Annotated in this window: 52 protein-coding genes and 1 pseudogene (2 of these 53 only partly in view); 28 read left to right on the top strand and 25 right to left on the bottom strand. The window is 61.7% G+C overall.

Annotation, left to right across the window (positions count from 1 at the left end; genetic code table 11):
• The 4 genes in view from AAGS40_RS29445 to AAGS40_RS29430 are tightly spaced (at most 53 nt apart) and all read left to right on the top strand, a layout consistent with a single transcriptional unit that may run on beyond the window.
• A protein-coding gene (locus AAGS40_RS29445) for an aldolase/citrate lyase family protein (RefSeq protein ID WP_345817078.1) crosses the window boundary here: on the top strand, positions 1-422 show its 3' portion. 388 nt of this gene lie to the left of the window's left edge; only the last 422 of its 810 coding nucleotides appear in the window; its start codon lies off the left edge, out of view; it ends in the stop codon at positions 420-422.
• A gap of 11 nt (positions 423-433) precedes the next feature.
• On the top strand, positions 434-868 hold the full coding sequence (locus AAGS40_RS29440; protein WP_345817077.1) for a GFA family protein: 435 nt from the start codon (positions 434-436) through the stop codon (positions 866-868).
• A gap of 53 nt (positions 869-921) precedes the next feature.
• Positions 922-2,031, top strand: coding sequence for an alcohol dehydrogenase (locus tag AAGS40_RS29435; RefSeq protein ID WP_345817075.1), 1,110 nt, complete (start codon positions 922-924; stop codon positions 2,029-2,031).
• Positions 2,028-3,050, top strand: a complete 1,023-nt coding sequence (locus tag AAGS40_RS29430; RefSeq protein WP_345817074.1) for a D-glycerate dehydrogenase — start codon at positions 2,028-2,030, stop codon at positions 3,048-3,050. Before AAGS40_RS29435 ends, AAGS40_RS29430 begins: the two co-directional genes overlap by 4 nt.
• Here the strand turns inward: AAGS40_RS29430 and AAGS40_RS29425 are convergent.
• A complete protein-coding gene (locus AAGS40_RS29425; protein WP_345817073.1) occupies positions 3,032-3,877 on the bottom strand; it encodes an IclR family transcriptional regulator in 846 nt (281 codons plus the stop codon). The genes AAGS40_RS29430 and AAGS40_RS29425 overlap by 19 nt on opposite strands.
• Before the next feature lie 119 nt (positions 3,878-3,996).
• Between AAGS40_RS29425 and AAGS40_RS29420 the strand changes: the two genes are divergently transcribed.
• The 6 genes from AAGS40_RS29420 (at position 3,997) to AAGS40_RS29395 (ending at position 10,216) form a co-directional block, all read left to right on the top strand.
• A complete protein-coding gene (locus AAGS40_RS29420) occupies positions 3,997-4,200 on the top strand; it encodes a tautomerase family protein (protein ID WP_345817072.1) in 204 nt (67 codons plus the stop codon).
• Complete coding sequence (locus AAGS40_RS29415; protein ID WP_345817071.1) at positions 4,197-5,726, top strand: FAD-binding oxidoreductase; 1,530 nt, start codon at positions 4,197-4,199, stop codon at positions 5,724-5,726. The genes AAGS40_RS29420 and AAGS40_RS29415 overlap by 4 nt, the downstream gene beginning before the upstream one ends.
• A gap of 25 nt (positions 5,727-5,751) precedes the next feature.
• Complete coding sequence (locus AAGS40_RS29410; protein ID WP_345817070.1) at positions 5,752-6,525, top strand: fatty acid hydroxylase family protein; 774 nt, start codon at positions 5,752-5,754, stop codon at positions 6,523-6,525.
• 73 nt (positions 6,526-6,598) lie between these two features.
• Positions 6,599-7,912: an MFS transporter gene (locus AAGS40_RS29405; protein ID WP_345817069.1), complete on the top strand. Its 1,314-nt coding sequence runs from the start codon at positions 6,599-6,601 to the stop codon at positions 7,910-7,912.
• Positions 7,913-8,048: 136 nt separating this feature from the next.
• Positions 8,049-9,314, top strand: coding sequence for an ABC transporter substrate-binding protein (locus AAGS40_RS29400; protein WP_345817068.1), 1,266 nt, complete (start codon positions 8,049-8,051; stop codon positions 9,312-9,314).
• On the top strand, positions 9,311-10,216 hold the full coding sequence (locus AAGS40_RS29395) for a TauD/TfdA family dioxygenase (protein ID WP_345817067.1): 906 nt from the start codon (positions 9,311-9,313) through the stop codon (positions 10,214-10,216). Before AAGS40_RS29400 ends, AAGS40_RS29395 begins: the two co-directional genes overlap by 4 nt.
• A 29-nt stretch (positions 10,217-10,245) precedes the next feature.
• Here the strand turns inward: AAGS40_RS29395 and AAGS40_RS29390 are convergent, their stop codons facing one another.
• Positions 10,246-11,490 carry a DUF1479 domain-containing protein gene (locus AAGS40_RS29390; protein ID WP_345817066.1) on the bottom strand — a complete coding sequence of 415 codons (1,245 nt, stop codon included), beginning with the start codon at positions 11,488-11,490 and terminating at the stop codon, positions 10,246-10,248.
• 95 nt (positions 11,491-11,585) lie between these two features.
• Here AAGS40_RS29390 and AAGS40_RS29385 point away from each other — a divergent pair, with 95 nt between their 5' ends.
• The 5 genes from AAGS40_RS29385 (at position 11,586) to AAGS40_RS29365 (ending at position 17,328) form a co-directional block, all read left to right on the top strand.
• Complete coding sequence (locus AAGS40_RS29385) at positions 11,586-12,542, top strand: AraC family transcriptional regulator (RefSeq protein ID WP_345817065.1); 957 nt, start codon at positions 11,586-11,588, stop codon at positions 12,540-12,542.
• A gap of 311 nt (positions 12,543-12,853) precedes the next feature.
• On the top strand, positions 12,854-15,007 hold the full coding sequence (locus tag AAGS40_RS29380) for a TonB-dependent siderophore receptor (protein ID WP_345817064.1): 2,154 nt from the start codon (positions 12,854-12,856) through the stop codon (positions 15,005-15,007).
• Positions 15,008-15,278: 271 nt separating this feature from the next.
• The gene (locus tag AAGS40_RS29375; protein WP_345817063.1) at positions 15,279-15,890 is read left to right on the top strand and encodes a cytochrome b/b6 domain-containing protein; all 612 of its coding nucleotides are present in this window, start codon (positions 15,279-15,281) and stop codon (positions 15,888-15,890) included.
• Between the two features lie 2 nt (positions 15,891-15,892).
• Positions 15,893-16,666, top strand: a complete 774-nt coding sequence (locus tag AAGS40_RS29370; RefSeq protein WP_345817062.1) for a molybdopterin-dependent oxidoreductase — start codon at positions 15,893-15,895, stop codon at positions 16,664-16,666.
• A gap of 47 nt (positions 16,667-16,713) precedes the next feature.
• Complete coding sequence (locus tag AAGS40_RS29365) at positions 16,714-17,328, top strand: hypothetical protein (protein ID WP_345817061.1); 615 nt, start codon at positions 16,714-16,716, stop codon at positions 17,326-17,328.
• Positions 17,329-17,384: 56 nt separating this feature from the next.
• Here AAGS40_RS29365 and AAGS40_RS29360 read toward each other — a convergent pair whose 3' ends face one another.
• Positions 17,385-18,866: an HD domain-containing phosphohydrolase gene (locus AAGS40_RS29360; RefSeq protein WP_345817060.1), complete on the bottom strand. Its 1,482-nt coding sequence runs from the start codon at positions 18,864-18,866 to the stop codon at positions 17,385-17,387.
• A gap of 231 nt (positions 18,867-19,097) precedes the next feature.
• Here AAGS40_RS29360 and AAGS40_RS29355 point away from each other — a divergent pair, with 231 nt between their 5' ends.
• Positions 19,098-19,679 (top strand): DUF308 domain-containing protein, encoded by a 582-nt coding sequence (locus AAGS40_RS29355; protein WP_345817638.1) that lies wholly within the window; start codon positions 19,098-19,100, stop codon positions 19,677-19,679.
• A gap of 144 nt (positions 19,680-19,823) precedes the next feature.
• On the opposite strand, the gene AAGS40_RS29350 is transcribed toward AAGS40_RS29355, so the two are convergent.
• Positions 19,824-21,023 carry an acyl-CoA dehydrogenase family protein gene (locus tag AAGS40_RS29350; protein WP_345817059.1) on the bottom strand — a complete coding sequence of 400 codons (1,200 nt, stop codon included), beginning with the start codon at positions 21,021-21,023 and terminating at the stop codon, positions 19,824-19,826.
• 398 nt (positions 21,024-21,421) lie between these two features.
• Here AAGS40_RS29350 and AAGS40_RS29345 point away from each other — a divergent pair, with 398 nt between their 5' ends.
• Entirely contained in the window at positions 21,422-21,739 is a 318-nt protein-coding gene (locus tag AAGS40_RS29345) for a hypothetical protein (protein ID WP_345817058.1), read from the top strand.
• A 104-nt stretch (positions 21,740-21,843) separates the two neighbouring features.
• Positions 21,844-22,350 (top strand): hypothetical protein, encoded by a 507-nt coding sequence (locus AAGS40_RS29340; protein WP_345817057.1) that lies wholly within the window; start codon positions 21,844-21,846, stop codon positions 22,348-22,350.
• 167 nt (positions 22,351-22,517) lie between these two features.
• Here AAGS40_RS29340 and AAGS40_RS29335 read toward each other — a convergent pair whose 3' ends face one another.
• Together AAGS40_RS29335 and AAGS40_RS29330 are read right to left on the bottom strand one after the other, a co-directional pair.
• Positions 22,518-23,411, bottom strand: a complete 894-nt coding sequence (locus tag AAGS40_RS29335) for a hypothetical protein (protein WP_345817056.1) — start codon at positions 23,409-23,411, stop codon at positions 22,518-22,520.
• Between the two features lie 240 nt (positions 23,412-23,651).
• Positions 23,652-24,623, bottom strand: coding sequence for a sterol desaturase family protein (locus AAGS40_RS29330; RefSeq protein ID WP_345817055.1), 972 nt, complete (start codon positions 24,621-24,623; stop codon positions 23,652-23,654).
• 301 nt (positions 24,624-24,924) lie between these two features.
• Here AAGS40_RS29330 and AAGS40_RS29325 point away from each other — a divergent pair, with 301 nt between their 5' ends.
• The 5 genes from AAGS40_RS29325 to AAGS40_RS29305 all read left to right on the top strand — a co-directional run bounded on the left by AAGS40_RS29325 (position 24,925) and on the right by AAGS40_RS29305 (position 29,354).
• Positions 24,925-25,902, top strand: coding sequence for a hypothetical protein (locus tag AAGS40_RS29325; RefSeq protein WP_345817054.1), 978 nt, complete (start codon positions 24,925-24,927; stop codon positions 25,900-25,902).
• A gap of 64 nt (positions 25,903-25,966) precedes the next feature.
• Entirely contained in the window at positions 25,967-26,257 is a 291-nt protein-coding gene (locus AAGS40_RS29320) for an EF-hand domain-containing protein (RefSeq protein ID WP_345817637.1), read from the top strand.
• Positions 26,258-26,283: 26 nt separating this feature from the next.
• On the top strand, positions 26,284-26,997 hold the full coding sequence (locus AAGS40_RS29315; RefSeq protein WP_345817053.1) for a response regulator: 714 nt from the start codon (positions 26,284-26,286) through the stop codon (positions 26,995-26,997).
• 17 nt (positions 26,998-27,014) lie between these two features.
• Positions 27,015-28,355 carry an ATP-binding protein gene (locus AAGS40_RS29310; RefSeq protein ID WP_345817636.1) on the top strand — a complete coding sequence of 447 codons (1,341 nt, stop codon included), beginning with the start codon at positions 27,015-27,017 and terminating at the stop codon, positions 28,353-28,355.
• Positions 28,356-28,583: 228 nt separating this feature from the next.
• The gene (locus AAGS40_RS29305; RefSeq protein ID WP_345817052.1) at positions 28,584-29,354 is read left to right on the top strand and encodes a DUF4410 domain-containing protein; all 771 of its coding nucleotides are present in this window, start codon (positions 28,584-28,586) and stop codon (positions 29,352-29,354) included.
• A gap of 179 nt (positions 29,355-29,533) precedes the next feature.
• Here the strand turns inward: AAGS40_RS29305 and AAGS40_RS29300 are convergent, their stop codons facing one another.
• The 5 genes from AAGS40_RS29300 to AAGS40_RS29280 all read right to left on the bottom strand — a co-directional run bounded on the left by AAGS40_RS29300 (position 29,534) and on the right by AAGS40_RS29280 (position 36,469).
• On the bottom strand, positions 29,534-29,767 hold the full coding sequence (locus AAGS40_RS29300) for a hypothetical protein (RefSeq protein ID WP_345817051.1): 234 nt from the start codon (positions 29,765-29,767) through the stop codon (positions 29,534-29,536).
• A 400-nt stretch (positions 29,768-30,167) separates the two neighbouring features.
• Positions 30,168-31,742 carry a tannase/feruloyl esterase family alpha/beta hydrolase gene (locus AAGS40_RS29295; protein ID WP_345817050.1) on the bottom strand — a complete coding sequence of 525 codons (1,575 nt, stop codon included), beginning with the start codon at positions 31,740-31,742 and terminating at the stop codon, positions 30,168-30,170.
• A gap of 757 nt (positions 31,743-32,499) precedes the next feature.
• Positions 32,500-34,554, bottom strand: coding sequence for an ATP-binding protein (locus AAGS40_RS29290; RefSeq protein ID WP_345817049.1), 2,055 nt, complete (start codon positions 34,552-34,554; stop codon positions 32,500-32,502).
• A gap of 351 nt (positions 34,555-34,905) precedes the next feature.
• Positions 34,906-35,874, bottom strand: a complete 969-nt coding sequence (locus AAGS40_RS29285; RefSeq protein WP_345817048.1) for a helix-turn-helix domain-containing protein — start codon at positions 35,872-35,874, stop codon at positions 34,906-34,908.
• Between the two features lie 16 nt (positions 35,875-35,890).
• Positions 35,891-36,469: an isochorismatase family protein gene (locus AAGS40_RS29280; protein ID WP_345817047.1), complete on the bottom strand. Its 579-nt coding sequence runs from the start codon at positions 36,467-36,469 to the stop codon at positions 35,891-35,893.
• Between the two features lie 245 nt (positions 36,470-36,714).
• Here AAGS40_RS29280 and AAGS40_RS29275 point away from each other — a divergent pair, with 245 nt between their 5' ends.
• Complete coding sequence (locus tag AAGS40_RS29275) at positions 36,715-37,656, top strand: oxidoreductase (protein WP_345817046.1); 942 nt, start codon at positions 36,715-36,717, stop codon at positions 37,654-37,656.
• Between the two features lie 59 nt (positions 37,657-37,715).
• Here the strand turns inward: AAGS40_RS29275 and AAGS40_RS29270 are convergent, their stop codons facing one another.
• The 5 genes from AAGS40_RS29270 to AAGS40_RS29250 all read right to left on the bottom strand — a co-directional run bounded on the left by AAGS40_RS29270 (position 37,716) and on the right by AAGS40_RS29250 (position 42,383).
• Positions 37,716-38,540, bottom strand: coding sequence for an isocitrate lyase/phosphoenolpyruvate mutase family protein (locus AAGS40_RS29270; protein ID WP_345817045.1), 825 nt, complete (start codon positions 38,538-38,540; stop codon positions 37,716-37,718).
• Between the two features lie 548 nt (positions 38,541-39,088).
• A complete protein-coding gene (locus tag AAGS40_RS29265; RefSeq protein ID WP_345817044.1) occupies positions 39,089-39,484 on the bottom strand; it encodes a cupin domain-containing protein in 396 nt (131 codons plus the stop codon).
• Complete coding sequence (ampC, locus tag AAGS40_RS29260) at positions 39,481-40,554, bottom strand: class C beta-lactamase (protein WP_345817043.1); 1,074 nt, start codon at positions 40,552-40,554, stop codon at positions 39,481-39,483. The genes AAGS40_RS29265 and ampC overlap by 4 nt, the downstream gene beginning before the upstream one ends.
• 828 nt (positions 40,555-41,382) lie before the next feature.
• The gene (locus tag AAGS40_RS29255) at positions 41,383-41,625 is read right to left on the bottom strand and encodes a 4-oxalocrotonate tautomerase family protein (protein ID WP_345817042.1); all 243 of its coding nucleotides are present in this window, start codon (positions 41,623-41,625) and stop codon (positions 41,383-41,385) included.
• Between the two features lie 47 nt (positions 41,626-41,672).
• Positions 41,673-42,383, bottom strand: a complete 711-nt coding sequence (locus AAGS40_RS29250; protein WP_345817041.1) for an SDR family oxidoreductase — start codon at positions 42,381-42,383, stop codon at positions 41,673-41,675.
• Between the two features lie 78 nt (positions 42,384-42,461).
• Between AAGS40_RS29250 and AAGS40_RS29245 the strand changes: the two genes are divergently transcribed.
• On the top strand, positions 42,462-43,346 hold the full coding sequence (locus AAGS40_RS29245; RefSeq protein ID WP_345817040.1) for a LysR family transcriptional regulator: 885 nt from the start codon (positions 42,462-42,464) through the stop codon (positions 43,344-43,346).
• A gap of 139 nt (positions 43,347-43,485) precedes the next feature.
• On the opposite strand, the gene AAGS40_RS29240 is transcribed toward AAGS40_RS29245, so the two are convergent.
• Positions 43,486-44,382, bottom strand: a complete 897-nt coding sequence (locus tag AAGS40_RS29240) for an oxidoreductase (RefSeq protein WP_345817039.1) — start codon at positions 44,380-44,382, stop codon at positions 43,486-43,488.
• A gap of 452 nt (positions 44,383-44,834) precedes the next feature.
• Positions 44,835-45,011 (bottom strand): annotated as a pseudogene (locus AAGS40_RS29235) (LysR family transcriptional regulator); the annotation flags it as partial.
• Positions 45,012-45,121: 110 nt separating this feature from the next.
• On the opposite strand from AAGS40_RS29235, the gene phnA reads away from it, so the two are divergent.
• Positions 45,122-46,348 carry a phosphonoacetate hydrolase gene (gene phnA, locus AAGS40_RS29230; RefSeq protein WP_345817038.1) on the top strand — a complete coding sequence of 409 codons (1,227 nt, stop codon included), beginning with the start codon at positions 45,122-45,124 and terminating at the stop codon, positions 46,346-46,348.
• A gap of 330 nt (positions 46,349-46,678) precedes the next feature.
• Here phnA and AAGS40_RS29225 read toward each other — a convergent pair whose 3' ends face one another.
• From AAGS40_RS29225 to AAGS40_RS29210, 4 genes are all read right to left on the bottom strand, one after another.
• Positions 46,679-47,986, bottom strand: a complete 1,308-nt coding sequence (locus AAGS40_RS29225; protein WP_345817037.1) for an MFS transporter — start codon at positions 47,984-47,986, stop codon at positions 46,679-46,681.
• 107 nt (positions 47,987-48,093) lie between these two features.
• Entirely contained in the window at positions 48,094-48,939 is an 846-nt protein-coding gene (locus tag AAGS40_RS29220) for an NAD(P)-dependent oxidoreductase (RefSeq protein ID WP_345817036.1), read from the bottom strand.
• A gap of 17 nt (positions 48,940-48,956) precedes the next feature.
• Positions 48,957-49,958 carry a transketolase family protein gene (locus AAGS40_RS29215; RefSeq protein ID WP_345817035.1) on the bottom strand — a complete coding sequence of 334 codons (1,002 nt, stop codon included), beginning with the start codon at positions 49,956-49,958 and terminating at the stop codon, positions 48,957-48,959.
• Positions 49,955-50,746 carry a transketolase gene (locus AAGS40_RS29210; RefSeq protein ID WP_345817635.1) on the bottom strand — a complete coding sequence of 264 codons (792 nt, stop codon included), beginning with the start codon at positions 50,744-50,746 and terminating at the stop codon, positions 49,955-49,957. Before AAGS40_RS29210 ends, AAGS40_RS29215 begins: the two co-directional genes overlap by 4 nt.
• A 279-nt stretch (positions 50,747-51,025) precedes the next feature.
• On the opposite strand from AAGS40_RS29210, the gene AAGS40_RS29205 reads away from it, so the two are divergent.
• Together AAGS40_RS29205 and AAGS40_RS29200 are read left to right on the top strand one after the other, a co-directional pair.
• Complete coding sequence (locus AAGS40_RS29205; RefSeq protein ID WP_345817034.1) at positions 51,026-51,943, top strand: LysR substrate-binding domain-containing protein; 918 nt, start codon at positions 51,026-51,028, stop codon at positions 51,941-51,943.
• A 339-nt stretch (positions 51,944-52,282) separates the two neighbouring features.
• On the top strand, positions 52,283-52,855 hold the full coding sequence (locus AAGS40_RS29200) for a GNAT family N-acetyltransferase (RefSeq protein ID WP_345817033.1): 573 nt from the start codon (positions 52,283-52,285) through the stop codon (positions 52,853-52,855).
• Between the two features lie 121 nt (positions 52,856-52,976).
• Here the strand turns inward: AAGS40_RS29200 and AAGS40_RS29195 are convergent, their stop codons facing one another.
• The 3 genes from AAGS40_RS29195 to AAGS40_RS29185 form a co-directional block, all read right to left on the bottom strand.
• On the bottom strand, positions 52,977-53,987 hold the full coding sequence (locus tag AAGS40_RS29195; RefSeq protein WP_345817032.1) for a zinc-binding alcohol dehydrogenase family protein: 1,011 nt from the start codon (positions 53,985-53,987) through the stop codon (positions 52,977-52,979).
• A gap of 291 nt (positions 53,988-54,278) precedes the next feature.
• Positions 54,279-55,484, bottom strand: a complete 1,206-nt coding sequence (locus AAGS40_RS29190; protein WP_345817031.1) for an alcohol dehydrogenase catalytic domain-containing protein — start codon at positions 55,482-55,484, stop codon at positions 54,279-54,281.
• Positions 55,485-56,536: 1,052 nt separating this feature from the next.
• Positions 56,537-57,334, bottom strand: partial view of a CPBP family glutamic-type intramembrane protease gene (locus AAGS40_RS29185; RefSeq protein WP_345817030.1) — the 3' portion only. It continues 168 nt past the right edge of the window; only the last 798 of its 966 coding nucleotides appear in the window; its start codon lies beyond the right edge, outside the window; its stop codon occupies positions 56,537-56,539.

Genomic DNA, 57,334 nt, shown 5'->3' with positions numbered 1-57,334 from the left:
CCTCGCCGCGCGCGGGCCGATATGGTCTGACTGGAATGGCCGACATGATCGTCGCGGGCGACAGGCAGAGCGTGACTCTCGCGATGATCGAAGACGAAGCCGCGCTGGCATGCATCGACGACATCGTCGCCTCTGACGTGGATGGCCTTTTCATCGGGCGCGCGGATCTGGCGCTGTCATGCGGAATGAACACGCTCGACGATCCACTGCTCGCGCAGCACGTGGAAACAATCTGCGCGGCCGCGACACGCGCGGGCAAGCCGGTCGCCATGTTTGTCGGCGGCGAAAACGAAGTGGCGCGGCATGCCGCATCTGGCGTGACGGCGTTTGTCGTGGGCTCGGATCAGAGCCTGCTGCGAGCGGGCGCGTTCGCCATGCGCGGCGCGGTGCTGGAAGCGGCCGCCCGCCCGGTCAGACAATGAAGGGAGACACCATGATGCTCACCGGACGCTGCTATTGCGGCGCGCTCCGCTACCGTGCGCACAGCGAAATCAAGGCGCGCATTCAATGCTGTTGCCGCGAATGCCAATACATTTCCGGCGGCAATCCGAACCTCATCGTCGTGCTCGATGCGAACGGCTTGCACTACAAAACCGGCACGCCAAAACAGTTTACGCGGCCCGATCTGCCCGCGCCGGTTACCCGTGAATTCTGCCCGGACTGCGGCACGCACCTGCTCACGCGCTCGCCGCGCATGCCAGGGCTGGTGCTCGTGAAAGTCGGCACACTCGACACTCCGTCGCTGTTCGGCAGCCCGGATGTCGTGATCTTCACGTGCGACAGACAGACATTTCACCACGTGCCCGCGGACGTGCCGGCTTATGAGCGCCGTGCGACGCCGTCGGGCGCCGCCGCGCCGCAGCAGTGACAGGAAGACGGCACGCGGTCGATGGCGCGCCCACACATTCTGGGGACATTCGCATGACAAGGGCAGATCGGGCAGGCAACGCAGTGCGCTATCGGATCGTCGAGTGCGGGCGTCCGCTGGAGCGCGATGAGGCGCCAGTCCCTCAGGCAAGCGGTAGCGACGTGATTGTCCGTGTGCTGGCGGCCAGCATCTGCCACACGGACCTGCATCTGCACGACGGCTTTTTCGATCTCGGCCGCGGACGCAAGGTTGCGATGAGCGAGCGCGGCGTCACGCTGCCTCACACACCGGGACATGAAACCGCCGGAGAAGTCGTGGCGCTCGGTCCAGAGGCTACGGGCATGGCAGTCGGTCAGCGCGTGCTGGTTTATCCATGGATCGGCTGTGACCACTGCGCACTGTGCGCCGCGGGGGAAGGCCACCTGTGTGCGTCACCGCGATTTCTCGGCGTGTTCAGGGACGGCGGATTCGCGACCCATTTGCGGGTGCCGCATTCGCGCTATCTGTTCCCACTCGAGCGCGACGTGGACGCAGCACAGGCCGCGCCGCTCGCCTGCTCCGGCGTCACGACCTATAGCGCGTTGACGAAAGCGCGGCGGCATGCGGGCGACGGTCCGGTGGCGATCATCGGCGCGGGCGGTCTTGGCCTGATGTCGCTCGCGCTCGCCGCCATGCTCGGCATGCCGCCGCCGGTCGCGATCGAACCCGACGCCGCGCGTCGTCGAGCCGCCATTGAAGCCGGCGCGGTCAAAGCGTTCAGCAACGACGCGTCCGGCGTCGAAGCGGCGCACGCGGCGTTGCCGGGCGGCGCGGCCGCCGTGATCGATTTCGTCGGCACTCCGGAGACCGTTGCACTCGGCGTCGACCTGCTGCGCAAGGGCGGCAAGCTGATTGTCGTCGGCATGTTCGGTGGCGAACTGGTGCTGCCGGTGCCCACGCTCGTGCTGCGCGCGCTGTCGCTCGAAGGTTCGTATGTCGGCTCGCTCGCTGAAATGCGCGCGTTGATGCAACTGGTCGCCACGAAGGGATTTCCGCCCGTGCCGCTCACACGCGTGGCACTCGGCGATGTGAACGCGGCGCTCGCGGACATGCGGGCCGGACGCGTGATCGGACGGGCCGTTTTGCAGCCCGACAATTCGACTGAACCGGGGATGATCGAGTGAAGCCGAGAATCCTGCTTGCGCGTGCAACGTTTCCCGACATTATCGAGCGGCTCGAAGCGCACTTCGACGTGGAGCGCAATGCCACCGACCAGCCGTTCAGCGCGGACGAATTGCGCCGCCGCATGGCCGACAAGACCGGCGCGATGCTGATGGGCGCGGAGCGGATCGACGCTGCGTTGATCGCGGCATGTCCGCAGCTTCGCGCCGTGGCGAACTGCGCAGCCGGTTATAACAATTTCGATCTGCCGGCGATCACGAAGGCGGGCATTATCGCGACCAACACGCCGGATATTTCAAACGACAGCGTCGCCGATCTCGCGTGGGGGCTGCTGATTGCCGCCTCGCGCCGTATGGTGGAAAGCGACCAGCACGTGCGTTCGGGAAGTTGGCGCGGCTTTGCGTACAACCTGTTCCTGGGCGTCGACCTGCACCATTCCACGCTTGGCATAGTGGGAATGGGGCGCATTGGGCGCGCTGTCGCAAGGCGTGCGGCGGGCTTCGACATGAAGGTGATGTATCACAATCGATCACGGCTCGATCCCGAACTCGAGCGCGCGAGCGGCGCGCGTTACGTGCCGCTCGACGAACTGCTCGCGCAAGCCGACCACGTCATGCTCACTTTGCCGTACAGCGTCGACGCGCATCATCTGATCGGGGCGCCGCAACTCGCGCAAATGAAGCGTACGGCAACGCTCGTGAACATCGCGCGCGGCGGAATCGTGGATGACGCGGCGCTGGCGCAAGCGCTTAAAGACGGGACGATCGCGTCGGCAGGACTGGACGTGTACGAGAACGAACCCGCGCTTCACCCGGAGTTGCTTCACGCTCCGCATCTCGTGATGACGCCGCACACGGGTAGCGCCACCACCGCTGCGCGTCGCGCGCTCGCCAATCTCGCGGTGGACAATCTGCTTGCCGCGCTGGACGTGGGTCCGGCCGCTGGCCGGCCGCCGTGCATTCTTAATCCGGAGGTGTTGACGCAACGTGCGGCGCCGACGCTTCAATCCGGCGTGAGGTAGCCCATCGCGCGCGACAGCGCGCTTGCCGATTCACGCAACAGCGCAATCAACCGCTCGCTTTGCGGGCCGGCGCGCTCGGTGGGCGCGGCCAGCACGAGCGCCGCGATGACGCCACCGCCGCTCGAATAGACCGGCGTGCCATACGCAGACACGCCCACGTGCGTGTCGTCCACCGTGCTCGCAATGCCGGTGCGGCGAATGTCGCGCAGCATTTTGCGAATGCGGTTCTTGTCCGTGACGGTGCGACTCGTGAAGGCAATGGGCTTGAGCGCGCGCAGATAGTTTTCCTGTTCCTCTTCGCTGAAAAAAGCCAGCATGGTGCGGCCGCCCGCCGACGAATACAGCGGCCGCCGTTCGCCGATCGAGGCCATGAAGCGGATGGGATGCGCGCTCTCGGCGCGTGCCACATACACCACGTACTCGTGATCTTCGGAAAGCGTCAGCACGAATACCGTTTCGCCTGAATGCTCAGCGAGTGATTCCAGGAAGGGTTGCGCGATAGCGGGTAACTGACTGACATCGGGCGCGGTTGCGCGCGCGGCGATCAGCGTGCCGAGTTGCAAGGCTTCTGGACCGAGCGCGTAGCGCGCACCGTCCGAGTGGACGTAGCCGGCCTGTGTCAGCGCCTTGAGCAGCGACAGCACGGAAGTCTTCGGAATGTCCAGCGCCGTGGCGAGCTGCGATAGCGTGAGTCCATTCGACGAGCGCACGAGCCGTTGCAGGATATTGAGGCTTCGCACGGGCGCGCGCGGCGGCCCGATGCCTTCGGCCGCTTCGTCGGGCTGGATGTCGCTGGGTTCGATGATCTGGCGGGCGGCGCGTTTCATGTGTTCGGCCTTCGGAATGACGTGCGATGTGTTCTCATATTAGAACAGAATTTATATTGTTTACATATCAGACCGGGATCTTTTAAATTGGCTCCATCCATACGAAGGGGACAACGGTCATGCCGATCATCGAAGTGAACCTGATCGAAGGGCGCTCGCCGGAGCTCAAGCGTCGGCTTATCACTGCGTTGACGAACGCGACGATCGAGGCCGCCGGTGTGCGCCGCGAAGATGTACGGATCATCATTCGCGACATTCCGCCGGAAAATTTCGCGGTGGGCGGCGCGCAGAAATATCCGGGTCCCGCGGGCGGCCAGTCATGAATGCTTTCGAACCGGCGATAGCGGCAGGACGGATCGACGCTTCGCTCATGGAAGTGAACGCCGCCCTGGCGCAGATTCGCGACGTGGTCGGCGAGGCAGGCTGGCTCGCCGCGCCCGGCGATATCGAACCGTATCTCACCGAATCGCGCGGCCTGTACCGTGGGGCCACCCGGCTCGTGGTGCGCCCCGCGAGTACGGACGAGGTGTCGCGCGTCGTAGCGCTTTGCGCGGCGGCCGGCCTGAAAGTCATTCCGCAAGGCGGCAACACGGGCTTATGCGGCGCCGCTGTCCCGCCGGGTGACTCGCCGAATATCGTGCTTTCGCTAAGCCGCATGCGCCGCGTGCGTGCCATCGATCCGGAGAATTTCACGCTCACCGTGGAAGCGGGTTGTGTGCTTGCCGACATCCAGGCGATCGCCGAACAGCACGATCGCCTGTTCCCGCTGAGCCTCGGCGCGCAGGGAAGCTGCCAGATAGGCGGCAATCTGTCGACCAACGCCGGCGGCGTTCAGGTGCTGCGCTACGGCAATGCGCGCGAGTTGACGCTCGGTGTCGAAGTCGTGCTGCCGGACGGTCGGGTGATGAACAGCCTGCGGCTGCTGCGCAAAGACAACACCGGCTATGACCTCAAGCATCTGTTCATTGGCGCGGAGGGCACGCTGGGCATCATTACGGCGGCCACGCTCAAGCTCTACCCGAAACCTGTCAGCCATTCGACTGCGATATTCGCGCTACCGTCGCTCGACGCCGTGATCGAACTTCTGTCGCTTGCGCGCACGATGACCGCCGATCTGCTGACCGCGTTCGAATTCATTCCGCGCTTCGGCGTGGAAATCGCGGCGCGGCATGTGGAGGGCGTTCGCGATCCGCTGGACGCGCCGTCGCCGTGGTACGTACTGCTCGAAATGTCGACATCTGCGCGCGATGCCTCGCTCGACGCCGTCATGGAAGGAGTGTTTGCTGCGGCGCTCGAAGCGGACAGCGTGACCGACGGCGTGATCGCCACGACCGAGCAGCAACGCCAGGCATTCTGGAAAATTCGCGAGGGCGTGGTCGAAGCGCAGAAAGGCGAGGGCGCGTCGCTCAAATACGACGTGTCGGTACCGGTTACTTCGGTGCCTTCGTTCGTCAAGGCGGCGATCGAAGCGTGTCGGCAGATATCCGCCAATGTGCGGCCGCTCGCGTTCGGTCATGTCGGCGACGGCAACGTTCACTTCAACCTGACCGCACCCATCGGCGACGACGGCACGTTCATCGCGACGGCCGCCGCTTTCGAGGACGCGGTATTCGATCTGGTCGCGAGCATGAACGGCTCGATCAGCGCGGAGCACGGTATCGGCCTCACGAAAAAGCGCGCGCTCGCGTGCTACAAATCGGCGGTGGAACTCGACGTGATGCGCAAGATCAAGTCAGTGCTCGACCCGCAGATGCTGTTCAATCCGGACAAGGTGCTGATGTCGCCGGAATCCGGCGCGGCAAAAGCCGGCGCCGCGATCAGCGAACGTGTGCGACACGCGGCAGCGTGAACGAATCAAAGAGGAGACAGATATCATGAACGCTTCACACGCAAGCCCGAAACAGGCGGCGTTCCAGGCGCAGTATCGCGACGCGATTCCCGTCGACTATAGCGGCCTGCGGCACGGCGCCGTCATCCTCGCCATAGGCGCCGTGGTTCTTGCGCTGTGCATCTGGCGCATTCATGCGCCGGTCACGGCGATGGAGTGGCTGGTCGTGCCCGTCGTGATAGTCGGCTGGAATCTGATGGAGTGGTACGTGCATGTGCATTTCCTTCACAAGCCCGGCAACAACGCGGTGACACGCGCGCTTTACCAGCGGCACACGCTCACGCATCACCAGTTTTTCACACACGAGGAGCCGCGCCTGAGCGGCACGCGCGATCTTAACATCGTGTTCTTTCCCACTTTTGCGTTGCCTGGCATTGTCGTGATGACGGCGGTTCCGGCGCTGATCGTAGGGTTCGTGTGGTCTGCGAACGCGGGCTGGCTGCTGATCGCGAGCACGGTGGCGATGTACCTGATTTTCGAAGCGATGCATCTTTGCGCGCACATGCCGGATAACGCCTTTGTGCGGCACTTTCCGCTGGTGGCGACGATGCGCCGCCATCATATTGCGCATCACAACCAGCAGCTGATGATGACGCACAACATGAACTTCACGTTGCCGCTCGCCGACTGGCTCTTCAACACATCCGATCTGGACCGCGGTCTGATCGGCACGATCTTCAACGGCATGTCCGAGAAACACGTTCGTGTCACGCCCGCGAAGCGCCATAAAAACGGCGTTGGAGCGCGCTCGATGAAATAGACGAGGGGCACGTTCGCGGCCCCTCGTGGCCCGCGCGCCGATCCGGTCGATTACATAATCAGGGAGACAAAGAATGGAACGCAAGCCTTCCAGGGTTCGTCGCATCCAGTGGATTGCGATGAGCTTTCTGACGATCGCGGGAATCGTCAATTACATGGACCGCAGCACGCTGTCGATCGCGAATCACTCGATCTCGGCCGAATTGGGATTGAGCGCGTCGCAGATGGGTCTGTTGTTATCCGCATTCGCGCTACCCTACGCGCTTTCGCAACTGCCGGTAGGCGTGCTCGTGGACCGCTTCGGCGCGCGGGTCATGATGGGACTGGGTATGTTCGTGTGGTCGCTCGCGCAACTCGCGGGCGGCCTCGTCAATACGTTGCAGCAGTTCCTCGTTGTGCGGGTGTTGCTCGGCATCGGCGAATCGCCGCAGTTTCCCGCTTCCGCGAAGGTCGTCAGCGAATGGTTTGCCGTACGCGACCGTGGCGCGCCGACCGGGATCTTCGCTGCGGCCACCACGCTCGGGCCGGGCCTCGCGCCTCCTCTGCTGACCATTGCCATGCTCGGCTTCGGGTGGCGCGGCATGTTCATTCTGATGGGTGCAGTCGGCATCGCCATTTCGATCGGCTGGTATCTGATCTATCGCAATCGCAGCGACGGACGGCTCGCCGCCGAAGACCTCGACTATTTGCGCCAGGACGCTGAGCGTGACACGCTCAACCAGCGGCTCACCTGGCCGGAATGGCGCAATCTTTTCGCGCAACGCACCACATGGGGCATGGTGTTCGGCAACATCGGCGTGATCTACATGGTGTGGCTGTATCTGGCGTGGTTGCCTGCGTATTTCGAGCACGAGCGTCATCTGTCCATTGCAAAGACAGGCTGGGTCGTGTCGTTGCCTTACGTGTTCGGCACGATTGGCGTGCTGCTGAGTGGCGTGATCGCCGACCGGCTTCTGCGTGGCGGCATGGGCGCGCTTGCAAGCCGCAAATGGCCGCTGTGCGTCGGGCTGATCGGCGGTGCCGCGTTCACGGTGCCGGCTGCGTTTACGCCAAGCGTCCCGCTTGCGGTGGCTTACATCTGCGCGGCCATGTTCTTCGTGCAGATGGCGAGCGGATCGGCGTGGGCGCTGGTCACGGTGGTCGCATCGCGGCATCAGGTAGCGTCGTTAAGCAGCATCCAGAACTTCGGCGGCTATTTTGGCGGATCGCTCGCGCCACTCGTGACGGGCATTGTCGTCGACAGAACCCACTCTTTCGTGCAGGCGTTGCTGATCAGTGCGGGCGTGGCAGCTGCCGCAGCGGTGATCTATCTCGTGTTCGTGACCAAGCCGATTGGACGCAGCGCGGCAACACCCGGCGCGGACAAGGACGTGAGCGTCGTCGCGTAGCGGTCGCGGCACGCGGGACTACGGGTCGGTGTAGTGGTGGATCGGTGGATCGGTGTTCGGGCGGACACTGGCTTGATCCGAACCCTTCGTAGTACGTAGAAAATTAGAGCTGTTCATAAAAGGCAAGGAGACGGCGATGTCATTCAGAATGAAGCAACTGGCGCACCTGTCAGCGTGTGCGACCTTTGCCGTGCTGTCGATCGACACCTTTGCGCAGACGTCGCGAATTTCCGACGACGTCGTGCGCATTGGCGTGCTGACCGACCTCAGCGGCATCTATTCGGACTTCGCCGGAAAAGGCTCGGTCGAAGCCGTGCGCATGGCCGTCGAAGAATTTGGCGGCAAGGTGGCGGGCAAGCCCATCGACGTGGTCTTCGCGGATCACCAGAACAAGGCGGACATTGCGTCCACCAAAGCGCGCGAGTGGTTCGACCAGCAGCATGTCGACATGATTACCGACCTCGTGGGATCGTCTCCTTCGCTCGCCGTGGTAGAAATCGGACGGCAAAAGCAGCGTGTAGTGATGGTTACGGGCGCGTATTCATCGCGGCTCACGAATGACGCCTGTTCGCCCTACACGGTGCATTACCAGATCGACACCGTGGCGCTGGCAAGCACGCCGAAACTGCTTGTGCAGCACGGGGCCGATTCGTGGTACTTCATCACGGCAGATTCAGCGTTCGGAAAAGCCATGGAGCAGGACGCGACGGCGGTGATCGTCGCGAATAAAGGCAGGGTAGTGGGAAGCGCAAAGCATCCGTTCAATGCGTCCGACTTTTCGTCTTACGTGACGCAGGCGCAGGCCTCGGGCGCAAAGATGATCGCGCTCGCCGACGCCGGTGGCGACATGATCAACGCGGTCAAGGCGGCAAACGAATTTGGCGTGACGAAGTCGGGCAAGCAGAGCGTGGTAGCCATGGCGTTTCTTCTGACGGACGTGCATTCGCTCGGCTTGCCGCTCGCGCAGAATCTATACACCATCGAGGGCTTCTACTGGGACACGGACGATAAAACCCGGCAATTTGCGCAGCGCTTCTACAAGCGCATGAACAAGATGCCTACCGCGATCCAGGCGGCAGCCTATTCCGCTACGCTCACCTATCTGAAGGCCGTGGCCGCGACAGGCACGGACGACAGCGCCGCCGTGATGAAGCAGATGAAGAGCGCGCCGGTGGACGACCTTTACGCGCACCATGGCACGATTCGCGAAGACGGCAGACTGATGAAAGACCTGTATCTCGTTCAGGTCAAAACGCCGGCGGAATCGAAAAAGCCTTGGGATTACTACAATATTCGTGCCGTCATTCCAGCAGACCAGGCCTTTCAGCCGCTGTCGAAGTCAACCTGTCCGTTGGTTACGAAAACGCGCTCGGTCGCAAGCATTCAGGGGACGACGCCATGACGCTCAATCTCGCCCGTTTGCATGAAACGTTCGCTGCCGAAATAAGCGGCGTCGATCTGGCCAATCCTGACGAAGACGCGCTCGAACGGATAGCCAGCGCAATTGACGAATACGGCGTTGTCGTGGTGCGTGGACAAACGCTGCAAAACGATGAACAGGTGGCATTCGCGTCGCGCTTCGGTCCGCTGGAACTCTCGGTGACGCGATATCGTTCCGGGACAAAACAGCGGATAGAACGCAAGGAGATTGTCGACGTCTCGAATCTCGACGAGAACGACCGTCCGCGCGCAATGAACGACAGGCTTCGTATGCTGCTTCTCGGCAACCGGCTGTGGCATACCGACAGTTCGTTTCGTGCGACGCCCGGCGCGTTGTCGATGCTCTATGCGGGCGTCGTGCCTCCCGAAGGCGGCGAGACGGAGTTCGCCGATACGCGCACCGCTTATGAAACGTTGCCCCGTGCGCTAAGGAATCGCGTGGAAGATAGCGTGGCCGAACATGCGCTCATGTATTCGCGCGAGCAACTTGGCTTCACGGATTTCTCGCAGGAAGAACGCGATGCGCTGCCGCCGGTACAGCATCCGGTTGTGCGTGTATCTCCGGCGCACGGACGGCGCGCACTGTATATCGGCTCGCATGCGTCACATATCGTGGGGTTGCCGGTGCCGGAAGGTCGCATGATGCTGCGCGACCTGCTCGATCATGCGACCGCGCGCGAGACCGTCTATGTTCACCACTGGCGAGTCGGCGACCTCGTGATCTGGGACAATCGCTGCACGATGCATCGCGGCAAGGCTTACGATGAAAGCTACCCCCGCGATCTGCGACGTGTGACGACAAGCGACATTCAGGCGCGATCGACGCTCGACATGTTGCGCGAGCGAAGGTCCGTCAATATGTGAGGTCGTGGCTCGCCCGGGGTCGTGCGCACTTACAGATCAAAACCGAGTTGCGCTTTACCGAGCGGCGTCAGGTCTTCGACGGTAGCCCGCCCGATAAAGTCGACTTCGAAATGGTCGGCGGGAAAGTCGGGCGGACTCTTACCGTCGAGGAAGCTCGGCAACTGCCGCTTCAGGTACTCATCGTTTTTGGCACATGCGGGCGCCGACGCGATATACATCACATTGCTGTAACCCGCGCCCCGGTGCGCATCTTCCACCGCGTGTATCACGTCGCTGTGCCAGAACACCGTGTCGCCCGCCTGCATAAGGGGAATCGACGACAATGCATCGAAAAGCGGCGCATGGAATTCCGGCTGGATGGAGAGCGCGCGGCCCGGCATCGCACCACACAGATCATCGTCTGCCACGTCGTCCTGAATGGCGCGCAACAGGATATAGGCCATGGCGTTCGCGATGGGCACGAGTTGCAGCGTGCCGTCACCAGGACCTTGTGGGGTCAACGCGGTCCACCCCTGAAATGTCCGGAACATCGAACACACCGCGGGCGACGCGATCTCTTCCACGTCTGGCCGGAACGCTGCGTCGAACGGATCGTATTGACGCCAGTTGCCGTCGAAAACATGCCGGTACACCTTGCGGAAGTTGCCCTCGATCCATCGCTCCACCGAGCCGCCGTCACAATGCGCGGACAGACCCAACGATTCGGAACCGGGCGGACGTCGACGCATGCGGTCCGCGTAGACCGGCACTCGATCCGGATCGAAATGGACGCGGCCTTCGCTCTCACTGCGCCACAGCCGGTTCAAGAACACCCGCGCCGCAGTGAGGGACGGCGCCTGACGTGCGAGCACCTGAGGCTTCGACCAGTACACGCCATAAATCTGCGGCTTGCTGGATGCGAGTTGACCGAAGTATTTGTCCTCCGCGCGGTTCTTCAGGCGAGTATCCAGGTCATTGCGTTCGACGTATTCTGCGATATCGCGATCCCACGCCTGCACCAGATTACGATCGAACACGTTACGGATCACACAGGCGCCGCGCGTTTTGACGAGTTCGATCTGCTCGGCACTCACGCGCTGCTGGGCAATGTCGGAGAACTCAAGTTCGGGAATCACGTTTTCTCCGCGGCCGCGTTGCTCGGCAATTATGCCTGCTTCGGCGCGGATGGTTTCGTCCACTTCGGCGAACACGTCACGATAATTGGGAAGCCGTTCGCGAAGCTGTTTTTTGGCCTGCCGGATAGCCGCGGGCAAATCGTCGATGATGAGTGCCATAGTCGTCTCCTTGTGAGGGTTGCTGTATCCGCAGCATAGGCCGGGCGCGCTATTCAAAGTGATACCATTCAGACAATTTCTTTGCGAATCCGGCCATGAAGCCCGCCTATGAACACGTGGAATTCGGCGAGAATTGCTCGGTCAGGGTTTACCACCGACGCTTGCCACGCATTCCATTCGAGTGGCATCACCACCCCGAGTACGAGCTCACGCTGACCCTGAACAGTCACGGCAAACGGTATATCGGCGACTCGATCACCGACTATGTCGACCGCGACCTCGTTCTCGTGCCGCCCAATCTGCCGCATACATGGTCGTCGAACCGTTCCATCGACGCAGCATCTCCGCAGGTTGCCATCGTGATCTGGTTCGGCGGCGACTGGGCGCGACGGCTTGCGGATGTCTGCCCGGAATACGCGCCTCTGCGTAACCTGTTGAGGCGGGCAGCGAGCGGTCTGGCATTCGGTCCGGAAGCCGGCGCCGCGATGCACATGCAGATCGACGATCTGCTGTCCGGCGAGCCGAGAAAACGCCTTGCTGCAGTCCTGAACGTTTTGTGCATCCTGGGAGGCGCGTCGGGTGAGCCGCTCGCTTCGCCCGCAGCGTTTAGCGACCGCGGGGAGGGTCCGTCGGGGCACGAACCGGAACGTATCAACCGCGTGCTGTCGATGATCGACTTGCGCTTTGCCGAACCACTGCGTCTATCCGAACTTTGCGCGGCCGCCAATGTGTCGGAGCGTTCGCTTGCGCGGTACTTCGAGCAGCACATGGGCGAAAGCGTCGGGCGATATATCTCGCGAGTCAGGATCGGACATGCTTGCCGGATGCTCGCACACACTTCAGTTCCCATCGCTGTCGTTGCGGCCCGCTCCGGCTTTCCGAACGTCGCTCACTTCAACCGGCAGTTCAAGGCGCTAAAAGCGCTCACGCCCATGGCTTACCGCAAGCAGTTTGCGGCCGGCGACATGGCAGGCATGGACGCGGATCCGTTGATCGACGAACGCTCGCCTTCGCTACAACGGAAGCCGGGACGGGTTATGCCAGCGGTGTGAGGCAGGCAGGCGAAAAGCCGCAAACATCGCTTCCAACGGGCCCGTCACACCCTCGCACGCGCGTTGCCGCACCTCTTCGTTGCGAGCGCCGAACGCCTTGTCGTCGCGACCTGGCAACGTGCAAAGACTGACTCTCCAAGTTTTTCAGCCCTTGCTTACCAAAAAACTTTACAATTGCAAACGATTCGCATTCGCATGAATAATCGTCACTTTAACCTACGCCAGAGAGTCAACGTCTAATGTCGCATCGGAACGCACAACGAAAAATCGGGCGACGTACGCCCGTGTCAGGGGCGGTAGAACGTCTTTTCATGGGGCTGGTCGCCGCAGCGGCGATGCAGGCAAGCGCGCTCGCGCAAAGTGCGACGGTGGATGACGATGTCCATTCCGCTCATTCGCCCATCTCCACCGACGCCACATCCGCCGGCAACACGCTGCCCGCCGTCGTCATCAAGGCGGCTACCACGCCAGGCGAACTGCCTGCTCCGTATGCAGGCGGACAGGTGGCGCGCGGCGGCAGCATCGGCGTGCTGGGCACGTCGAACGTAATGAACCAGCCGTTCAGCACGACCAATTACACCGAGCAGATGATCGAGGACACGCAGGCGCGCACGATTGGCGATCTGGTCATCAACAACGCGTCGGTGCGAACGGAGCAAAGCAGCGGCGGGTTCGGCGATGTCTTCCAGATTCGCGGCTTCGACGTACAGCCGACCGACGTTGCGCTGAACGGTTTGTATGGGATGGTTTCGGCCGCGCGCGTGCCGGTCAATCTGCTTGAGCGCGTGGAAGTGCTGCAAGGTCCGGGCTCGCTGATGTACGGCATGGGCCCCGGCGGCAGCGTCGGCGGCGCGATCAACATCGTGACCAAACGCGCGGACGATACGCCGCTCACCCGTCTAACGGCGCTCTATCAGTCCAGGGGACAATTCGGCCTTGAAGCGGATGTTGGCCGCCGCCTGGGTGACGAGGACCAGTGGGGTATCCGTTTCAATGGCCAGATCAAGGACGGACAGACGGGCATCGCGCACGGCAACCAGCTTCAGGGCAACAGTGCAATCGGGCTGGATTATCGCGGCAAGACATTGCGCTGGTCATTCGACGCGTACAACGTGTCGGAGAACACGGACGAGTTGCGCTCGCAGATCGGCTTCGGCACGGCGACCGCTGTACCGGCGGTTCCTTCGGCCTATAACAATCTTTATCCCGGCTCGAAGCTCAAGCTGCGCGATACGGCCGTCATGACGCGTGCCGAGTACGACGTCAATCAGTACGTGACTGTGTACGGCGCGGCGGGCGAGCACTACGGCACGTCGGCGCAAAATTTCCCGAGCGCGAGCAACATGACCGCCGCAGGGACGTTCGACGTCGCCAACGGTTACTACGACCAGTACACCCGCACGAAGACCGTGGATGCGGGTCTGCGCTTTCACTTCGATACCTTCGGCATCAAGCACACGCTGGTCACCGGCGTGACGAGCCTGAACCAGGAGGTCGGCTATTTCTACGCGCTGGGATCGGCGTCGGTGCCATCCAGTCTGTATGTGCCGACGTCGCTCCCGGCAGTCGACGTCGCGCGCGGCGACATGCAGCGCAGCAGCCAGACGCGGCTGAACAGCCAGCAGGTTATCGACACGATGTCCCTGTTCAACGATCGTCTGTTGATCACGGGCGGCTTCCGCCGGCAGACGATCGGACAGGACAATTACGATCCGACCACGGGTGCGCAGCAGAGCACGATCGACCAGCAGGCCATTTCGCCGCTCGCGGGCGTCGTCATCAAGCCGCTGTCGAATGTCTCGGTCTACGGCAACTTCACAACGGGTCTGTCCAACGGCGGTACGGCGCCGTTTGGTACGGCAAACGCCGGGCAGGCGTTCGCGCCGTACAAGTCAGACCAGTACGAAGCCGGCGTGAAGGCCGACTGGGGCCGCGTCATGACGTCCGTGTCCGTTTTCCAGATCTCGCAGCCCAACGGCGTCACTGATCCGGTGACGAACGTGTACGGGTACAACGGCAAAACGCGAGTGCGCGGTCTCGAACTGGCTGGCTACGGCGAGGTGTTCCGTGGCTTGCGTGTGATGGCAAGCGCCACCTTCTACGATCCCAAGGTATCGGGAACCGCCGGCGGCACGCAGGACGGCAACGAACCGGGGGGCGTGCCGAAGTTCGCCTTCAACCTCGGTGCGGACTACGATCTGCCCTGGGTGCAGGGCTTGAGCGTCAACGGACGAATCATCCACACGGGTGCACAGTATTACGATTCGAGCGACGCGTTGCGACTGCAGGCGTGGACCCGATACGACGTCGGGCTGCGTTATGGCATGCGGGTCGCGAGCAAGGACGTCGTGTTGCGTGCGAACGTGGAGAATCTGTTTGGCAGCCGTTACTGGATCCAGCAGGGCACGTACGTGACGAACGCTGCGCCGCGCACCGTGCTGCTTTCCGCGCAGATCGACTTCTGATTGGCTTTTGCGAGAAGCGGGTCTGCTGGCAAGCATTGAGAACCCGCCGCTAGCTAAGCTTTCGCGCGGAACCGCCGCGACGCATTCCTGACCCGCCAGCGTCGGCGTTTCCTCTGGAAGCGCCCGCGCGACCTCATCACGCTTGCGAGCGACCCCGGCAGACAACGTCCGGGCGTCCTCGCAAGTCGTCTACCTGTTTGCTATCGGTCATTTGACCGATAGCCCGACGGTACTTCACCTGCGATCCTTGCGTTCATTCGCTTTCCGTCTCATGAACAGAGAGATCGTCGTGACCAACGCAACCATCCACCCAGCATGGGTCCGCGTGTTTCACTGGATCAACGCGGTGGCCGTCATGCTCATGTGCATGAGCGGCTGGCAGGTGTACGAGGCCTCGCCCATTTTCAGCGCGATCCGCTTTCCTCCATCCATCACGCTCGGTGGCTGGCTAGGTGGCGCGCTTCTCTGGCACTTCGCCGTCATGTGGGTACTGGTTGCAAATCTTGTCGTGTATCTGGTTCTGGGGACGATCACCGGGCGGCTGCGTCGGACGCTCTTTCCGCTCACCCTGCGCGCTGTCGCAACCGACTTGTTCGCGGCGTTGCGCGGCAAGCTCAGCCACGCTGACCTTCGTGAGTACAACGCCGTGCAAAAACTCGCGTACCTCGCCGTCTTCGCCGACCTCGTGCTCGTGATCGTGTCCGGGCTGACAATCTGGAAACCCGTGCAGTTTGCGGCTTTGCGCGCGCTAATGGGCGGCTACGACAACGCGCGAATCGTCCACTTCGCCGCCATGAGCCTGCTGGCAGGCTTTTTCGCCATACATGTCGTGATGGTTGCGCTCGTGCCGAAATCCTTGATCACGATGATTCGGGGAAGATGACCATGACGTCGAATAAGGATAAGTGGGTGCCCGACTCGGCGTCCATCATCAAGGACGCACAGAAAGAATTGGGCTCGGCTTCGCGGCGGCTGTTCGGCAGGCGCATCCTGACGCTCGGTGGCCTGGCGCTTCTGTCTGGCTGCGATCCGACAAACGACCAATCGGTGAATGACCTCTTGCGCACCGTGTCCTCGTTCAATGACAGCGCGCAAGCGTTGCTGTTCGATCCGCGCCGGCTGGCGCCGACGTATCCTGAATCCATGATGACGCGGCCTTTCCCGTTCAACGCGTTTTACGACATCGATCAGGTGCCGGATATCGATGCGCAGACCTATCGACTGGAGCTGACCGGTCTCGTCAATGGCAAGCGCAGGTGGACGCTTGCCGAACTGAATGCATTGCCCAGGCGCAGTCAGGTTACACGGCACATCTGCATTGAAGGCTGGAGCGCGATCGGCAAGTGGGGCGGGGTGCGTTTTTCCGACTTCCTGTCGCTTGCGGGAGCGGACACCACGGCGAAGTATGTGGCACTTCGTTGCGCCGACAACTACTGGACGAGCATCGATATGCCGACGGCATTGCACCCGCAGACGCTTTTAACGCTTACCTACGACGACCAGACGTTGCCGGCGAAATACGGGTTCCCGATGAAACTGCGCATGCCGACTAAACTTGGCTACAAGAACCCGAAACATATCGTCGCCATCACCGTGACCAATCAATTTCCCGGCGGCTATTGGGAAAACCAGGGGTATAACTGGTTTGGCGGGTCATGACCGCCGGCCATCACGCGTTTTAATCTCATCCTAGCAACGGAGCATGTATGTTATTTCGAATCAGGCTTGCCGCTTCCCTCGTGACCCTCTCGCTTGCCAGCGCATCATTCGCACAATCTCCCGCGGCGAAACCCGAGCGCATTCGCGGCGACATCGTCTCGTTTTCTGCCAATACCTTGACCGTCCATCGCCGCAGCGGCGACACCGTCACCATTGCGTTGAGCGACGCGTCCAAAGTTAGCGCGTTGAAGGCGATCCAGCTTTCCGATATCAAGCAGGGATCCTACGTCGGCACGGCGGCCACACCCGGCCCCGACGGCAAACTGACGGCAAAGGAAGTGCTGGTGTTCCCTGATGCTGCGCGCGGCACGGGCGAAGGCCACTATGCATGGGACCTGGGCGCCAACAGTTCGATGACGAACGCGAATGTGGACACCGTTGTCGAGGGCACGAGCGGCCGCGATCTGAAACTTTCGTACAAGGGCGGCAACAACGTCGTCACGGTACCGGCGAATGTTCCGGTCGTGACCCTTGCGCCCGCCACGCGCGCCGATCTGCTCGCAGGCAAGAAGGTGTTTGTCGTCGCGGCTCCCGCGAGTGGCGGAACCTACAACGCACAGTTCGTCGTGGTCGAAAAGGACGGTGTGGTGCCGCCGATGTAATGAGCCCCTGCGTCGGTGCGCGAATCGGCGAGCATGGTATGACGCGCGAAAAGCCGTCAGAGCAAACCCAGCGCGGATGCTTTCAGGGTTGCCGCAGCGCGCGTCGTGCATTCGAGCTTGCGAAACACGTTTTCGACATGCGTGCGCACCGTGCTCGGGCTGAGCGTCAATTCACGTGCCGCTTCCTTGTTGCTGGCGCCGCGCGAAATCACGCGCAGCACGTCGATTTCGCGCGCCGTCAAGCGCGAACTCTGCACAGTGTGGCCGGCCGTCGTCCTGACGGTCGACGTCCCATCGGACAACAACGCATTCACCACATTGACGTTCAGTCGACCGCGTGAGGCCTCGTCACGCAAATGCTGGGCGGCTTCGGCGGCGGAGCGTGCCGCGCGCCACGGACGGTCCGAGCGCAACGCGACGAACATCACCGATGCCGCCAGCACGTTGGCCTCCAGGGTCAGCGACGGATCGCGCGTGCCTCGGAAATAGCCTGAACCGTCCGACCTCTCGTACGCGTATGACGCAAGTTCCGCCGCTTCTCCGAGAGCCCCGGCCTGCTTGCCGGCACGAGACGTCCAGTACGGCGCCAGTCTTACCCTTTCCCATGCGCTTTCAGGCAAGCGTTCGCTCATGTTCCAGATCTGGTTGGGCACGGATGCACGGCCAATTCCATGAATCAGCCCAGCGCGATAGACGCGCGCATGGGCCGACCTGTCCGCAGTGAGCCGCGCGCAGCATTGCGCCGCCGTTGCAGCGACCGCGCGCGAGAAGCCGGTCATCCACGGCAGCTTGAGATCGATGACGTCGGCGATCAACTCGGCGGTGGTGTCCAGTCGCATGTCAGGTGTCGTCAAAGCCGCGTCGAAATCGGCGGTGGACGCCTGTTCCAGTTCCGCCAACCAGCTTGTCGCGTGGCGCGCTGCTGTGTCGACCAGGTGCGCCGGATACCGCGCGTCGGCGCGTCGAGCGATCAGCTCGAACATCCGCTCGATGCCATAAATGCGGCTAAACGTTTCGATGTCGCCAGCGAGCGCGACGATGAGCACCGCTTGCGGCACGGTTTCGTGGGCGTGCTGAGTGGGCAGGCCGTGCCCGTCGAAAGTCTCGAAGATGCGCCGCAACGCTGACTGAGTCGCATCCGCCAGCCCCAACATCCGCGCCACCTCGCCGGAAACCTCGCAGTGAATCTGTGCGAGCGGAGCCAGCACCGCGCCGGCACCACCCAGTGCGTTGAGACGCTCCGCCCAGCCTGGACGGTCTTCTACCATCGCAATACGTATGGCAATGTCGTCGCCGAAAACATCGGCGAAACCGGCCGCGTTGGCCGTGCAACCCGACCAGCGTAGCAGCGACGTTTCGCGAACCGCGGCGTTTGTCACTGAATCCGCGCGGGATGCGTCGGCAAGACGTGCGGCGAGCCATGCGGTACGCAGCGAGTGGCCGGTGGGCTGCCCCATGCTTAGATCGCCGATAAAGGCGAGCGCTTTGACGGCATCGAATACGCGCACCGCCGAAAAGGCGACGTGGTCGTCGGTCATGGAAAGGAATGCAGGGATGCGGATCAAAAGGAACACCAACTATACGCCACCCGTTGGAACGTATCGGTCATCTGACCGATAGCCGCAAAGCTGGCCGGCTGCCATGATGTTTTCTCGATGCAGGCTTTCTGTTGCCGTGCAATTCGTGCGGTTCTTTCGGTAGATCGTCGCAGCAAAAGCTGGACGCATGATGCCTGGCGACGCGCACGGCCATATTCCAAAGGAGTTGAAATGAATACGTATCTTACGGACAGCCACCCTCGGGATGAGCAGTGGCTCAAGCGCTATTACTTCGCGCGCGCCGCTTTTTCTTTGGTGTGGGTTGCGCTTGCGTTCGCCGAAGGGCAGCACGTCATCGCGATCGGCGCTGCGCTGCTGATCATCTACCCCTTGTGGGACGCGTTGGCCAATTACGTCGACATGTCGCGTAGCGGTGGAATGCGTGAGAATCCGACTCAGGCTATCAATGTCTTTGCTAGCGCGGCTGTTGCGATTGCGGCGACTATCGTTCTGCATGTCAACGCCAGTATCGTGCTTGACGTATTCGGAGTCTGGGCGGTTCTGTCCGGAATGCTTCAGCTCGCCACTGCGATCCGTCGAAGAAAGCATGCTGGGGCGCAATGGGCAATGATTCTTAGCGGCGCCCAATCCGCGGTGGCGGGGATCCTGTTCATCGTGCAGGCCAGCGCGGCGACGCCGCCCGCGATTGTCAAAGTGGCGGGTTATGCAGCCGTTGGCGCAATCTATTTTCTGGTTTCGGCGTTGTGGCTCGCAGTCGGACAAATGCGGCGCAAGGTGGCTTCGACGTCTTGATGAGCGCCTATCCAGACACGCTCCGCGTTCGCGTCACGTTGCGCGGCTTGGTCGTGGTGATACTGATGCGACCACCGCTCTTGATGCCGGGCGGCGTCGCGCCCCGGCCTGGCACGGCCGGGAGGCCGAGCTTGCGAGAACCGCTCAGCGGCCAGCACGATAATCACCTTCCATCGCGATGCGTTTGATCTTTTTGGCCAGTGACCACTTGTGTACTTCGGTGGGACCATCATAGATACGGAACGCCCGCACTTCGCGGAACACCTGCTCGACGATCGAGTCACGAGAGACGCCAGACCCCCCCATAACCTGCACGCAACGATCGGCGACGCGGAACAGCGCGTCGGATACGGCGACCTTCGTCATCGAGCTTTCGGTTGTTCCGAGGCTACCCGAATCGAGAACGCCCGCACACCAGTCGATCATCAGCGCGGATTGCTGCAAATCGATCAGATTGTCGGCAAGCATGAATCCGACTCCTTCGTGATCGATGAGCCGTTTGCCAAATGCGTGCCGGCGCGTTGCGTAGGCCGCCGCAATCTCGTGTGCGCGCGTGACCGAGCCCAGCCAGCGCATGCAATGCGAGAGGCGCGCGGGAGAAAGGCGGATCTGCGCGTATTCGAATCCTTTGTGTACTTCGCCCAGCACGGCGCTTGCGGGCACGCGCAGCCCTTCGATCGCAATTCTCGAATGCCCTCCCGGCATCGAACTGTCGATGGTATCCAGCACCTTCACGATTCTGATGGCAGGGTTAGGGAGATTCACGAGAAACATACTCGCTTGCACCTGATCGCCGTCGTCGGTGCGTGCCATCACGATACCTACTTCGGCACCATCCGCACCGGTGATAAAGGTCTTCGTTCCGTCGATGACCCATTCGTCGCCAACGAGGCGTGCTGTCGTCTTGAGCATTGACGGATCGGAGCCGGCGCCTTCGTCTTCGGCGGGTTCCGTCATGAAGAAAGCGGAACGGGCGTGGCCCGAGAGCAACTTCGTGAGGAAACGTTGCTTCTGGTCCTCGGTTGCGACCTTGCCGAGCAGAAACATATTGCCTTCATCCGGCGCCATCGTATTGACGGCGACCGGACCGAGAGGGGACAGGCCGGAGCGCTTGAGCACGGCGGCCGTTTCAAGTTGTGTGAGATGCTCGCCGTCGGCAAGCACGTGGGGCGTCATCAAGCCGGCTTCGCGCGCGAGCGCACGCAGTTCGTCAACGAGATCGGCGGACGGTCCGTGGGATCCATTGCGCGGGTCGCGCTCGTAGGGCACGACGGTCTCACGGACGAATGCTTCGACGCGATCGGCGAGTTCCTGGCTTCTCGCGGTAGGACATGGGGTGAACATAGGAGATTCCCTGATTAGAGGCTGCTTGACGATATGACCGCCGTCCACCTGGAGGATACGTTTGACGAGCGACGCACCGGCGGTTTCTGCGTGCTGCAGCGGGTTCCACCTTTGCTACTGGATTGGCTCGACAGAGCGTTCGACGATTATATTGGACGAAATCGCTCGCAGCCCTCCGCCGGAGATCAGTCATCTTTGTGTGAAGGACTCGCGGGACGCTGCGAGTCGGTCCGCACCCTCTGTCGATGCAACGCGGACACTCGTTGGCGCTCGATCCTGCAGCTCGTTCGACGAACGGTCGTGGGCCGTTGAAATAGGCGGCTCAAGCGCTTCTGTTCCCGCAATTGCCCGCGTGAATACGAGCTACAGTGACAGTATTCGTAGCGAGGCAAATAACAATGAGCAGATATCAGACGGCCCTTCTGGAAATATTGGCAAGTGAGGGGTTCGAGGAATGCGTGTCGCCGGGGTTGGCGGTGTCATCCGAGAGCATTGCAAATGAAGTGACGCAGTTGTGCTCTGACATGCAGGCGCAACTATTGAGGCTGGTGCAGTTCCACGATTATCCCGACTTGATGCTGACGGCTGTGGACGAGTTGCTGGTCAACGCGGATGTCCTGCGCGTCCTTGCCGCAGCGCGGCTTAAGTTGGAGATGGCGGCGGCGGAAGATGGTTCACGTGTCTTCGCGGCGCCTGAAGGAACGGTCCTGCATTAGCCGAGCAGAGTCTGTCACGCTCATTCACCGGCGAGCCGCCCGATCTTGCGCCCGCTGATTGGCGCTCGACGATTCTGCGATTATCGATACGAAGGCAGTAAAAAGTGAAGGCAGTGCAAAGGCACTTGCGCGAAAGACGTGCGCTGAAAATGCTCATGCTGGCGGCCCTCTGGTTTTCTGCCTGTGCAATGGCAATTGGGGGGCGCGGCGGCGGGGAAGGGGGCGCAAGAGGGGGTGAAGGGTCGCGCTCAGGAAGTGAAGGCGGCTGGCGCTTTAGTGGTCGCGTCGGCGGAAGCGGCGATGGTGCCAGTCCTGGCATCACCCGTGATGGTTTTGGTAACCGTTTGCCCGGTGTGGTAACGGCAGACGAAGAAGGTGGGAAAGTTCGTGGCCACCAATACGATCCAGAGGGGATCGATCTCACTGAGAAGGCGTTGCATCCCCGCGATTATGCTGTCCTCTCAGGCGGACATCTTGTCAACTGGCAGTCGGCGACCGACGCGGGTGTGAGCGAGGCCAAAGCATTTCGGGCTGGCCACGTCAAAACGTTTGCAACGTTGATCTGTCTGGCGTTTCTGGCCATAGCCCTGTCCATGTTTATATATCGCTAAGTGGAGGGCGTCATGTTGAGCTGCCTGTCGAGAAATAGCTCTGGCGGTCCATGAAGCGAGACGTCGGCAGGCGAAGGGCGAGGCCAACATTCAGGTCGACATCCAGGACGACATCTAGGACGACATTCGCACCGTCCTTCGCCAGATCACCGCCCCCCTACAACGCCTCACTTCAACGCCGCCTGCGCATCCAGCAGGCCTTGCACCAACTGGGTCGATACGTAATGCGGACCGTCGAACAGATAGGTACGCAGTCCGCGATAGGCGAACAGTTGCGGCGCGAGTTCCGCCGCCGTCGCCGCTCTGAAACCACCGTTGCCGGCGGGACGGAATGCTTCAGCAATGATACGCACCCGCAGCTTGCCGAGCCGTGCCACCAGCGCGTCCGCATAGCGTCGCGCCGCGGCCGGACCCCGTGCATAAACACCGCAGCCGTCCTGAAAGAAGATGCCCACGTCGCGCGGCAGCCAACTGTCCAGCCATGCCGCGAGCGCGGCCCCGCCGATATTCGTGGTGTCGTACACGCTGATCCACAGCGGGCGCGGCAGTGCGTACAACAGCGGCCCGAGCGCCGCCGCGCCTTGCCACGTGGGATCCACCTCGACCGGAAAATAATAGCCTTCGATATTCATTGCCGGCCGTGCAGCCGTGAGCATGCGAGACTGCTCGATCAGATGCGCGGCTTGGGCCCGCGCGGTTGTCTCGTCGAAACGGCCGGCGAGACCGAGGATCACGTTGCGCGCCCACGGCTCGCGTCCAATGCGTTGCCAGTCAGGCGAGTGCGTGGCCGCCTGCAATCCGGCTGCCGCCTGCGGACCGCCGACCGGCAGATAAGACGTGTTGTCTACCGCGGACCACTGCACGAGCAGATCGGTCACGCCAAGCCTGTCCCAGTCGCCGTGCGGGTTGAGATGGTCCGCATCGAGTTGCCAGACGACACCTTTTGCGAGCACGCCGGCATCCGCCAAAGCGGACGACGAGAGCCCGCCCAGCAGCGCGGCGCCCGCACCTGCGGTGAGCAGCGTGCGCCGGCGCGGTGACTGAGGCAGGGTTGCATCCATCGACAGGGACGTCGGGTTACGCATAGTGTGTGGCCGCTGTAATTGGAGATGAACTTCACGATTGTCGTGCGGAATTCCACACGGTCGAAGCTGCCGGGACATCGCTCGCGCCGCGCCCGGTCCGCAAAAGACGCGAGCGCAATCAGTGCAGCGGAGATCGTCACAAACAGGATTACGGCAGCGCGAACGCAAATCTTGAATTGCGCCGCAGCGCACACCGGAAGTCGCGGCCAATGTCCTTTACGGCCTCGTCGACGCTGAGCTGGCGGGTTGATTGCCCTGGAACGCGTCGATGCGTTGATCCGTATGGGCACGCAGCACGCTTCGCGACTGCTGTTGCTCACGCAGCGCTTCGGTTGTATCGCCGGAACCATCAGGACGCCAGCCCGGCGGCAGGATCACATAGCAGATCGCCGTCCACACGCTGCGCGCCGATGCGACATCACGCACGAGGGTGCCCCAGTGCTCGAATTCGACGACGAGCGGATTGCGCGAGCGCGTCGGGGTGGTAAGGCCGTAGCGGCACGGCTCCTCGGCGCGCTCTTCGACATACGTACCGAACAGACGGTCGAACACCACGAGCACGCCGCCAAAATTCGCATCGAGATAGTCGACGTTCGACGCGTGGTGCACACGGTGCGCGGACGGCGTATTGAACACGTATTCGAGCCAGCCGAGCTTCGGTGTCCACGTGTTATGCAGCCAGAACTGATAAAGCAGATTGAAGCTCAGCGTCGCCAGCACGATTTCCGGTCGCACCCCGAACCAGACGAGGGGCGTAAAAAAGATCGCCGAGCCGGTCAGCTTGCCCGTCAGACCAAGCCGGTAGGCGGACGAGAGCGTCAACTGGTTCGGGGAATGATGAACGGCATGCGTCGCCCAGAAGAAGCGGATGCGGTGCGACGCCCGGTGATACCAGTAGTAGCAGAACTCCTGACCGATAAAGAGCAGGAAAAGCATCAGCGCGCTGTTCAGCGTGACAGTAAAGATCCGGTGATCCCAGGCGAGCGCGAAAATCGGTGCCGCGAGCGAAAGCGGCAGCAGTGCGAGCAGTTTGCGGCCGGCGACATCGGCGAGCGAAATCCATACTTCATACCAGTCGAAGGGCGCGGCGCTGCCGCGGGTTTTGCGTGCGAGGACCCACGCCTCGATCAGCGAAACGCCAATGACGAACAACGTGACGCACAGTGCGAGTTTTTCAGTAGTCAACATGATGGTCAGATTAGGTTAGGGAGAGGGACGCGTCGACTGACTGAAGCAAGGCCGCTAGCGCGTCGGGTGAAGCTAATGTAGTGGGCCGCCCGAGGAAAAACCACGCGGAAACTATGTCGCCGGATGTCACGGCATGCGGGCCGCGAGCGCCGCACGGCGGTGCGGGGCGGGCGTTCGCGCGATGCCGCGGCGGTGTAACACCGCGACATCTTTTGCAGGGCGATTATTTCGCGCGCTGCTCTTATAGTTCGTCCCGTTGCCGCGTTTTCATGCGGCTGACTCGAACCGGGAAGGACATCTTATGAAACTCGCCCACCTCACCGCAGCCGCTTCGCTGCTCATCGCCGTCAGCACCCCCGCCTTTGCCGGATGGTCGGGTCACGGCACCGCCTATACGCCGCATGGCACCTACAACGGCGCGCATTATGGTTCCTGCTCGGGCGGCAGCTGTGGACACGGCGGTGCCGTCGAGAATCCCTACGGCGGCATTGCGACCAACACCGGCACCGTCACCCGCACCGCACCCGGCCAGTTCTCCAATTCCGGCACGGCCACGGGCCCCAACGGACGCCAGGTGCAGCACTCGGGCGACACCAGTTGCGCCGACGGCACGTGCGGACACACCGGCAGCCTGACCGGCTCCAACGGTCATAGCGCGACGACGTCAGGCAGCGTGACGCGCGACGCGCCGGGGCAGTTTTCGTCCTCCGGCACGATCACCGCTGCAAACGGCAACACCACCACTCACTCGGCCTCGACGGACTGCGCCGGCTCCACCTGCTCGCGTTCTGGCACCGTAACTGGCGTCGATGGCGGCAGCGTCACGCATTCTGGCAGCGCGACCCGGGTGGCCCCCGGCGTGGTGACGACAAGCGGCGGCACGACCGTCGTCCATGGCGGAACGGTTACGACTGGAAGCGCGACGGTAGTGACAGGCGGCGCGACGGTCGCCGTGGGCGTGGCGCCGGTTGCGGTTGTGCCGGCACCGGCGCCTGTCGTCGTCGCACCGCCCGTTGTCGTCGCGCCGGCTCCGGTGCCCGCTCCGCCGGTCGTCTATGTGCCGCCGCCTGCGCCGAAGACGGTCTATGTCGCACCGCCGCCTGCGCCGAAAACGGTCTACGTCGCGCCGCCCCCGCCGCGTGTCGTGTTCGTCGCACCGCAGGCTCACGTTCTGTACGTTGCACCGCGTGCGGTTTATGTCGCGCCCGCGCCGCGCCCCCCTGTGCTGGTGCCGGGCCATTGGGTTGGCCGGGTATGGATTCCGGCGCACTGGGCGTGAGCCAAACATCCGATCAATGAATTAACCCCGCCGGCTTTTCGTGCCGGCAACTACGGAGTAGATGATGAAAAAGATGATTGCAATTCTGGTCTTGTGTATTGTGTCTGCAACGGCTTCGGCTCAGGAAGCGCTGCCGCCTGGCGAAGCCGGGCGCGGCGAGCGTGCGATGCAGCAATTGCAGGCGCGCTTTGCGAGCGCCAACACGACGCACGACGGCAAACTGACGCGCGAACAGGCGGCGGCGGGCATGCCGCTCGTCGCGCAGCACTTCGACGCGATCGATACCCAGCACCTCGGTTACGTCACGCTGCCGCGGATCGAGGAGCTGATGAAGCAACGGGCACTGGTACGCTGACATGCGAAGAGCGCAGGAGACGCGTGATGGAGCAGACGAACAGGATCATCGTGCTGGACGACGAAGCCGAGCTGCGCAACATGCTGCAACGGTTTCTCCGCAGCCACGGTTTTGACGTACGCGTCGTTGCCGACGGCAAGCAGCTCGACCGCTATCTGCAACGCGAGCCTTACGACGTGCTCGTGCTCGACCTGATGATGGAGCCGGAAGACGGGCTGACCGTATGCCGGCGACTGCGAGCCGAAGGACAGACGTTGCCCATTCTGATGCTGACTGCGAAAGGCGATCCGGTCGACCGCGTAGTCGGCCTCGAAACTGGCGCCGACGATTACCTCGCCAAGCCTTTCCTGCCGGATGAACTCGTCGCGCGAATCCGTGCGCTGCTGCGTCGCCAGAAAATGGCCGCGGGCGAACCGACCGTGACCTCGCAGACACTGCGCTTCGGCGAGTATCAGTTCGACGTCGGTCAGCAGACGCTGCGGCATCGCGGCGAGCCCGTCGAGGTGCACTCGGCGCAAATGCTGCTTCTGCATGCGCTCGGTTCGTCGCCGAATCGGCCGGTGAGCCGCGAGAACCTGCTTGCGCGGGCGCGCGGGCGCGATCACGACGCGCTCGATCGCAGCATCGACGTGCAGATCTTGCGGCTTCGCCAGATCGTCGAAGACGACCCGTCGAAGCCGCGCTTCATCAAGACCGTGTGGGGCGTCGGCTACATGCTCGTCGCGGGCATTGAATCGTGAGCGCGCCGCCGCGCTCCATGCGGCGCGCCACATGGCTGCCGCGTTCGCTGCTGGCGCGCAATATCGCGCTGCTGGTCGTGCTGGTCGCGCTGACGCAGGCGTGCTCGTTTTCTGTACTGCTGCATTTCGTGCAGCGTCCGCGAATCGAGCGCGCGGCCATTATTTTTTCCGAGTATGTGAAAACGCTCGACGGCGTACTGGCTTCCATGCCGCCGGCGGAAGGCCGCGCCGCGGTCGCGCGTCTGGGCGCGCCGGCGGCGCCGCCCGATCACCTCGACGTCGAGCCGCCACGCAGCGCGGTTCGCTTTTTTCGAACGTGGCAGCGCGATGTCTTTCTCGACGCACTGCGCCGTCATTTGCCGCCGGACATGCCGGTGCGCTGGCAGACCGGAGACGGCGAGCGGCTCTGGATTCGCGTGCACGTCGCCGGCGAGACCAGCTGGATCGCGCTGCCGATGACCGAAGATGCGCAGGCGAGCGGGATCGGCACGACGCTCGTGCTTTCCGTGGGCCTCGCGCTGCTCGCCGCGCTCACGGGCTATCTGATCCAGCTGCACATCAATCGCCCCTTGCAGGAGCTGGCGCGCGCCGCGCGGCTTGTCAGTGCGGGTGAAGCGCCCGTCGCGCTCCCGACCGACGGTCCAACTGAAATCGCTGAGGTCAGTAGCGCCTTTAACCAGATGACGCAGGCTTTGCGGGAGGCGGAAGCGACCCGCGCGCTGATGCTGGCGGGCGTGTCTCACGACATCCGCACGCCGCTCACCAAGCTGCGTCTTGCGATGGCGATGGCGATGGCGAGTCCGCGCGATACCGACGAACCACTCGCCGCTTCGGCGGAACGTTACCTCGATCAGATCGACACGATTCTTCAGCAGTTCATGGACTACGCCGGCAGCGGCGAGCGCGAGGCCGCGCAACCGGGAGACCTCAATGCGCTGATCAATCGCCTGGCCGCGGATTTTGCCGGGCTCGGACACGAATTCGAGCTGTCGCTCGGGGCCGTTCCGATGTTCGCGTACCGGCCGGTGAGCCTGATGCGACTGCTGATGAACCTGATGCAGAACGCGATCGTCTATGGACGCTCGGGTCTCGCCGTGCGGACGTGGACCGAAAACGATGTCGCGTGCGTTGCCGTGTGCGACCGTGGCGGCGGCATCACTGCCGACGACATGGAAAAACTCAAGACGCCGTTCGCTCGCGGCGCGAACGCACGAACCCACTCGGGCGGCACGGGTCTTGGCCTCGCGATTGTCGAGCGTATTGCGCGCCTGCACGGCGGCTCGTTGCAGTTTCGCGCGCGTGATGGCGGCGGCCTCGAAGCGCTCGTCGTCCTGCCGATAAACCGGCGCACCGCCTGACAACCGGGCGCCGCAGATGCTGGCGACATTGCGCGACATAATTCGCGGATAGCGTGCACAGGCGCTTGCTCTCATACTTACGTCTGCGTGTTGCGGCTCCTCTCTCACAGACAGGGGCAACCTCACGCAGACACGCTCTCCGATGGTTTGCGATCCGCTGGATCGAACAATTGTCGGCGACATTTCCCCCGACAATTTTCGGCACGGTGTGCCGGCGGCAGAATCGACATGCAAACCTCCTACATCCTGAACACATCATTCATTCGTCGTGCGAAATATTGTGCCGCTACGGCACTCGTGACGGCGTCGCTGCTTTTAAGCGGCGTTGCCTCGGCTGCTCCCGCCGTGACGGAAGCCAACGCCACGCTGCCCATTCGCGCGGACGTGATCTACGTATATTCGTTCGACGCGACGCCTGACCAGGTGAAGCTGGACAGCGGCATGGCATCGAAACTGAGCTCGGCGATGAGCGGCGAATCGTCCGCACAGCAGCAATACCAGACGGCGCTCACGGCCAGCGATCAGGTTGCTGATGAAATCGTGCGCGAGTTGCAATCAAAGGGACTGCACGCCGAGCGCGCCCAGGGTCCGGCACCGGCAGGGCAGAGCGCGCTGATCGTCGAAGGCAGCTTCAATAACCTTGACGAAGGCAAGCGCCGCCGTCGCATGCTGATCGGTTTCGGCGCGGGCAAGAGCGAAGTGGGTGCGTCGGTCAATATCCTGTACAAGCCTGCTGACGGAGCGCCGATACCGCTGCAAAGCTTCTCCGCCGACGCGAACAGTGGCCACATGCCGGGTATCGCGACGACGGCGGGAGTCGGCGCGGCGGCAGGCCGTGTTGCGACCACTGCGGCCACCGGCGCGTCGCTCCACGGCGTTTCCGAGGTGAAGCACAACGGCGTGAGCGCGGACGTGAAAAAACTGGGCGACTCGATTGCAAAGCAGATTGTCGAGACGTGCGTTGCAAACGGGTGGATGCCGGACACGCAGGCGCACTGATGCAGGTGGCGTCCGGCGACAGGCGAGCCGAGCAAAAATTGCTACCGGCTGCAATGAAAACGCGCGAATGATGAAAAACTCGCGCGATCACAAGCGGACGAGGCGGCCACGTTTTAGCCGGAGCCGTCTCGTTTCGTTGAAACGCTTGCGCGTGCAACGACTCGCGTTGCGGTGGTCAGTCAGCTCGGATTCGCGGGCGCTTTCTTTTTATGCTTCAGGTGAAACGTGCCCTTATGCGTGCTCTTGGGTACCGACGAGTTGTCGCCGCCGGCCGTCGGCGCGGCGGTCGCGGCGCCGTGAGCATTGCCGCCGCCTGCGCCACCGTTGCCGTTGCCACCTCCGCTCTGCGCGAAACAAACGCCAATCCCGCTGGACGCCAGCGCAACGAGCAGCACTGCTTTATGAACCTTCATAGAACCTCCTGGTTGAGTAATAAAGCCAACAAAGCCGTGAGCAACTAATCGTGCAACAAGGAATTCACAGCGGAGAGCCGGTCCAGACTACCTATGGCGGCCGCCACGCCCCCCCGGCCGTCAGGTCCGGCAATCAGAGCAATGGCGATAAACGGACAGTCATAGGGTTCTCTCCCCGAGTGCCGTGACGGAGCAACATCTGGGCCTGGGGTGGCATACGGGAGGATGGCACCTGGTTGTGTGGCCCGATATGTGTCTGGCCGCGAAGGCGTCAACCATAGGAAGGCTTCGATCCGGCGTGTCGAGATACACGCACGTAGCGGCAATGCCGCGGTCATTCACAATAGAAAAGGCGGCACGCGTGGCTCGGTCTTCGCCACGCGCAGCCGCCTTCTGCTCGTTACCCCTGCACACACGTAAACGAAGCTGCGCTGTTCACATCTCCCGCGCCGTTATAACTCGGCCACGACGGGTACTGGCAAAGCGGACGCGTGCGTCCCGGTACGCCCGCCGTATCCGTATCCACCTGATGCACCGGCGGGGTGCCGTGCTCGACCCAGTTTTCCAGCGCGGTTAGCGAGTCCCACGATGCGTTGAACTCGGTGCCCACGGCATGCTGCAAGCCCGGAATTTCATAGAAGCGCACGAACGAGGCCACGGCACGAAAACCCATCGTGAACAGCAGGCGCTGATAGTAGATTTCGGTTGCGCGCGTGCTGACGGTTTGATCGACTGTGCCGTGCGCCATCAGTAACTTGCCGCCCTGGCGCATGAACGGCGTGAGATTCGCATCGGTTGCGTCGAGCCCCGACAGCATGCTGATTCGTCCCGACCATCGTCCCGCGAGCGCCGGATTGAAGGTCAGCGAATTGAAATTCGCATTGTCCATCACCGTGTAGCGGACAAACTGATCGCTGATCTGTCCGTCGAACATTGCCGTGCTTTGCAGCGGAAAGGAAGGTTGCGTCGTACCGAGCGCCAGCGACGTGACCGTGGGTTCGAGCGGAGCATTGCTACCCACGCCAAGGTCCGCGCCGTACACGTTGTAGCCCGGATACTGCGTCTCGCCATTTTCGAGCGGATACGCAAACACGAGCGGCGTGTTCATCGTATTGAGGGCCGCAATCTGCGGGTCCGACAGACACGTATCGCCGCGCGACACGCCGCCCGCGCAGCGCAGGGGCTTGCCGTCGACGTTCGCTGTCGCCGGGTTGAACGTCGCGTTGCATGCCTGCACGTTGCTGATCAGGCCGTCCACCACACCGTCAAGACCATCGCAAGCTTGCATCACGGCCTTCAAAAGCAGCGCCCGTTGCGCAGTGTCGAGATACGCGCCGGGCGCGGCGAATCCCTCCGTCACGCGCAACTGTTGCAGACTCAACGTCGTGAAATCGTAAGCGGGATAGAAAGCGATGACGCCGTCCCAGTCCTGCGGCCAACGTTGCGCGACAGTCAGCGCCTCGCGTCCGCCTGTCGAGCCGCCCGCGAAATAGGCTTTGTATGGACGCGTGCCGTAGTGGGCTTCGATAACCCTGAGCGCCGCGTCGTGCGTTTTCTTCAGCGCTTCGCCCATGAAATTGCCGTACGCTTCGGCGTTGACCGAAAACGCGCCGCTGACTGCACCATTGGTCGCTTCGTGGCCGGAGTCGCTCGCGAACACCGCATAGCCGCGTGACAGAGGGCCTGGCAAATCGGCCGGTGCGCTTGGCACATTGCCGGTCACGGCGGGAATCGAACCGTCAAAACCGCCGCCGCCGAGCATCAGAATCTTGTGGTTCCACTGGTCCGGTAGCGCAACGTTGAACAGAATGTCTGGCGCGGATGGATCCACAGGGTGAATTGCGCCCGCCACAAGGCAGTATGAGCCGACTGCCGTTGCGCCACTACCACTGGCTGCCACCTGGGTGGTCGAGGTAATCACAGCGCCGGTGGTGGGCAGACCGATGTCGCGCGCCTTGATGGTCAGCCCGCTCAATTGCGGGCACGCCGTTCCGGATCGCGGCGGCGGTTTGTGCGGCCTGCATGCGGCGTCGCGGCACGAGTCGCCATCGGGGTCCGCATGTGCGCCGCCGCTCCACGTGAAGCACACGACTAACGCGCACAGTACGCCTAACCAAAGTGGCACACGCCCACGCGCGCGCCCGTATCCATTGCACGAATTCATTGCATTGTCTCCTTCCAGTGAGGCCTGGAGACGGTGCTGGACGTTGCGTCATCAGCCCCAATGCCGCAGCGCACATGTGACTCTTTTACCTGCGAGTTAATGCGCGGCTAGCGTGCGCCGCCTGACGACAAAGGCCAGCAACGCGCGCGACTACCGCCCGACACCGCACAGTCGAACCTGCCCATCCTGGCTTGCCACGCGCGCCTGCCGAACGTTCGCGACTGCCGTGACATTGCGAATTCCGTGTTGCGTGAACATGCATCGTATATGGCGGCAGCGGGCTCGGCCAATGAAATCTTTTGGTTCCGGAATGGAAAGAGGGTGAGACTGTGCGGGGCGCCTGCGCCGAGCGGGCGCGGCGTTGATACCGAGGAATCGGCGGGCTGCAGAAAGGGCGAATGAAGCTGCGGCAGAAATGTTCCATCGACAGCTGATCGTAATGAAATTTTGCTGCCTGACGCGAGTGGGCCGCCGCTTCACCTTGGTCTGTATTGATCGACGCGGTGTGTTCCGAGCGATCATGCGGATTAAACGCATTACCGCCGATGCCGAGTTCTGTCACCACGCGTCATGTTGTCCCCAATGCCTCGTTGACCGCATGGAAGAGCGTTTGCGGACCCACGGGTTTGCGTAGCACGATCGCGTTGCCGATTTCATCGAGTGCGAGCGTGTCCGCGTATCCGCTCACGAAAATAATCGGCAGCGTGGGCAGTTTCACGCGAGCAAGGCGTGCGACCTCGGCGCCGTTCAGCCCCGGCATGATGAAGTCGATGACAGCCAGCGCGGGCCGGATTTCCTCCATCAGTCGCAAGCCTGCCGCGCCGTCCTCCGCCTCCGTCACTTCGTAGCCGGCGCTGCGAAACATTTCTGCAAGCGCGATACGGACGTGCTCGTCATCGTCGATGACGAGCAGTGGACCCATGCCTGTCAAGTCCACCGTGGCCCGCGCGGCCGCCGGCACGGCCTTGCGCGCCGAGCTTTCGCGCGCTGCCGTAAGCGGCAATAGCAGATCGACGGTCGTTCCGCTTCCCGGCGTGCTGGCGATGTGCAGGTCGCCGCCACACTGTTTGACCACGCCGTAGACCTGAGCGAGGCCAAGACCCGTCCCTTTGCCGCGATCCTTCGTGGTAAAGAATGGATCGACAGCGCGGGCGATGACATCCGGAGTCATGCCCACTCCACTATCCCTTACCTGGATCGTTGCGAATTTCCGATCGTCGGCGGCTGACCCCGGTGGCCCGTCAATGAACGTGCAAATGTGAAAGTGTCCACCGTGAGGCATGGCGTCGCGTGCATTGAGGGCAAGGTTTAGAACAGCCAGCTGAACCTGGTCGGCGTCGGCCACGACCCATGCGCCGGGCGCGAGCAGTTCGAGCTCGATCGTCACCTTGGGGCCGAGTGCATTGCCGATCAGTTCGCGGGCGTCGCGCACGACCCGGTCCAGTTCAACCGGCTGCATGTCGAGCCTTTGAGTACGCGAGAAGGCAAGTAATTGAGCGGTCAGTCTCGCGCCGCGTTGTGTCACTTCGGCGGCATTGTTCACAAATGTGCGCGCCGGATGCGCGGAGTCGAGCCGGCTCTGACTCAGATGCAGATTGCTCGCTATCGCCATCAGCAGGTTGTTGAAGTCATGCGCAATGCCGCCGGTCAGTTGTCCTACCGCCTCGAGACGCTGCGCGCCGTACATCGCCGCTTCTGCATTCATCCGCTCGGTACTTTCGTGGTTGAGCGCGGCGGCCTGCTCTGCGAGCCGGATAGAAAGTTCATCGGCTGTCTGCTGTTTGAGGCGGTCGCTCGATTCGCGTTCGATGTCGAGTGCATCGAGCGTTTTGCCGTCGTGCAGAATCAACGCAATCAGCGGCGCAATGGTGATGACGACAAGAAGCGCCATTGCGACACCCGGCCCGAGCCTGCCTGCGTGCGTGGAGTGCAGCAGCACGCCACCGGCCACGGGCGGCAGCAGCGTGAACGCGAGTTGTCGTCGCGTGGCGCCGCCGCCTTTACGTGAAGATGCGATCATGCGAGCCCAGCCACGGTCCGCCTGACTGAAATGAGTGGCGAGCCCAAGCGCGAAGAGTGCCGCGGCCGTATGTGCTGCAATCGTGTTGAAGAGGAAAAGGGCGTACAGATCGCGCACCCCGTATGCATAACCGAGCAGCGCCGTGCCAGACAGCAGGACGGCGGCGCTGGCGAGCAGATCGGCCAGCAGATGCCGCCGAAAAATGCGCTGGTGCTGGGCGAGCGCGAGGAGTGAGATGGCGATTGCCGTGGCAATCGACGTGCGCCCGCTCTGTTCGGCCGGCATGCCGAAAACGGCGTGCGCGAGGGCGGGACTGATCATGTCGCGCCCATACGCCGCCTGGGAAGCCAGCGCAGCCATGGCGGCCCCAAGCGCCAGCCAGCACAGCCAGAAAGCCGGCCTGTCCTGCATGATCAGTGCAAGCGCGATACAACCGATTCCGCTGGCGGTCAGCACGGACATGCCCTGCAGCGCAGGCGCAAGCGTAATCAGCAATGGCAGGTGGGCCACATACCCGACGAAGACCATGGACACAATCAGCAGGACGACCGCAGCGAGAAGCTGCGCCGATCGGTTCATGATGCTGACGTAGGAAAGATTCATCGCGCCTTTGGTGACTACACAACGGAACCAGATCGTACCAAAGTACGGAACCGCTGGCCGCACAAACCGCACGCCCAGTCACGGCTGCGGCGGGGTGCGCACGAAGAACGCGGGCTCTGATGCTGCCGTCTCTTGCGGTGGTGAACGTTGCCCGCAATCTGGCAGTCGCGTGGCGCCAGCTACCGCGAATTGAAGGTCACACGATGATTGTGCTGTATGACAGTACCTGATGGACTGTCTGCTGCGACTTCGCTCCGAAGTCTGACGCAAGCTTTGGATTGCCCATCGGATGGTCGCCGCCGGTGGCGGGGGGCTGCTTAGTGTCCTGTTTTGTACGCCCGATGCCTTCGTCTAGCCAGACTGATGACCCCGACCGCGCGCCGTGGCCTGCCGCGGCGGCGTGTCGTGATAGCGGCGCCAGACCCGTCGGAAATCGCGTGCGGAAGCAAATCCCGAAGCCTCCGCGACCTGTTCGACCATGAGGTCGGAATTCTCCAGCAGTTGCTGCGCGCGCGCCACTCGCAGGCTCTGCTGATAGGCCAGCACGGTGACGCCGGTGTGCTCGAGAAAGAGCCGGCTCAAATGTCTCGCGCTGACATGCGCGATGTCCGCAAGCTCGGCGATGGTCCATGTTCGCGCAGGGTCGTTCGAAATGGCGTCTTGCACGCGATGAACGGCGGGATGCATGTGGTTGCGATGCGCCAGCCACGGTGATAGCTGGACGTCCTGCCCGGCGCGCCGCTGATAGACGACCTGACGGCGTGCAATGTCGGCGGCCAGTCGAGGGCCGGCATAGTGTTCGATCAGATAGAGCGCCAAATCGATTCCTGCCGTGATGCCCGCACTGGTCAATACATCGCCGTCGTCGACGAACAGACAGTTGTCCTGCACGCGCGCCGTAGGCTCGGCGCTTCTGAGCAGGTCGACGAGGTCGTAGTGGGTCGTACAGCGGCGACCCGCGAGCCGCCCGGCACGTGCCAGCAGTACTGCGCCTGCACAGATGCTGGCGATTCGCGTGTCGACAGTCGGTACGGTTTCCAGCCAATGTGTGACCGCCTCGAATGGCCGACTGGCGCCGCGCGCGGGAATCTCCGTCGTACCCACTACGATGACCAGACTGTGGGGCGGCAGCCTCGCGGGAAGCGGTTCGAGTCCCGTCAACGACATGCCGATCGATGTGGTCACTGGAGACAGCGGCGCGCAATGATGCAACTCGAACGGTGCACCGGACTCCACGGCCATACGCATGACCTCGGCGGGTCCCGCGTAATCAAGCATCAGGACAGGTGGGGTGAGCACGAACCAGACAGAGGTTTTCACGGGACTGATCTGGCAGTTAATCTCGGATTTTCTTCTGCCAGCTACTCAGCACCTGATCGACGCTCGCAATACGCGCAAAACGTTCTGCCAGCACCAGCTCGCAGCCCATTTTTATTTCCTCCGGCGAATAGGTGCGACCGCTGCCTGCATGGGTCATGGGGAAGGTGAGCGTAGCTTCGGTGACGAAGTCTACCGCGTAGCCAATGTCCGATCCGACCCGGGTCGTCGTCTCGCAGCACTGCTCCGTGCGTATGCCTGAGATCACCAGATGATCGATGCCGCGGCGGCGCAACCAGAGGTCGAGGCCGGTGTCGCTGAACGCATTGTGGGTATGCTTTTCAAACACGACATCGGCGTTTTGCGGCAGCCAGTCCAAAGCCGTGACGAAGCCGGATTCTTTGGTAAATGGCGCGGCCCGGCCCACATGAAAGACGTGAACCACGGGCACGCCGTTCTCCCGCGCGCCATGATGCAGGCGCAGGACGGCTTCCCTGAAGGCGGGTAGATTCGCGTCCGACCAGACAGGCGTTTGGCGAAACGATTCCTGAATATCGATGACGATAAGAGCCGACTTGGCGGTTGCCGATGCGGACATTTTTGACGCTCCGTGGGTAAGGGAACCTCATCCTAAACGCTTCGCGTAATGTTATCGAGCGCGTTTAAGGACGGATAGAGGTCAAAATCGGCCATCAGGATAGGTCTGATGCGCGCGCGATCACTAGCGCGCCGCGCTCAGGCAATGTGAAGCGCGGGTTATGCCATCGACAGGTTTGACGGAACGCTCTCATCGACAAGTGGTACGCTGGTTTTCCTGGCCACGATGCCCACAGCGAAATCTATATGAACGGAACCTGGACGCCCGCAGACATTTCGAGCCTGAACGGCAAGCGGATTCTCATCACCGGAGCGAATAGCGGCATTGGCTATCACACCGCGCTGGTCCTTGCGCAAAAGGGAGCGCATGTGATCATGGCCTGCCGCGACCCGCGTCGCGCAGAGGCGGCACTTTCCCGCCTCAAAAGCGTAGCGCCCGGTGCAAGTGTCGAGCTGGCCGCGTTGGACCTCGCATCGCTCGACTCTGTTCGGGAGTTCGCGAGCCGCGAGCGCGCGGCGCAACGCGCGCTTCACGTACTTGTCAATAATGCCGGCGTGATGGCACCGCCAAAGAGGCTTGAAACCGCTGATGGCTTCGAGATTCAGTTCGGCACCAACGTGATCGGGCATTTTGCGCTGACCGGCTTGCTCATGCCGCTCCTCGAAGAAGCAGCCGCTTCGGAGCGTTCACGCGTAGTGACGGTCGCGTCCATTGCCCACAAACGCGGGCGGCTCGATTTCGACGATCTTCAGTCCACGCGACGCTATTCACCGATGCGGTCATATCAGCAATCGAAGCTCGCCAATTTAATGTTTGCTCTCGAACTCGACCGCCGTTTGCGCGCGCGTGGCTCGCGCGTCATGTCGGTTGCCGTCCATCCGGGTGTGGCCAATACCAACCTGTTCCGAGCTGGGGAGCGCTCGGCGCTGGATAGCGCAGCGCGCGCTGTTGCAAGCCGCCTTATCGGCGCATTGCTGAATAGCGATGAAGCCGGGGCATTGCCCACGTTGTATGCGGCAACATCACCGGATGTCGTGGATGGCGGGTACTACGGTCCGACCGGGTGGATGGAGATGCGCGGCGAACGCGTCGACAATGCGGCAATTGCGGCGCAGGCGCACGACACGAGAGCAGCGCAACGTCTGTGGGACGCTTGCGAGTCATTCACGGGGGTGCACTTTCCGTGACGGGTTCGATACGAATGTTCTCCGTCGTAAATAGACCGGGTTCGATCGAACCGCGATGCTTAAGCGTTGCCGAGAAATTGCGTGTTCAATTGCGCGCCTGACGCGGCATCGGCGAACCCGTCGAAACGTCCGTTAGCAAGCGATTGCGCTGCGCGCATGAACCCGCCCCACGCAGCCCGCGCGAGTGCTCCGCCGACGCTCACGCGCCGCACGCCGAGCGCGGCCAGATCCTGCAGCGTCAGTGCGGACTGCGAGCCAATCAACACATTCACCGGCCGGGGCGCCACGGCGGCAACGACGGCTTTGATCTGTTCGGGTGTCTGAATACCAGGGGCATACAGGCAGTCTGCGCCGGCGGCCGCATATGCCTCGAGCCGTGCCAGCGTATCGTTCATGTCCGGCACGCCAGCAAAAAAATTTTCCGCGCGGCCAATCAGCAGGGTGTCACCGCCGCTTTCGTCGATTGCCCGCCTTGCCGCTTTCAGTCGCTCCACGGCCATGTCTAACGGGAACAGCGGGCTTGCGGTATTTCCGGTGGAGTCTTCGATGGAAAGGCCCGCGACTCCCGTGTCAATTGCGAGCTTCACGCTTTCGGCGACCTCGGCGGGATCGGCTCCGAAACCGCTTTCAAAGTCGGCGTTCACCGGCAGATCGGTTGCCGCAACCATGGCGCGCAGATGCGCGAGAATGACCTCGCGCGTCACATGATTGTCTGCGCGACCGGTTGACCATGCGAAGCCGGAACTGGTGGTCGCAATGGCCTCGAAACCGAGGCTTGCGAGGTAGCGGGCGCTGCCTGTGTCCCACGGGTTCGGCAGCACGAAGCAGCCAGATGCATGCAGCGCGCGGAAGGCGGCGCGTTTTTCTGCGGTGGTGCGTGACATGATGAGCTCCTGATAGGAGAGGCGAGCCATCACGGAGCGATTTTTGTGACGGCTCGATCCTGATGTTACAGCGCGCGCAGAGAAATGCGGCGCAAACGGGGCCGGGAGTGTGGGAGATAGCGACCGCCGCGGCGATCGGCTTAGGCGCACGCGGCGCGATTACGCTGCTTTCGGACGCTTTCATTCCTGAACGCGGTAGCGATAGCCGGTGGCGGCGCGCATAACGGGGTGACGTTACTTTTCCGGATTGATCTCGGGGAGATATGCCGCTTTCCTAGAAATCTAAAAGGCGCGCGGGTTTTCGCGCAAGAAAAAATGCTGCAGGTTCGTCTGACGGAAACGAGCGGGCTCGGCGAGCGGTTCAGTGGTCGCGACCACGTGCAGGGCCCGTGCAGATGGCGGGTTCCGTTTCAATCAAGCACCAACACACATTGCCCGGTGTGACGCGCTATTAAAATTGCTATCTGTACACATCGGCGGCTGTAGCGGCAGAGCCTCACAAAACAACAGACCGGGTCAGGAATTCGGAGCGCTGTTATTCGGCCGACTCAACGCGGGCCCGGCAGATTGAACGGTTGTCCTGGCACGTTCGCCCAGCTGGCCAGCACGCGTGCGCCGTCCGGGCCCGCCGTTGTCGTATGCAGCGCATAGGCAGGCAGCTGGAACGTTTCGCCCTTGTGCACGACACGTGTTGGTTGACCGTCTACCTGTACAGTGACGTCGCCATCAAGCACGAAGCAGAGCTCCGGTCCCGACGCCGCGTGTCGGGACTTCGCGGCATGCGGCGGGAACACTGCGATGCCCAGCCCCATTTCGCGATCCGTGCCATTGATGGGCACGCGTTGCAGCACGGAGGTTTCCTTCGCAGACGGTGGAGGTTGCTGCGCGAAGGCAGGCATCGCTACCAACGCTGCGAGCGCGATGACGAGACGTTGGCGGATCATGGCTGCGTCCCGCTGAGTGACGTGAGAATCCGGTACACCGCATCTATCCGCGCATCGATCGGATAAGACTTGTTAGCGAGAATGACTACGCCGATATGGCGCGACGGCACGAACGCAGCGTAAGTCGCGAAGCCATTGGTCGAGCCGGTCTTGTCGATCAGCGCATCCTGCTGTGGCGCCAGCGGTGGCGTCAGCTCGGTAGCTTGCGTGCCTTTGTATAGGACGTCTGAACTGTTGCCAGCCTGCAGCGTCTTCAGATCCACCGGATACGGGTACTGTTCCCAGACCAGGTCCTGGATGAAGGGTCCGGCCGCAAAGTACCCGGTTTGGGCGCACGCGACTGCACGCTTCACTTCACCGTCGACGTGTGCGACCTGCATGTTGACGTCGAGAAAGCGCACGATGTCCGCCGCGTCCGACCGAATGCCATACGCCTCGTCAGCGAGCGCGCCAGGATGCAGACGGATCGGCTTGTCGTCCTTCGTGTAGCCCTGTGCGTATTGATTCATCGCATCGGACGGCACCTGCAGATACGTGTGGGTCATTCCGAGTTGGGGCAGCAGCGTATTCTGCACCGCGTCGTCAAAATTGACATTCATGCTGTGCGCCGCGATAACGCCCAGCAATCCGATGCCCACATTCGAATAACGCCGGAAGGTGCCCGCCGGATGGCCGGGTTTCCAGCCGCGAAGGAAGCTCATCAACTGTGCGTCGTTTTCCACGCTCTCAGGAATGAAGAGCGGCAAGTCGGACGTATGCGTGCCCAGTTCTAGCAGGCTTACATGATCCAGGCTACTGCCGCGGAGCGAGGGCAACGCACTGCTCGCCATGTCCGTGAGCGACAGCGCGCCGCGTTGCGCCGCGTAGCACGCAAAGGTCGCGGTTATCGTCTTGCTGAATGAGCCGACCTCGAAAAGCGTGCGTTGCGTGATCGGCATACGGCTGTCTTTCGACATCACGCCGTAGTTGTAAAAGTAGTGCTTGCCGCCAACCGTCACGCCCACCGCAATGCCGGGCACGCCGTAATGCTGGCGGATTGGTTGAACTGCTTCGTCGACGGTGCGTCGCAAGTCGGGCTCGTGTACTACGCCGGCGGCGTCACAGTGGTGAATGACCAGGAGTGTTGCGGCAAATAGCGCTGCTTTGAATGTGTTTTTCACGTTGCTAGGGCGGCAGGGGAGGTTGAGAAAGTTCGCTGTGCAGGCAACAGGAGTTAACCTGTGGCGCCTGTGAAGACAGAACGTTTCTGTTGCGGCGATTGTCGAGCCGCGCCATAACCGCCACAAGCAATGTTAACTTTACGCGCCCATAAGGCAATCTTTTGCCTTCGTACGACGAGATCGTTGTGCGGGCCGCATCGCGTTGCATATTTGAAGCGATCCGATGCTTCCCGGCCTGCAGCGGGGCAGACAGCTTCATCTAGCAAAGTAGATGCGGGTACTTGGATTCAATCCTTACTCACTTAATGACGGCGTGACAGGCGTGTAAGGATGGTCGGAACGATTGTCACGAGACGAAAGTAAACGTCACGGCAGATTTTTGAACGCATGATAACAACGCGGTGCGGTAACCTCCGCGCTCCGGTTGCACGGCCATTGCAGACTGACGCCGAGATTTGGATCAGCAGTCGTTGATGAACTTATCGGAGCTGGCCGTCGGGCCACGGGGAAGGGAGTATCAGCCTATTCGGGCGACGGCTAGAACGACTGTGCGGCGTATATCGGCTGGCTGGACGCCAATACATTCTGGCCTTTCCGCGGATCTGGACCAGCCGGACTACAGCTGCATGTGGTGTCGGCTAACGCCTGGCCTTGTGGATCCTGACCAGGCGTCAGCGGCTGATCTAATCATTGTGTCGCGTTTCCGGAAGCGGCTGGCAAGTAGCGCCTCATTCAACGTCAGGTATCCTGACAATTCCGCTCACGGTGGTTCCGGTAGTCGGACAGCGGCAAGCCGCCCTGACCGAAATCGTCGATCTCATGCTCCTGAAAGATGACGGTTGTATCCTCATGCGGCTTGCCCATGACATTAAAAAGCAGGTCGGCGATGCCTTTGTACACGGCGGCTTTTTGCTCGCGGGTGGTACGCTCCGCACCCGCACGGGTGCCTTCGCGTGTGACCAGAATATTGACAATCGGCATACAGCTCTCCCTAACAAGTAAAGCGCTTGTAGCGCGCCGTTTGCAGATTAACGCCCGGCGATGAGACCGCCATCGACGTGAAGAATCTCGCCGGTCGAGAACGTGGCGTCTTCGAGGTAGAGCACTGCCCGAACGATATCCTCTACCTCACCCAGCTTGTTCATGGGATGGAAGGCAGCCAGTTTTTCAACGCTCTCTGGATCGTGCATCGGCGTTCGGATGACGCCGGGAGCCACAGCGTTCACGCGGATGCCACGCGTCGCATATTCCATCGCCAGGCTCTTGGTCGCCGAGTTCATGCCGCCTTTGGTCAGCATCGCGATGAAGGCAGGAGAGCGTGAACTGGCGAACTCCGCCGTGGAGGCCGTGATCTGGACGACATGGCCACTGCCCTGGTCCAGCATCACCGGAATCACCTGCTGGGTGGTGAAGAAGAAGCCGTCGAGATTGGTCTTCAGTTTCAGCCGGTAATCTTCCTCGGTATATTCAGTGAACGGTTTGCCGATGTAGATGCCGGCATTGTTCACCAGCGTATCGATGCGGCCGAACCTGTCGAGGGCCGCGGCGACCAGACGCTCGCCCGTGCTCGGATCGCCGATGTCGCCGGCGATGGTCACCATGTCCGGATCAGTTGAAGGCTTGATCGAGCGTGACGTGGCGATCACGCCGTAGCCTCGGGCGCGAAAACCGTTGACGATGCCCTCGCCCATGCCTTGCGAGGCGCCGGTAACAATAGCCACTTTCTTGATAGCTGACATTCTGGGCTCCTTTACCCTTGGTTGATGGACTCAATCTAAGGCATTGTCAGACCCGCGAAAAGTCACTATCCTCGATCAATGACTGATCAAAAACGCACAGCTCTCGACTGGGAAGACGTCCGCATCTTCGTAGCACTCGCACGGCACGGTAGCCTGTCGGCGGCCGCCCGGATGCTGTCGGTCAATCACGCGACGATTGCCCGGCGACTTCGTTCTCTCGAGGAAAGTCTTGGAGAAAAGCTCGTCGAGCGACGGCCTGAAGGCTATGTGCTGACGCCTGCCGGAACGCGTGCGCTAGAAGCGGCAAGTGACATGGAACAGGCAGCCCAGGTCCTTAAACGCGGCGTGGCAGATGGCGCGCCCGCAGGACTGGTCCGGATAAACTCGTCGCCCGGTTTGTCGGCTGGCTTTCTTGCATCGCGCCTCGTGAACCTGACGATCCGCTATCCGAAGTTGGACATCGACCTCGCTCCTGCACTTCGATCGGTCAGCCTTGAACGGCATGAAGCTGATATCGCGATCCGGTTCGACAAACCCACGGACGGCGACATCATCGCGCGTCTGCTGACCACGGTCGGTTACGGGTTCTATGGAACGGAGGAGGCCTGTCGCTCTGTCGAGGCAAACGGCGAACTGGTGTGTATCGGGTTTAACGAGGCGGACGCGTACCTGTCCGCAGCAAAATGGATGTCCGAACACTTTCCCCTCGCTCGGGTCGCGTTTCGCGCAAAAGACCAGTTTCTCCAATCGATCGCTGCGCGTTCAGGTGTCGGCCTTGCGCTGATTCCCCACTACATTGGACGCAGCGACCCATTGTTGCGGAGCTGTGATCTCGGAGCCTGCTTGCCCAGCAGAGAGGTGTATCTGGTGACGCGCCGCCGCGACAGAAAGGAAGCGACGATCCGACTCGTCGCCGAAGAGATCATTGCAATGTTTGAGCAGGCTCGCGAGCTGTTCCTCTGATTCTTCCTGGAGCTAATAAACAGCCGTGTGATGACGCAAAGACACGGCTATTGCTTTGACATTGCGGGAGAGGCGTATTCGTCACATGCTGCCCGTACAGCAATCGTGATCGACGAGCGAACCTGATATGACTACAGGGTCAGCCAGGTCCGTCGCTCGCGGCGGCCAGAAGCGGCACGATCACATCGCTGATTGGTGTAGGGATGCCGTGAACGCGGCCACGTCGCTGCACGACCCCGTTCCGGCTGTCCCATTCGAGCGGGTGGCCGGCCTGCCGGTCAGCGAGAATGGAAGTACCCAGGTCCGGCGGGGAACGATGAAATCCATCGATGATCTCCTGCGGCACTTCGTCACCCAGAGTCGCGCCTTCCGCACGCGCGACTTCGAGACATTCCTTTAGGTAACCTAAAGACAGTCTCGTGATATCGACGCGGGAAAACATGCCCGCACGGCGACCCGCCAGAACCATCAAACCCGCGACAGCGTTCTGCAGCAGCTTTCGCCATGCGACAGAGGTGAAATCCGCCGCCACGTCGACCGCGCACCGCGTGCCGTGCAAAGCCGCGAGCACGACGCTGGTCGCCGGGGTGTCCGGCAGCGTGAGGCGTGGTTTGCCGCGTAGCCATACCGAGGTGTCCAGTTCGCGTTGAGCGGGAAACCACACTACCGAGGGCAGCACTGGGCCGCCAGACAGGTACGGCGCAAAAAGGGCTTTCTGCTCGACACCGTTTTGCAGCGCGCAGACAACCGTGTTTTCGTTACACAATGCAGCGAGCCAAGGCGCCGTCGCTTCCACTTGCGTCGACTTGACCGCGACGAAGACCAGTTCGAATGTACCTCTGATCTCGGCCGGTTCAGTGCGCACGGGCCCCGGCACGGTGATATGGCCACCGTCGAAGCGCAACTCGAGGCGCTCGTGCGCCGAGCGCCCGCAAATCGTCGGCGTGTGCCCGATCTCATGGAGCGCCGCTGCGATGGTCGTGCCGATGGCCCCTGGGCCAACGAGTGCAACCGTTGGCGTTTCAGACGTCGTCATCAATATCACCTTGCCTTGTCCTGATTGTCATTCGCTCTCCTGACGGCCATTGGTGGCGCTGTTCCGGAGCGCACGGATGACATTTCGTTGCGTATCGTGCGGAGAAACGCAGCAGCACTATGCCGAGCGACAGTTGAAGAAACGTCATGACGGCGTTGCAGACCTCAGAACCGTCCTCGGTGACTCGCACCGTACGAGGCTTGCTCCGATCCGAAGGTCGCGCTGGCACGTCCCAGATCTACGGGGCCATTCTATGCCTGGGAGCGAAGTGCTTCAATTGAACTAATATCGCATCAGTCGGGAAAAAAAGTCACGCCGAACAATGGCAACGACTGTTCGACAATATCCTTGCCGACGAAGACGGTTCTCTTGAGCGCCTGAAGTCAGCCGCGGAACGGCTCATGCAGACGTCCTAACGTACGATCGTACTCAAGCTGGGGAAGGGTTCAAATGACCATGCTTTTTCCTTCTCGCACGAACAGCGGTTGTCCAAGCCATTCGTCAAGGACGGCGATATGACGGCTCACAGCACCGTGGGTCAGATTCAACTCACGTACCGTTGCGGAATAACTGCCCGCGCGCGCGGCGACCTTGAACACACGCAGCGCGTTGAGTGGAGGAAGTTCGATCGCATGTGCCAGTTTTTCTGGCGGGTACGGCGCAACATTGTCGATTGTGTGAGCGGATTGATCATCATGCGCTAACGTTATTCCGATCAATTTCACCAGAGAGGTCTTGAATGAGTCGTAAGATCGAAGTCAATAACCGGACCTACTCGATACCTTCTCAACCGACGATCGTGGTGTGTGTCGACGGCTGCGAGCAGGACTACGTCAATCAGGCGATCCTCGCTGGCAAGGCGCCATTTCTTGCCAGCTTGCGATCGTCTGGAACGGTGCTCGCGGGCGATTGCGTCGTACCGTCATTTACCAACCCGAACAACCTGTCCATCGTCACCGGCGCACCGCCCTCGGTGCATGGCATATGTGGCAATTTCTTTTTCGACGAAGAGACCCAAACTGAAGTCCTGATGAACGACCCCAGGTATCTGCGCGCGCCCACCATTCTTGCCGAGATGGCGCGCGCGGGCGCCAGTGTCGCGGTGGTGACGGCGAAGGACAAGCTGCGAAGTCTGCTAGGCCACCGTCTGGAAGGGATCTGCTTTTCAGCGGAGAAAGCCGACCAGGTCACGCGGCAGCAGCATGGCATCGACGACATTCTTGCGAGAGTCGGCATGCCGGTGCCTTCGGTGTATAGCGCGGAACTCTCCGAATTCGTCTTTGCCGCCGGTCTGTCCATTCTGCGTGAGGAGCGGCCGGACCTGATGTACCTCTCTACCACTGACTACGTGCAGCACAAGCATGCGCCAGGTACACCCGAGGCGAACGCCTTTTACGCAATGATGGACCACTACCTGCAGCGATTGCACGACGAAGGCGCGGTGCTGGGCGTGACGGCCGATCACGGCATGAACGCTAAAACCGATGCGATCGGGCGTCCGAACATAGTTTTTCTGCAGGACAGGCTCGACGAGCAGTATGGTGCGCAGGCAACGCGCGTCATTCTGCCTATCACCGATCCGTACGTGGTCCATCACGGCGCACTGGGCTCCTACGCGACCGTCTATCTGCGAGACGGCAATGTAAGCGGACGCGAAATCATGGCGTTCATTGCCGCAATCGACGGAGTGGAGGCGGTACTGACCCGGGCGGAGGCAAGCGAGCGGTTCGAGCTACCGTCGGACCGGATCGGCGACATTGTCGTGCTGGGCGAACGGCTCACGGTGCTTGGCAGCGCCGCCGACAAGCACGATCTGTCTGGACTCACCGTACCGCTGCGGTCTCACGGCGGCTTGTCGGAACAGAAGGTGCCCCTCATCTTTAATCGCAAGCTGCGCGACATTGCCGGTACACGGCGTTTGCGAAATTTCGATGTATTCGATCTTGCATTGAATCACCTCGCCTGAAGACAAGGAATGGCCGGTGCGGCAAAGACCGCAACGGCCATTAGAGCGACAAACTGGCAGCGACACAATGATGATCGTCGGCGCGGCCCTGTGGTGAACGGCGAACTGGCCGTTGAGTTCCGCCACGCGTTTCTGTTTTTCTGTTGGCGTGGGGACTCAACGGCTATTTCCAGTCGATGGGATTCGCGCCAGGTAGCCGGTTGCTGTCCAACTGGGGGGACCAAAAAAACACCGGTCGTCATTTGGCGCGATGCAGCTCGGTGGCTCGGGATTTGAAAAGCCCGCCGGGAGGGGCGGGCTCGTATGTCGCGGAACTGAGCAATGATTGCTTCAGGCGGCGAGCCTGGGCTCCGGTTTCGCGCGCTGGCCTCGCTTTTCGAGCACGGCCGGCGCGGTTTCCCTCATAGTCAGGGCACAGCAGGCCGATACCACTCCGAGCGCCGAGAACATCAGTGCGGGCCCGATCCAGCCAAAGGCGCCGAACATGCCCGTCGCGATGATCGGCAGCAACCCCGCGATCACCGACGCCCCGTTGTAGCCCAGCGAAATGCCCGAGGAGCGCACGTTTGCAGGGAACTGCTCGGAGAACCAGCTAGCCTCCACTGCAAAAATCGGATCGTGGCTGAACAGCAGAGACAGCGCGACCGCAACGATCACCATGATGATTGCGCCGGTGTTGATCAGCATGAACATCGGCACACCAAAGGCGATGGTAAAGAGCGCGCCGAACATGAAAACCGGACGGCGGCCGATCCTGTCGCTAAGAGCGCCGTACATCAGATGGCTCACAAGTCCGACCGCCGAGCCAATCAACGTACCCCACAGGATATGGCGGGTTGTCGACACATGCGCGAGCGCCACGTATGACAACATGAAGCTGGTTGTGATGTAGTAGCCACCGGTCTCCGCCATGCGCAGGCCGACGATCTTCAGGATGCTGCGCCAGTCGCTTTTGACGACTTCGAGCGCAGGCTGCTTCATCACCTTGTTCTCTGCCTTTACCGCTTCGAATTCAGGCGATTCCGATACGCTCATCCGGATGAAGATGCCGATGGCAACCATCAGGAACGACATCAGGAACGGCGTGCGCCAGATCCAGTCCCCCTCCAGCAACGCGCCCGACAGCAAAAACGCGCCGTTCGCGAGCAGGAGGCCGAGCGGAATGCCGATCTGTGGGATCGCGCCAAAAAAGCCGCGGCGTTTTGCAGGCGCATGTTCGCACGCCATCAGAACCGCGCCTCCCCATTCCGCACCAAAGCCGATGCCCTGAATCATGCGCAGAAGAATCAGCAGGATGGGCGCGACGACGCCAGCCTGCGAGTAAGTCGGCAAAAACCCGATTAGCACGGTTGCGCCGCCCATCGCGACCAGCGACCAGAACAGCACCGCCTTGCGGCCGATGCGGTCCCCATAGTGGCCTGCGAGATAGCCGCCAAGCGGGCGCATGAGGAAACCGATGGCCAGCGTGGCGAAGGCCGCCATGATGCCGACGATTGGCTCCGCGGTGTGAAAGAAGATCTTGCCGAACCACGCGGCAGCGGCCGTTCCATAAATGAAAAAGTCATAGCTCTCGACTGCTGAGCCGATCATCGACGCGACGGCGACCTTAACCGCGCGGCCTCGTTTGCTCGTATTCATGGTGAGTTGTCTCCATTACTTTAACCGGTCGCCTTCTCTCAGGAAGACGGCCCATCGTTTGCGCTTCGTCGAGCGCTCGTCACGTTGAAAGCTGGACGGCGCGGCGCCTAGCGCCAGGTTTCAATCACGCGGCTGTCGTCGCGCAGGCCGAGTCCTTCTTCTGCCGCCCTGGTATAACGGGCCTTCGCAATGGAAAGCAGCGGCACGTCCGCACCGCACGATTTCGCCGCTTGAGCGACAAGATCGCTATCCTTCACGAAAATGTTGATCGAACTCGTGACCGTTACGTCGGTCCCCTGAAGCATGCGGGGGCCGCGGTCGGACAGCATCCAGGAGCCTGCCGCGCCTTTCTCGACCAGTTCGAGTACCGCGGCAGGATCGAGACCGAGCGAGCGTGCGAGGCTAAGCGCTTCTGCGGCGGCCACGATATGCACCGAGCACAGATGCTGGTTCACGACCTTGATGGCCTGACCGTCGCCGAGCCTCTGACCGGTGACGCGCACGCTGCCCATTGCGTCGAGCACCGGGCGCACCGCGTCGATGTCCGCCTGCCGGCCTGATGCGAAGATCACGAGTTCGCCGGTTTTCGCGCGTGCGGTGCCGCCCGTCACGGGGGCATCGACGACCCGCGCGCCTGCCGCAACGAGACGTTCGCCCTGTTCGCGCACCGCATCCGGGCCGACCGTTGACATGACGATCCATGTCTGGCCTTCCAGTTTCGTGCCCACGCTGTCGACCAGCGAGGCGAGTTGCTGAGGTGTCGCGACCATCGCGACCACCACGTCGGAACGGGGCGCGGCGCCGAAGCTGTCCACAGTGGCAAGGCCGCTTTCCTGGCCACATTCCCGTGCGCGGCTCGAGAGATCGACGCCGGTCACGGTGTGGCCCGCGCGTTTGATCTGCAATGCCATCGGCAAGCCGATCGCGCCGATGCCGATAAATGTCACATTCATGATGTCCGCCCTCGGGGTTACTTCAGCCACGTCTTGATCGACTCGACGATTGAAGCCGTCGAGATGCCGTAGCGGTCGTGCAGCGTCGGTAGCGCGCCCGCGTCGAGGAACTGGTCGGGCAGGCCGATATGCCGGAATTCAGGCAGCACGCGGTGGCGCACGAGCGCGCTCGTCACCGCATCGCCGAGGCCCCCGATGACGCTGTGATTCTCCGCGACGATCACAAGGCGTCCCTGCTTCCTGCATTGCTCGATGATGGTCGCTTCGTCGAGCGGCTTGATTGTCGGCACGTGCAATACGCCAACGCTAGCCGACCCGTCATCGAGTGCTTGTGCGGCGTCAAGCGCGCGCATTGTCATGATGCCGGACGAGATAATGAGGGCGTCCTTCCCGTCTCGCAGCATCTTCGCTTTGCCGAGCTCGAACTGGTAGTCGTAGTCGTCCAGCACGGCGGGCACCTTGCCGCGCAGCAGACGCATATAGACAGGGCCGTCGTGCGCAGCAATCGCGGCCACGGCCTGCTCCGTGTCGAGTGCATCGCATGGATCGATCACGGTCATGCCGGGAATGGCGCGCATCAGCGCCAGATCTTCGGTCGCCTGATGGCTGGGGCCGTAGCCAGTCGTCAGACCCGGCAACGCGGCGCAGATCTTCACATTGAGGTTTTCCTCAGCGATGATCTGATGAATGAAGTCATAGGCCCGGCGGGTCGCGAACACGGCGTAGGTCGTGGCGAACGGAATGAAGCCTTCCTTGGCCATGCCGCCCGCCGCGCCCATCAGAAGCTGCTCGGCCATGCCCATCTGGAAGAACCGCTTCGGAAACGCGTTGCCGAAGATATGCAGGTCCGTGTACTTGGACAGATCCGCGGACAGGCCGACGATGTTGTGCCGCTTTTCCGCTTCCGCGACCAATGCGTGGCCGAAAGGAGCAGGGCGCGTCTTCTGGCCTTCCGATGCGATGGACGCAATCATCGCGGACGTGGTCAGGCGAGGTTTCTTTTCAGCGATGGCAGTCATGCCTTGTCTCCCTGCTGGGCTTGCTTGTGGTTCTCGTCGAGCACTGCGATGGCTTGCTGCCACTCCTCTGCATCGACTCGGATGAAGTGATTCTTCTCGCGTGTCTCGAGAAAGGGGACGCCCTTGCCCATCAGCGTGTCGAGCAGAATGACGCGCGGCTTCGCTTCCTTGAGTGCACGGGCGCGATCGAACGCTTCGACGAGCGCGGGCAGATCGTTGCCATTCACGCGCTCGACATGCCAGCCGAACGACAGCCACTTGTCGGCGAGCGGCTCGAAGGCGAGTACGTCATGAGACGGGCCGTCGGCCTGCTGGCGGTTGATGTCAACCATGGTGATGAGGTTGCCAAGACCGTGGTGCGCGGCGGAGAGCGCGGCTTCCCACGTCGCACCTTCGTCGAGTTCGCCGTCCGACATCGAGTTGTAGACGGTCGCCGGGCTGCCCTTCAGACGCAGGCCGAGCGCCATGCCAACCGCAATCGTGAGTCCCTGGCCGAGCGAGCCGCCCGAGATTTCCATGCCGGGCGTGTAAGTCGCCATGCCGGACATCGGCAGGCGGCTGTCGTCCGAGCCGTAGGTTTCGAGTTCATCTTCGGCGATGACGCCCGCTTCGATCAGCGCGGCGTATAGCGCGATCGCGTAGTGCCCGTGCGAGAGCAGGAAGCGGTCGCGGCCTTCCCATTCGGGCTCTGCGGGGCGGATATTCATCGCATGACACCAGGCTACCGCGAGCGCGTCGGCGAGTCCAAGCGCCTGCCCGATGTAGCCTTGGCCTTGCACTTCGCCCATGCGCAGCGCGAAGCGGCGGATGCGATAGGCGTGACCGGCAATTTTTGAGAGTTGCGCTGATGTTGGGCCGATTTGCGGCGCGGCCTCAATAGTCATTGTCATGGCTTTTCCTGCGGAAGATGGACTCGGGAGCCCCGACGATCCCGATGGCTGCAGTTGTCTCCAGTTCAGCAATCGGTCAGTGTGAAAACGGGGTGAACGTAATGTATGCTTGACCCAGTGCGCCCGACAAAAGAAAAGATTGCAAGACGCGATGAATGACATTCACCAATCAATGCCATGAACGTTTTCCGCAAGGTCCCGCTGTCGTATATCCGGGTTTACGAGGCTGCCGGTCGATCGCTTTCTTTCGCTGATGCGGCGCGCGAGCTCAACCTGTCGCCGAGCGCGGTTAGCCATTCCGTGCGTAAGCTCGAAGAGCTGCTTGGCCATCGGCTGTTCCAGCGCAGCACCCGGGAAGTGCGCCTGACGCGCGAAGGCGCGATGCTGATGGAGCACATCCAGCGCGGCATGGACGAGATGCAGCGCGGCTTTGCGCTGCTGACCAAGGAGGAACGCGCGCCGCTTCGACTGCACACGGCGCCCAGCTTCGCGACGCAATGGCTGCTGCCACGGCTTGCGGGGTTCGTGCGGGATCATCCGAACATCGACCTGCGATTTTCTGCGAGCACCGAGTACGCGCGTTTCGACGATGACTTCGATCTCGATATCGTCTATGGCGAACCGAAGCCTTCGCCGCACAAGAAGATCCCGCTCGGTGTGGAAGGACTGGCACCGCTATGTACGCCGGCGCTCGCGGAGTACATCCGCACGCCAGAGGATCTGTATGGCGTGCCGCTGATTCAGTGTGAGGTCCAGATGTACCAATGGGCGGGATGGTTCGAAGCAAACCACCTTCCGCCGCCGACGCACTACGGCCTGCGCTTCGACCGCAGCGCGATGGCGATCGCCGCTGCGGTCGACAGCCTGGGCGTCGTGCTTGAATCCACGCTTCTCTCCGAACGCGAACTGCAACGCGGCGAACTCGTGAGGCCGCTTGCCGGCTCTACGCGGGAAGTCGACTACGTAGGGCACTACCTTGTGCATCCTAGATGGCCGCAGAGGCACGAGGCGTTCGAGACGTTCAAGGCCTGGTTTCTGAAGGAACTTGGAATCGGCGACGAGACGGCTGAGACAGCCGAGGTGGCAAAGTCATAAGCGGCTATCCGCCTGCCTGGATTGACAGTCATCGTCCGGGAGTTTTGAAGGCACGGATAACGGGTGGGAACGCGGTCGTATCCGACTCGCTGTGCACATTTCCCGGTCACTGGCAGATATGGCACGTCAGGGAAAAACTTGGCATCGGCGGCATTCTGGGCAAAGGTTGTCCCTGCTGTAACCGACGGTCAGTATGTTGGCCATTCTATGACCCTCGGCGACTGCGATGCGACGCTCTACCGGTTCGACCAAAGGGTCGTTCGGCCCGGTCCAGTCACTTTGCGACCCTGGACACCGCCGCTTGAACTGTTCGCAACTTTATCTCCTGGAGCGAAGACAATGACAACCAGGATCGAACTCCTGAAGCCCACGATTGCGATGCTGGGAAGCTACGTTTCGGCCCTGGAGGCCGGCTGGTCGCCTGATAATGTTCGTAAGGAGATTGCTGCGCGCGAACAGCTGGATGCCATCAAATTGAACGCAACGGCATTCGTCGACGGGCTGGATGATCCGACCGCATCGGGTGGCCCGATCTCTCTGCCCGATGGCTCGACCGTCGCCCGTCTGCCAGGCATCGTCCGATGGATTTGGGACGGCGCTGTCAGCGGTGCGATCGGCTTTCGCTGGCGGCCTGGAACGGCCGAGTTGCCGCCCCATGTGCTCGGACATATCGGCTTCTCAGTTGTGCCGTGGAGGCGCGGCAACGGCTACGCCCGGCAGGCCCTCAGTCTGATGCTGGAAGAAGCGAGACTACGGGGCTTGCCCTATGTGGAGCTAACGGTCGATCCCGACAATATGGCCTCACAGCGGGTCATCGCAGCATGCGGTGGTCTCGTGATCGAACGGTTCAGGAAGACGGCCGCCTATGGAAATGCCCAAGCGCTTCGTTATCGCATCGATCTCCACGACTGAGAAAACGGAGCGCGACGCGCGGCGGACATGTGCCCACCGCGCGACTCGCTAACCTGTCAACTCATCGGCGACGAAGTACTCATGCGGCAGCCCTGGTTTTCAAGGCGTGTTGCGCAAAATCTCAAAAGCCGGATAGCACGATCTTGCCGCGCGCCTTGCCGCTCTCGATCAAGGTATGGGCGCGACGCAGATTGGCGGCGTTGATCGTGCCGAAATGCTCTGCCAGCGTCGTGCGCAGCACGCCCGCGTCGACCAGCTCGGCGACGCGCACCAGAATATTGTGCTGCTCGATCATGTCCGGGGTCTGGTACATCGAACGGGTGTACATCAATTCCCAGTGCAGCGAGATGCTCTTGGGCTTGAGAATCGGCACGTCGAGCGACTCGGGGTCATCGATCAGCCCGAGCTTGCCCTGCGGCGCCAGCATCTGGGTGATTTCGACGAGGTGCTTGTCGGTGTGGGTCAGGCTCGCCACGTAATCGACCTGGTCAATGCCAAGGTCGCGCAACTGCTTCGGCATCGGCGCCGTGTGATCGATCACATGGTGCGCACCAAGCTTGCTTACCCACTCCCGCGTTTCCGGCCGCGATGCGGTGGCGATCACGGTCAGGCCGGTCAACTGGCGCGCCAGCTGGACCAGTATCGAGCCGACGCCGCCAGCGCCACCAATGACCAGCAGCGTCCCGATCGGATTTTTGCCTTCGCGCACTTGCAAACGGTCGAACAGCAACTCCCACGCCGTGACCGAGGTCAGCGGCAGCGCGGCCGCTTCCTCGAAGCTAAGGCTCTTCGGCATCGGGCCGACGATGCGCTCGTCGATCAGGTGCAGCTCGCTGTTGGTGCCCGCCCGTAACAGCGAACCGGCGTACATGACGCGATCGCCGGGCTTGAACAGGGTGACTTTGTCGCCCACGGTGCGCACCACGCCGGACGCATCCCAGCCAAGTACCTTAGGTTCCGCTGGAGGCGGCAGCACGCCGCCACGGATCTTGGTATCGACCGGGTTCACCGAAACCGAATGCACTTCCACCAACAGGTCATACCCGGTCGGCTCAGCCTCGGGCAACGTGGTGTCGGTCAGGGCATCGGGCGAATCGAGCGGAACAGACTCGTTATAGACAACAGCTTTCATGGGTACTCCACAGAAATGACCGGTTTCAGCTACAGCGGGCGAACGTTGTTCTTCTTGGATAACCTTCAGCGTTCACCTGAGTCAGGACAACGCGAGGTGCTATCTGGCTGGACCACAGCATGAACGAAACGCCTTTGTGCGACATGCATCGCGAAAGCCGCACATGTGTCGCCCGCGCCTGCGAGTCGGCGGATGGCTTCTTTGAGCCGGACATTGCCAGGGTCTTTTTCGACCTCGCGATCGGGCGCCCGAAGGGGAGGAGCCGTCGAGCGCCCGTATCACCTGCCGGTACTATGCGGCTTTCTTCACGCTGCCGTGTGGATCGATGACGAACTTTTTGGGCGAGCCATCGCTGAACGTCTTGTACGCCTCGGGCGCCTGCTCCAGCTTGATGATCTCGGTGTTGAGCATGGCGCCAAGATATGGCATCCGATCCCACAGAATCGCCATCATCAGGTCGCGGTTGTAGTGCATGACGGGCGCCTGGCCGGCCGTCAGTTTCGGCGATTTGATCCAGGCTTTGCCGAAATCAATGGGAAGCTGGCCTTTTTTGGTCAGATCGGTGCTCGCCTTCGGGTCGGCGTCGGTGTAAATGCCGGGGACGCCCATCGCGCCACCGGCCCGTACTACTTCGAGAAGCGTGTTGATTACCGCCTCCGAGTGCTCGCTGTTCGCCTCCGGACCACAGCCGTGCGCCTCCAGTCCGACGCAATCCACGCCGCAATCCACCTCCCGCTTGCCCAGGATCGCTTCGATCTGGTCGGCCACCGGCGTGTCCTTGGTGAGATCGACCACCTCGCAGCCATTATTACTGAGCAGGTCCAACCGCGCCCGGTTGGTATCGGCCACGATGATGCAGGACGCGCCGATGAGGCGCGCGCCCGCCGCGGCGCACCGACCCACCGGCCCGGCTCCGGCGATATAGACCGTCGAGCCCACTCTGGCCCCGGCCTCCATCAGACCATGGAAGCCGGTCGGAAGGATGTCCGATAACAGTGTGAGATCCCGGATTTTCTCCATGGCCTGGTCCTTGTCCGGGAAAGACAACAGGTTCCAATCGGCGTAAGGCACCATCAGGTAGTCGGACTGGCCACCCTGCCAGCCGCCGAGATTGAAGCCGTAAGCGCCGCAATCGACCGTGTCATTAACGTTCATGCACACATCGGTGTGCCGCTCCTTGCAGTTGCGGCAGCGTCCACAAGAAACGTTGAACGGGACCGAACATATATCGCCCTTCCTGATGAACTCGACGTCCGGACCGACTTCGACCACTTCCCCGGTCATCTCATGCCCCATCACCATCCCCTTGGGCGCGGCGAAGCGGCCATGGTAGATGTGCTGATCGCTACCGCAGATATTCGTCGTCACGATCTTGAGGATCGCGCCGTGATTGGCTTTCTTGCCTGTCGGCGTGATCAGTTTCGGATAGTCGAAAGTCTGCAACTCCATCTTCATCGGACCCATGAACGTTACTGCGCGATTGCCGCTCGCAGCCATGACATTTCTCCTTGTTCAGTGTTTGAGGCCCGATCGATTTTCAGATCGCGGCCTGAGTAAGGTGTCGGCTCGAATGAAGGCCGCCGGTCATCGGGATGCCGACCATGCAGGAAGGCCAAGCGCTGACGCCGATCTCGTCGACGTGGCCCATTGACCCGATGACGGAGACACCAAGACTAGGGTCCAACCGGTTGCACTTCTTCCTCATTCCTGCAAAAACATGTCGGATTTCTGCGCTTGTGCTGCGCGGCTGAGTGCCTTCAGATGGCTGCCGGGCGAGACTTCATGTGGTGCTCTTCATGATCGGCGCATCGCAAGCGCCAAGACCGTGGCGATGGCAGGCTGGTTCGCTTACTTCATGCGAAAACAGGAATTGAGATCAGGAGTGTGGCGGTCGACCAGGTCACGGGAGCGAGGGTCGGGACTCGTCCGATACGCGTTGTTGAACCGGGCGAGGAGTGACGCTGCGATGACTGCGCGGCCCTCGCTTCCTTATGTATTTCTGATAGGTCCCGTTGGCAAATCGATCAGGCGGCGGCGTCCGTGACGGTTCGGTGACTGAGCTTAAGCGGGCGCCCCGGTGTCTCTGGTGCGAGAGCGATGGGCTAGTCCACACTAGCCGCCTTCGGATAGTCACTTTTAATGCAGCCGATGCTCGGTCGCCCGCGCGAGAGGTTACGGAGGCCAACTCGAAGCACTGTGTGTGGTGCTCGAATGCGTCATTCATGACTGATTCTGTGAGCTGGCCTGCGCTACGACAAACCGATGTCCATCCGGCGTCGCAACGGTAAATTCCCTCATTCCGTAAGGACGATCTGTCGGTGGCTCGCGGATGAGCGCACCGCGACGTGCCCATTCGTTAGTTTTCCCGAACGGTCTTATGCGGTTCATGAACGATTCCGCATGCTTGAGACAACTAGAAGAACATTCGAGCGTGGCAGGCCGAAACAGCGGCGCTCCCTTACACTGCCGTTGCGACCGTGCTGCGCTTCGTCGACTCGCTCAGTGCCCGGCTCGGTCGAAATGTCGTTCGCGGTGCGCGCCGTTGATATTCACGCAGGTTGAACGTCCGCAACTTCGGTTGCGGGCTTTGGCTCGAACCATCCGTTTGTCTTTTGAAGAAACCAGTACATCAGCGCGAACGGCAGCGCGCCTCTAATCAGCGCAAAAACAATGATGTCGAGTATCAGTATCGTGTGACTCATGTAAATCGCATTCGGAAGATTCACATGCGGATGCGCGGACACGAAAAACGTTGGTATCAGCAGTGCGACGCACGTGTTTAGCATTGTGTGCGCACCGAGAGCCAGTTCCAGACGTTGATCGCGCAGGCTCAACACTGAAAAACCGATAGAATGAAAGAACACCGCCGCCTTAACGGGCAAGTCGTATTGCGTGTGGTAGATCGCAAACGAAACGGCCACGACTGTCACGACAACAGCCGGAACGCGGATAAACTGCCCAAGGGTCTGCGTCAGCCATCCACGAAAAAATTGCTCCTCACCAAACGCGAACACACCTATTGCGACAGGCCCGGCAAAGAGACTGAGAATCGGACCGAACCCGAAAACGTGCGGATTCGAATTGAATCCCCCAAGCGGCGGTTGCCACGTGCCGAAACGTACCCAGAAATAAACCGAGCTCGCAATGACTGATACTACCAACGCGGGTAAGAAAAGCGCCATGCCGAGCAGGACACGCGGAACGCTGAATTTAAGCCCGGCAGAAACGATAGACACATACGGGCGGCGTAGAATGAAACGGCAGGCGAGCCAGAATCCAGCGATACCGCCGATTCCGGCGGCACCAGTGAACAAAGATTCAAGCAGATTGATGACGCTTAACTTTCT

It is taken from the genome of Paraburkholderia sp. PREW-6R (assembly GCF_039621805.1).
Classification (GTDB): Bacteria; Pseudomonadota; Gammaproteobacteria; order Burkholderiales; family Burkholderiaceae; genus Paraburkholderia.
Note: the sequence above shows the minus strand (reverse complement) of the source record. Positions and strands in the feature narration are given on the sequence as shown.

Bases quoted from the DNA above. Each gene is read 5' to 3' on its own strand.
- AAGS40_RS29440 (WP_345817077.1), top strand. From the start codon at position 434: ATGATGCTCACCGGACGCTGCTATTGCGGCGCGCTCCGCTACCGTGCG.
- AAGS40_RS29435 (WP_345817075.1), top strand. From the start codon at position 922: ATGACAAGGGCAGATCGGGCAGGCAACGCAGTGCGCTATCGGATCGTC.
- AAGS40_RS29425 (WP_345817073.1), bottom strand. From the start codon at position 3,877: ATGAAACGCGCCGCCCGCCAGATCATCGAACCCAGCGACATCCAGCCC.
- AAGS40_RS29420 (WP_345817072.1), top strand. From the start codon at position 3,997: ATGCCGATCATCGAAGTGAACCTGATCGAAGGGCGCTCGCCGGAGCTC.
- AAGS40_RS29415 (WP_345817071.1), top strand. From the start codon at position 4,197: ATGAATGCTTTCGAACCGGCGATAGCGGCAGGACGGATCGACGCTTCG.
- AAGS40_RS29410 (WP_345817070.1), top strand. From the start codon at position 5,752: ATGAACGCTTCACACGCAAGCCCGAAACAGGCGGCGTTCCAGGCGCAG.
- AAGS40_RS29405 (WP_345817069.1), top strand. From the start codon at position 6,599: ATGGAACGCAAGCCTTCCAGGGTTCGTCGCATCCAGTGGATTGCGATG.
- AAGS40_RS29400 (WP_345817068.1), top strand. From the start codon at position 8,049: ATGTCATTCAGAATGAAGCAACTGGCGCACCTGTCAGCGTGTGCGACC.
- AAGS40_RS29395 (WP_345817067.1), top strand. From the start codon at position 9,311: ATGACGCTCAATCTCGCCCGTTTGCATGAAACGTTCGCTGCCGAAATA.
- AAGS40_RS29390 (WP_345817066.1), bottom strand. From the start codon at position 11,490: ATGGCACTCATCATCGACGATTTGCCCGCGGCTATCCGGCAGGCCAAA.
- AAGS40_RS29385 (WP_345817065.1), top strand. From the start codon at position 11,586: ATGAAGCCCGCCTATGAACACGTGGAATTCGGCGAGAATTGCTCGGTC.
- AAGS40_RS29380 (WP_345817064.1), top strand. From the start codon at position 12,854: ATGGGGCTGGTCGCCGCAGCGGCGATGCAGGCAAGCGCGCTCGCGCAA.
- AAGS40_RS29375 (WP_345817063.1), top strand. From the start codon at position 15,279: ATGAACAGAGAGATCGTCGTGACCAACGCAACCATCCACCCAGCATGG.
- AAGS40_RS29370 (WP_345817062.1), top strand. From the start codon at position 15,893: ATGACGTCGAATAAGGATAAGTGGGTGCCCGACTCGGCGTCCATCATC.
- AAGS40_RS29365 (WP_345817061.1), top strand. From the start codon at position 16,714: ATGTTATTTCGAATCAGGCTTGCCGCTTCCCTCGTGACCCTCTCGCTT.
- AAGS40_RS29360 (WP_345817060.1), bottom strand. From the start codon at position 18,866: ATGACCGACGACCACGTCGCCTTTTCGGCGGTGCGCGTATTCGATGCC.
- AAGS40_RS29355 (WP_345817638.1), top strand. From the start codon at position 19,098: ATGAATACGTATCTTACGGACAGCCACCCTCGGGATGAGCAGTGGCTC.
- AAGS40_RS29350 (WP_345817059.1), bottom strand. From the start codon at position 21,023: ATGTTCACCCCATGTCCTACCGCGAGAAGCCAGGAACTCGCCGATCGC.
- AAGS40_RS29345 (WP_345817058.1), top strand. From the start codon at position 21,422: ATGAGCAGATATCAGACGGCCCTTCTGGAAATATTGGCAAGTGAGGGG.
- AAGS40_RS29335 (WP_345817056.1), bottom strand. From the start codon at position 23,411: ATGGATGCAACCCTGCCTCAGTCACCGCGCCGGCGCACGCTGCTCACC.
- AAGS40_RS29330 (WP_345817055.1), bottom strand. From the start codon at position 24,623: ATGTTGACTACTGAAAAACTCGCACTGTGCGTCACGTTGTTCGTCATT.
- AAGS40_RS29325 (WP_345817054.1), top strand. From the start codon at position 24,925: ATGAAACTCGCCCACCTCACCGCAGCCGCTTCGCTGCTCATCGCCGTC.
- AAGS40_RS29320 (WP_345817637.1), top strand. From the start codon at position 25,967: ATGAAAAAGATGATTGCAATTCTGGTCTTGTGTATTGTGTCTGCAACG.
- AAGS40_RS29315 (WP_345817053.1), top strand. From the start codon at position 26,284: ATGGAGCAGACGAACAGGATCATCGTGCTGGACGACGAAGCCGAGCTG.
- AAGS40_RS29310 (WP_345817636.1), top strand. From the start codon at position 27,015: ATGCGGCGCGCCACATGGCTGCCGCGTTCGCTGCTGGCGCGCAATATC.
- AAGS40_RS29305 (WP_345817052.1), top strand. From the start codon at position 28,584: ATGCAAACCTCCTACATCCTGAACACATCATTCATTCGTCGTGCGAAA.
- AAGS40_RS29300 (WP_345817051.1), bottom strand. From the start codon at position 29,767: ATGAAGGTTCATAAAGCAGTGCTGCTCGTTGCGCTGGCGTCCAGCGGG.
- AAGS40_RS29290 (WP_345817049.1), bottom strand. From the start codon at position 34,554: ATGAATCTTTCCTACGTCAGCATCATGAACCGATCGGCGCAGCTTCTC.
- AAGS40_RS29280 (WP_345817047.1), bottom strand. From the start codon at position 36,469: ATGTCCGCATCGGCAACCGCCAAGTCGGCTCTTATCGTCATCGATATT.
- AAGS40_RS29275 (WP_345817046.1), top strand. From the start codon at position 36,715: ATGAACGGAACCTGGACGCCCGCAGACATTTCGAGCCTGAACGGCAAG.
- AAGS40_RS29270 (WP_345817045.1), bottom strand. From the start codon at position 38,540: ATGTCACGCACCACCGCAGAAAAACGCGCCGCCTTCCGCGCGCTGCAT.
- AAGS40_RS29265 (WP_345817044.1), bottom strand. From the start codon at position 39,484: ATGATCCGCCAACGTCTCGTCATCGCGCTCGCAGCGTTGGTAGCGATG.
- AAGS40_RS29255 (WP_345817042.1), bottom strand. From the start codon at position 41,625: ATGCCGATTGTCAATATTCTGGTCACACGCGAAGGCACCCGTGCGGGT.
- AAGS40_RS29250 (WP_345817041.1), bottom strand. From the start codon at position 42,383: ATGTCAGCTATCAAGAAAGTGGCTATTGTTACCGGCGCCTCGCAAGGC.
- AAGS40_RS29245 (WP_345817040.1), top strand. From the start codon at position 42,462: ATGACTGATCAAAAACGCACAGCTCTCGACTGGGAAGACGTCCGCATC.
- AAGS40_RS29240 (WP_345817039.1), bottom strand. From the start codon at position 44,382: ATGACGACGTCTGAAACGCCAACGGTTGCACTCGTTGGCCCAGGGGCC.
- phnA (WP_345817038.1), top strand. From the start codon at position 45,122: ATGAGTCGTAAGATCGAAGTCAATAACCGGACCTACTCGATACCTTCT.
- AAGS40_RS29225 (WP_345817037.1), bottom strand. From the start codon at position 47,986: ATGAATACGAGCAAACGAGGCCGCGCGGTTAAGGTCGCCGTCGCGTCG.
- AAGS40_RS29220 (WP_345817036.1), bottom strand. From the start codon at position 48,939: ATGAATGTGACATTTATCGGCATCGGCGCGATCGGCTTGCCGATGGCA.
- AAGS40_RS29215 (WP_345817035.1), bottom strand. From the start codon at position 49,958: ATGACTGCCATCGCTGAAAAGAAACCTCGCCTGACCACGTCCGCGATG.
- AAGS40_RS29210 (WP_345817635.1), bottom strand. From the start codon at position 50,746: ATGGGCGAAGTGCAAGGCCAAGGCTACATCGGGCAGGCGCTTGGACTC.
- AAGS40_RS29205 (WP_345817034.1), top strand. From the start codon at position 51,026: ATGAACGTTTTCCGCAAGGTCCCGCTGTCGTATATCCGGGTTTACGAG.
- AAGS40_RS29200 (WP_345817033.1), top strand. From the start codon at position 52,283: ATGACAACCAGGATCGAACTCCTGAAGCCCACGATTGCGATGCTGGGA.
- AAGS40_RS29195 (WP_345817032.1), bottom strand. From the start codon at position 53,987: ATGAAAGCTGTTGTCTATAACGAGTCTGTTCCGCTCGATTCGCCCGAT.
- AAGS40_RS29190 (WP_345817031.1), bottom strand. From the start codon at position 55,484: ATGGCTGCGAGCGGCAATCGCGCAGTAACGTTCATGGGTCCGATGAAG.